This window comes from Pseudomonas sp. MOIL14HWK12:I2 (genome assembly GCF_000510745.1).
GTDB classification, from domain to species: Bacteria; Pseudomonadota; Gammaproteobacteria; order Pseudomonadales; family Pseudomonadaceae; genus Chryseomonas; species Chryseomonas oryzihabitans.
Genome location: NZ_KI783313.1, coordinates 935,306 through 990,256, shown reverse-complemented (window position 1 = coordinate 990,256; position 54,951 = coordinate 935,306). Strand labels below are relative to the sequence as shown.

Below are 54,951 nucleotides of genomic sequence, written 5' to 3'. Positions count from 1 at the left end.
AGGAAGCCCTGGTCGTCGGCGAATCTGTTGTTGGGCGAGGTGGCGCCGCTGGCCACCACCGGCGCGCCGATGGCGAGCAGGGAGCCGGTAAGGGTGACGCTGGTGGAAACGATGCGTTGCGGCTTGGCCGGCAGGGTCACCTGGCTGCCGTCGGCGCTGATCTGCCGTGGCCAGTCCGCCGCCTGAGCGGGGCCGCCCAGGGTCAGGGTGGCGACCGCCAGAGTGGTGAGAATGCGAAACACTGACAACAAGCTGAACATGGACGCCTTCCAGTTGTAAGATAATCACTCTCATTTTCAAAGAACCACCCCCTGGGCAGCAAGTCGTTCCTTTCCAGTAGCCGACAGGGCCAGGGCAGGAGCCGTGGAGCCGGTACCCGCCGGCGCTCTGCCCAGTGGAGATTCACCAGAGATTTCAAAGGGTTGCTGGCCATTCGGCGAGATCGTTCGGTCCCTAACGAATTGACTTTCCGGCAGGCAACCTTTAGCTTCTGCTTATTGATAAGCATTATCATTCGTGTAGAGGTCCATCGAAATGACGAGCAAGAGGGCTGAGGTGGTCGGCGGAGTCGCTGCCGATCGTCGGGAACAGGCCGCATTCCTGTTCCAGTCGGGTGATCGCGTCCTGCAGGGGCGGGGCATCTGTGCCCGGGTCGAGACACCGGCCAGTGGCGGCGCGCACCGGGATAGCCTGTTCCTGCACGCCGTGGATGAGGCCTTCGCCCGTGCCCGCCAGGCCGGCATCGCCGAGCCGGTGATCATGGGTGCCATTCCCTTCGATACCACCAGGCCCTCCTGCCTCTATGTGCCTCGGGAGCATGCCTGGACGGCGCGCCCGGCGCCGGTCAGCAGCGCAGGGGTTGCCCCGGCGCAGGTGCGCGAGGTGCGCAACCTGCCCAGCGCGGACGGCTTCTGCCTGGCGGTGGAGGAGGCCATCGAGGCCTTCCGCCGTGGCGAGCTGAGCAAGGCGGTGCTGTCGCGCATCCAGGAGATCCGCCTGGCCGAGCCTGCCGACGTGGAGACCATCCTCGCCAATCTGGCGCGGCAGAATCCCACCGGCTATCAATTCCGCATCCCCACCGCCGAGGGCGGCGAGCTGGTCGGGGTCAGCCCCGAGTTGCTGGTGCGCAGGCAGGGTGCCCAGGTCCATACCAATCCCCTGGCCGGTTCGGCCAGGCGCCGCGCCGATCCGCAGGAAGACCAGCGCGTCGCCCGCGAGTTGCTGGAGTCCAGCAAGGACCACTACGAACATCGTCTGGTGATCGAGGACATCCGCGAGCAGCTGGCGCCGCTGTGCAGCCGGCTGGACGTACCCGAAGGCCCCTCGCTGCTCAGCACCAACGCCATGTGGCACCTGTCCACCGCCATCGACGGCGAGCTGGCCGACAGCCGCACCTCGGCGCTGCAACTCGCCTGCCGCCTGCATCCGACTCCGGCGGTGTGCGGCTTTCCCACGGCCGCGGCGCGCCAGTTGATCCAGCGCATCGAGCCCTTCGACCGCGGCCTGTTCACCGGCATGGTCGGCTGGTGCGATGCCCAGGGCAACGGCGAGTGGGTGGTCACCATCCGCTGCGGCACGGTGCAGGGCGACTGGCTGCGGCTGTTCGCCGGTGCCGGCATCGTCGAAGCCTCCGACCCCGCGGCGGAGTGGGCCGAGGTTACCGCCAAACTGGGCACCATGCGTGCCGCCTGTGGATTGCTCGACGAGGAGAACCCCACGTGAGTCTGGAATTCACCCCCTGGCCGGACGACCTGGCGGCGCGCTATCGCGCCCTGGGTTACTGGCCCGACCTGCCGATGACCGAGATCCTGGCGCGCAGCCGCGCGACCCTGCCGGACGCGCCGGCGATCCTCTGCGGCGAGCGGCAGCTGAGCTATGCCGAGCTGGACGAGCGCTCCAGTCGCCTGGCCGCCCACCTGCAGGCCGCCGGGCTGCGCCGCCACGACACGGCCCTGGTGCAGCTGCCCAACGTGGCCGAGTTCTACGTGGTGTTCTTTGCCCTGCTCAAGGCCGGCATTGCCCCGGTAAATGCGCTGTTCAGCCACCAGAAGCTGGAGTTGCTCGCCTATGCGCAGCAGATCCAGCCCCGGCTGCTGATCGCCTCCAGCGAGCACAACCTGTTCCGCGACGACAACTTCCTCGCCGAGTTGCGCGACGTGGCGCCGGGCCTCGGCGAGGTACTGCTGGATGGCGCCGACGACGCGCGCAGCCTGCAGCAGCGCCTGGATACCCCGCTGGACGGTTTTCAGCTGACGCCCACCGCCGGTGGCGAGGTGGCCTTCTTCCAGCTATCCGGGGGCAGCACCGGCACGCCCAAGCTGATCCCCCGCACCCACAACGACTACTACTACAGCCTCAGACGCAGCGTCGAGATCTGCCGCCTGAGCCCGGCGACGCGCTTTCTCTGCGCGCTGCCGGCGGGCCACAACTACACCCTCAGCTCGCCCGGCGCCCTGGGCGTCTTCATCGCCGGCGGCTGCGTGGTCATGGCCCGCGATCCCGAGCCGCTGCGCTGCTTCGCGCTGATCGAACGCCATCAGGTGGACTGGGTGGCCCTGGTACCCCCGGCGGTGGCGCTCTGGCTGCAGGCCGCGGCCGCGCCCGAGCAGCGTGCGCGACTCGCCAGCCTGCGCGTGGTGCAGGTGGGCGGTGCCAGCTTCGCCGAAGCCCAGGCCCGCCGCGTGCCCGCGGAATTGGGCTGCCAGTTGCAGCAGGTGTTCGGCATGGCCGAAGGCCTGGTCAACTACACCCGCCTCGACGACGAACCCGAGCGCATCTTCACCACCCAGGGCCGGCCCATGAGCCCGGATGACGAGGTGCGCATCACCGACGAGGACGGCAATCCCGTGCCCGACGGCGAGCCCGGCCTGCTGTCCACCCGTGGCCCCTACACCTTCCGCGGCTACTACCGCAGCCCCGAGCACAACGCCCAGGTGTTCGACGCCGAGGGCTTCTATTTCTCCGGCGACGTGGTCCAGCGCGATGCCGCCGGCTACCTCAAGGTGGTCGGGCGGGTGAAGGACCAGATCAACCGCGGCGGTGAAAAGATCGCTGCCGCCGAGATCGAGGGCCTGCTGCTGCGCCATCCCGGCATCACCCACGCGGCCCTGGTCGCCATCGCCGACGACTTGATGGGCGAGAAGAGCTGCGCCTGCCTGGTGGTGAGCGATCCGGCACTCAAGCCGGTGGCGCTGCGCCGCTACCTGCGCGAGCAGGGCGTGGCCGAGTACAAGCTGCCCGACCGTTTCCAGTTCCTTGACCAGCTGCCGCTCACCGCCGTCGGCAAGATCGACAAGCGCCGCCTGCGCGAGCAGCTGCAGACCCCATCCACCGAGCGTCCCTAAGGTTTCCCATGGCTATTCCCCGTCTTGCCTCCTATCCCTTGCCCCAGCCCGACGGCTTCCCCGCCAACAAGGTGGACTGGACGCCCGTGGCCGATCGCGCCGTGCTGCTGATCCACGACATGCAGCGCTATTTCGTCGAATTCTATGGCGACGACAGCCCGCTGATCGATCAGGTGGTGGCCAACATCGCCGCCCTGCGCGCCTGGGCCGATGCCCAGGGCGTGCCGGTGGTCTATACCGCCCAGCCCACCGACCAGCCGCCGGCCGATCGCGCCCTGCTCAACGACATGTGGGGCCCGGGCCTGACCCAAGCCGATCCCGCGCTGCAGCAGGTGGTGGACGCGCTGGCGCCCAAGGCTGACGACGTGGTGCTGACCAAGTGGCGCTACAGCGCCTTCCACCGTTCCAATCTGCAGGACCTGATGACCGAATGGCGGCGCGATCAGCTGATCGTCTGCGGCGTCTATGCCCACATCGGCTGCCTGACCACCTGCACCGATGCCTTCATGAGGGATATCCAGGCTTTCCTGATCGGCGACGCCGTGGCCGACTTCAGCGAGGAAGAGCACCGCATGGCGCTGCGCTACGTGGCGACCCGCTGCGGCAGCACCCTGAGTACCGCCCAGGTCACCGGCGCGGGTGCGGCCGTGCTCGATGAAGCCTGGCTGCGCGCCCAGGTCCAGCCGCTGCTGGACGCCGATGATGAAGCACCGGCGCTGGACGATAACCTCACCGATTTCGGCCTAGACTCGGTGCAGGTCATGACCCTGGTGGGCGAGTGGCAGAAGCGCGGTCTGCCGGTAACCTTCGCCGATCTCGCCGCCCAGCCGACCCTGCAGGGCTGGCTGGACCTGCTGCGCGCGCGCGCCTGAGGAATCTGCTGATGACGCAACTGGATTTCACCGGCAAGCGCGTCTGGGTGACCGGCGCAGGGCAGGGCATCGGGCTGCAGGTAGCGCGGCGCTTCCAGGCGGCGGGCGCCGAGGTGATCGGCCTCGACCGGCAATTCGCCGAGGGCAGCTATTCGTTCCGCACCCAGCTACTGGACGTCGCCGACGCGGCCCAGGTGGAGGACGTCTGCCAGGCGCTGCTGGCGGAAGAGCGCCGCCTGGACGTGCTGGTCAATGGCGCCGGCGTGCTGCGCCTGGGCACCAGCGACAGCCTGAGCCTGGACGACTGGCAGGCGCTGCTGGACGTCAACGTCTCCGGCCCCTTCTATCTGTTCCGCCAGCTGGTGCCGCTGTTCAAGGCCCAGGGCCGGGGCGCCATCGTCAACATCGCCTCCAACGCCGCCCATGTGCCGCGCCTGCAGATGGCCGGCTACTGCACCTCCAAGGCGGCGCTGGTGTCCCTGAGCCACTGCGTGGCCCTGGAGCTGGCCGGGTCGGGAGTGCGCTGCAACGTGGTCTCGCCGGGCTCCACGGCGACCCCCATGCTGGCCGGCATGCTCGGCTCGCCCGAGGGCTATCAACGCCTGGTGGACGGCCTGCCGGAAGACTTCAAGCTGGGCATCCCGCTGCGCAAGATCGCCCAGCCCGACGAGATCGCCAACACCGTGCTGTTCCTTGCCTCGGACCTGGCCAGCCATATCACCATGCAGGACATCGTGGTGGACGGCGGCGCGACCCTGGCGGCGTGAGAGGTTTTCGTCGGTTGGGTTGAGCGCCAGCGAAGCCCAACACGGCGGGTTCGACTCCGCCTGTTGGGCTTCGACGATGGGGCTGTCTCAACCCAACCTTCGGCTTGCCTCGCGACCGATCCCGGGCTTGCCGGGGCAGAAGAAGCTGAACGCCTGCTCGGATAGCCCCCTCTCCCCTCGGGAGAGGGTTGGGGTGAGGGCGCCCCTGGCTAGAAAGCCCAGTGGAAAAGGCTGCGCCGTTTTCCACGCTACGTGGCCGAGCGGTGCGTAGGTTGGGTTGAGCACCAGCGAAGCCCAACGCGATGGGTTCGACCTCGCCTGTTGGGCTTCGACGATGGGGCTGTCTAAACCCAACCTACGGCTTGCCTCGCGACCGATCCTGAGCTTGCCGGGGCGGAAGATCCTGAACGCCTGCTCGGATAGCCCCCTCTCCCCTCGGGAGAGGGTTGGGGTGAGGGCGCCCCTCGCTAGGGAGTCCAGTGGAAAAGGCTGCGCCGTTTTCCACGCTACGGACTCAAAGATACGGAGGTGAACCGGGGCTCGACCGCTAGCGGCGGGAGAGTAGCCAGGTTGGTCTGAGCGATAGCGAAGCCCAGGGTATTGTCATGAAACGCGTCGCGGCCATGGGCCGCTCCTACAGTCTGTGCTCAACCTGTAGGAGCGGCCGCATCGGCGGACCGCCATGGCCGCGATTGGTATTGCTGAAGAGCTTCGCTAACGAAGCCCTCCACTCAACCCGCCACCAGCACCCGGATCGCTTCCAGGCGCAGCGAGGCCTTGTCCAGGTAGGTCAGCCCTTCTTCGCGCTGCTGGCGCAGGCGGTCGATCTCGTCCTGGCGGACGCTGGAATTGACCGCGCGCAGGGCTTCCAGGCGGGCGATCTCTTCGTCCATGCCCGACAGGTAGGCCTGGCGGGCCTTGGCCACGCGTTCCTCGTGGCGGGGCAGGGCTTTGCCTTCGCCACCGCCGATCAGCTTGGCCAGGGAGTCGCGCTGGGCCTGGACGAACTTGTTGGCACTGGTGCGCGGCACGCTTTCCAGCTGATCGTTGAGGGTCTCGAAGGCCACCCGGGCGGCCAGGTCGTTGCCGTTGGCGTCCAGCAGGCAGCGGATCGCCAGGGGCGGCAGGTAGCGGCCCAGTTGCAGGGCGCGCGGCGCCACCGCCTCGCTGATGTAGATCAGCTCCAGCAGCACGGTGCCCGGCTTGAGCGCCTTGTTCTTGATCAGCGCCACGGCGGTGTTGCCCATGGAGCCCGACAGCACCAGGTCCATGCCGCCCTGGGCCATGGGGTGCTCCCAGGTCAGGAATTGCATGTCTTCGCGGACCAGGGCCACGTTGCGGTCGTAGGTGATGGTCACGCCTTCGTCGTCGCCCAGGGGGAAGCCGGCGTCGAGCATCTTCTCGCTGGGCTTGAGAATCAGGGCGTTGTCGGAATGATCTTCGCTGTCGATGCCGAAGGCGTTGAACAGCTCTTCCATGTACATCGGCAGGGCGAACTGGTCGTCCTGTTCGAGGATGTCCTCGACCAGTTGCTCGCCGGCACCGGCGCCGGATGAATTGAGTTCCAGCAGGCGGTCACGGCCATTGTGCAGCTCGGCTTCCAGCGTTGCGCGCGCCTGGGCGCCCTGTTCCAGCAAGGCCTGCCAGGTGGCGTCGTCGCCACCGGCCAACTGCTCGTCGAGCTCGCTGGCGAAGCGCGCCTGCAGGGCGCTGCCGGTCGGCGAGGTGGCCAGGAAGGCGTTCAGCGCCTGGTGGTACCACTGGAACTGACGCTCCTGGCGGCTGCCTTCGAGGTAGGGCACGTGCAGCTGGATGGTGTGGCGCTGACCGATCCGGTCGAGACGGCCGATGCGCTGCTCCAGCAGGTCCGGGTGGGCCGGCAGGTCGAACAGCACCAGGTGGTGGGCGAACTGGAAGTTGCGGCCTTCACTGCCGATCTCGGAGCAGATCAGCACCTGGGCGCCGAATTCCTCGTCGGCGAAGTAGGCGGCGGCGCGGTCGCGCTCGAGGATGCTCATGCCCTCGTGGAACACCGTGGCCGGGATGCCGGACTTCAGGCGCAGGGCGTCTTCCAGGTCCAGGGCGGTTTCCATGCGCGCGCAGATGACCAGCACCTTGTGCGGCTTGAGCGCCTTGAGGGTGTCGATCAGCCACTCGACGCGGCCGTCGTGGCGCCACCAGCGGTCGTTGTCGTCTTCCGGGGCGAATTCGGTTTCCGGCTGCAGCGACTGGCCGGGCATGACGCCCTCGTCCAGGTAGGCATCCGGGAAGGGCAGGGCGTGGGCGTGCAGCTCGCGCTCGGGGAAACCCTTGACCGCGGCGCGGGTGTTGCGGAACAGCACCCGGCCGGTGCCGTGGCGATCCAGCAGCTCGCGCACCAGGCGCGCGCGGGCCTCGGCATCGCCGGCGGCGGCAGCGTTCAGCAGGGTCTCGCCTTCCTGGCCGAGGAAACCGCCGATGGCGTCCTGGGCGGCCGGGCTGAGGGCGCCGGCGTCGAGCAATTCCTGCACGGCTTCGGCCACCGGGCGATAGTGCTGGGACTCCTGCTGGAAGGCGGCGAAGTCGTGGAAGCGGCTGGGATCGAGCAGGCGCAGGCGGGCGAAGTGGCTGTCCTGGCCCAGTTGCTCGGGCGTCGCGGTCAGCAGCAGCACGCCGGGGATGACCTCGCCCAGTTGCTCGACCAGGCTGTATTCGCGGCTGGCGCCCTCGGGGTGCCAGACCAGGTGGTGGGCTTCATCGACCACCAGCAGGTCCCAGCCGGCGGCGAAGGCGGCATCCTGGGCCTTTTCGTCACGCACCAGCCAGTCCAGGGAGACCAGGGCGAGCTGGGCGTCCTCGAAGGGGTTGCCCTCTTCGCTGGCCATGAAGCGCTCGGCGTCGAACAGCGCCACTTCCAGGTTGAAGCGGCGGCGCATCTCCACCAGCCACTGGTGCTGGAGATTTTCCGGGACCAGGATCAGCACGCGGCTGGCGCGACCGCTGAGCAGCTGGCGATGGATCACCAGGCCGGCTTCGATGGTCTTGCCCAGGCCCACTTCGTCGGCCAGCAGGACGCGCGGCGCGACCCGGTCGGCCACGCTGCGGGCGATGTGCAGCTGGTGCGGGATCGGCTGGGCGCGGGTACCGCCAAGGCCCCAGAGGCTGGACTGCAGGAGGCGGTTGCGGTGCTCGTGGGTGTGATAGCGCAGGCCGAACCAGGGCAGGGGATCGATCTGCCCGGCGAACAGGCGGTCGCTGGCCAGGCGGAACTGGATGAAGTTCGACAGCTGGGCCTCGGGCACGCTGCGTGCCTCGCGCTCGGCGGTGAAGCCGTGGTACGTCAGCAGGCCGTCCTCTTCGGAGACCTCGCGCACGGTGAGCTTCCAGCCCTCGAAATGGGTCACCTCGTCGCCCGGGGCGAAGCGCACCCGGGTCAGCGGGGCGTTGCGCTGGGCATACTGGCGCGTCTCACCGGTGGCTGGATAGAGCACCGTGAGCAGGCGGCCGTCCAGGGCCAGGATGGTTCCCAGGCCCAGTTCGGCCTCACTGTCACTGATCCAGCGTTGTCCCGGTTGATGCGACGCCATGTGGAAGCTTCTCCCCAGCTATCAAAAAGCCGGCTATTTTAGCGAAAGCGGAGTCAGAAGCCTAACGCGCTCTTTGCCGCAGTCCGCGAATTCGAGGTCCCCGTCATGATCCCCATCGTTCCGCCCCTGGGCGTGACCCCACCCAACCAGCTGGATCCGGCGCCCGTGCGCCCCGTGGTCGCGCCGGTGACGGCACCTGCCGAAACGGCGCACGCCCCGCTGGAGGACGAAGCGACCCTGGATCGCGAGGCGCGCCGCCGCCGCCGGCAGCGCGAAGCCCTGCGCCAGGGCCTCGGCGCCGAACGTGCCCAGGCCCTGGAAGAGCCGGAGCAGGTGGGCGCCCAGGTGGATCTGCGGGTCTAGCCATGCTCGAGCGCCTGGAGCTGGACGACGCCGAGCTGGCCTTCCACCCGCACTGGCTATCCCCGGAACGAGCCGATGCCTGGCTGCAGCAGCTGGACGCCGAAATCCCCTGGAGCCAGCCGCAGGTGCGGGTGTTCGGCCGCTGGCACCCGGTGCCGCGACAGGTCGCCTGGTATGCCGACCCCGGGGTGGTCTACGGCTACGCCGGCCTGGATCACGCCGCCTTGCCCTGGACGCCGCTGTTGCAACTCATCCGTGAAGCCGTCGAGGCGGCCTGCGGCCAGGCCTTCAATGGCGTGCTGCTCAACCGTTACCGCGACGGCCAGGATTCCATGGGCTGGCACAGCGACGACGAGGCCAGTCTCGGCACCAATCCGCTGATCGCCTCGCTCAACCTGGGCGCCGCCCGGCGCTTCGACTTCCGCCGCAAGGGCACCAGCCGAATCGGCCATTCCCTGGAACTGGGTCACGGCAGCCTGCTGGTCATGGCCGGCGCGACCCAGCATCATTGGCAGCACCAGATCGCCAAGACCCGCAAAGCCAGCGGGTTGCGGCTGAATCTCACCTTTCGCCGGATAGCGACATGAGCGACGACAGCAATCTCATCGACTTCACCACCGAGCGCGGCAAGCGCATCCACGACCTCAAGGAGCGCCGGCTGCAGGAGGTGCGCTCGGCCTTCGAGCAGGCGCTGCCGCTGACCGCCGCCAAGAAGAAAAAGCGCAAGCCGAAGAAGAAATAGCGGGCACTACCGTTCGTCGGGATTCGCCCTTGAAATTTTGTGGGGGATTCCTATCTAGGTTCATGCGGGATGCCGAAGTCGGGTCCCGCAGGCAACACCGAAACTTGCTGAACCTATCAGGAGATTCACCATGAGCAACGTACTGTCCCTGGCCCCGCTGTTCCGTCATTCCGTCGGCTTCGACCGGTTCAACGACCTGTTCGAATCCGCTCTGCGCAACGACGCTGGCAGCTCCTATCCGCCCTACAACGTCGAGAAGCACGGTGACGACCAGTATCGCATCGTGATCGCCGCCGCCGGCCTCCAGGAAGATGACCTGGAGATCGAAGTCGAGCGTGGCGTGCTCACCGTCAAGGGTGGCCGGCGCGAAAACAGCGCCGAGAGCGTGACCTTCCTGCATCAGGGCATCGCCCAGCGCGCCTTCAAGCTGTCCTTCCGCCTCGCCGACCATATCGAGGTGAAGGGTGCCGATCTCAAGCACGGCCTGCTGAGCATCGAACTGGTGCGCGTGATCCCGGAAGAAGCCAAGCCCAAGCGCATCGCCATCGCCGGCCAGCGCCCGGCTCTGGACAACTGATCGTCCAGGCGTCCTGCCTAAAAGCCCCAGCCCCGTGCTGGGGCTTTTTCGTTTGCGGCCCCGGCGCTAGCGGCCCTGGCCGAAGAGCTCCAGCAGCACCCCGCGCAACCAGCGGTTGCCGGCGTCCTGGTGATAGCGCGCGTGCCAGTGCTGCCTGACCGCGAAGCCTTCGATCGGTACCGGGCATTCGTGGACCCTGAGGCCATAGGTCTCCGCCAGGGTGGTGCCGATGTGCCGCGGCAGGGTGACGATGAGGTCGGAGGTGCCGACCACCGCGCCGACGCCCAGAAACCCCGGTAGCTCCAGCACGATGCGGCGCTGCACCCCGGCGCTGACCAGACCCGCTTCCAGCAGCTTCTGCCCGGTGCCGGCACTGATCAGCACGTGGCCCTCCTCGGCGTAGGCCGTGGCCGTCAATCGCTCGCCGAGGCGCGGATGGCGGGCGCTGACCAGGCAGACCCAATCCTGGGGAAACAGCAGTTGCTGATAGAGGCTGCCGCCCAGCCAGGGAATGAAGCCGATCGCCAGGTCCGCCTCGCCGATCTCCAGGGCCTGCTCGGTGTTGCCGTCGATCCGCGCGATCTCCAGCCGCACCCCGGGCGCCACCTCGCGCAACTGCGCCAGGATCCGCGGCAGCAGGGTGATGTGGCTGGCATCGCTCAGGCAGAGGCGAAACAGCCGCTGGGCGGTGGCGGGCTCGAAGGCGACCTCCCAGGCCACCAGCCGGCGCAGGGACTCGAGCACCTCACGACAGGGGGTGATCAGGGCCTCGGCCTGGGGCGTGGGCTTCATGCCGCCAGGCGTGCGCACGAACAGTGGATCGCGCAGCTGCTGGCGCAACTTGCCCAGCCAGAGGCTGATGGTGGGCTGGCTCTGACCCAGCTGTTCGGCGGCCCGGGTCACGCTGCCGGTGCGATAGAGCACCTCGAACAGCATCAGCAGCTTGGGTTCGGGCAGGCCGTCCGTCGGCAGCATTATCAGCATTCCTGATGGGCGAATTGGACTCTTTGTATAGCTCAATAGCAGACGCGGGCCTAGGGTAGGGCGAAAACAAGGAGCCCGATCCATGAAAATCTGCATCCTCGGGGCCGGCGCCCTGGGCAGCACCTTTGGCGCCTGGCTGAGCGAGGTGGGGCACGAGGCCTGGCTGCTCAATCGGCCCAATGCCCATATCGCGGCGGTCGCCCGTGACGGCCTGGACATCGAGACCGCCGAGGGCCGTCGCCGGGTCCAGGTACGGGCGGCGATGAGCGCCGAGGCGGTCGGGGTGGTCGACCTGGTGGTGGTGCTGGTCAAGTCCTTCGCCACGGCCGAGGCCATGCGCCAGGCACTGGCGCTGGTCGGTCCCGAGACCCTGGTGCTGTCGCTGCAGAACGGCCTCGGCCACGAAGAGCTGCTGGCCGAGATCGTCGGCCCGGAGCGGGTGATCGCCGGCAAGACCTATGTCGGCGGGGTGCTGCTCGGCCCGGGGCGGATCCGCAGCGGGGTGGCCGGCAAGCAGACCCTCATCGGCGAACTCGACGGCCAGCTCACTCCGCGGGTGCAGGCGGTCGCCGAGGCCTTTGCCGGCGCGGGGCTGGCCACCACGGTCAGCGCGAACATCCGCGGCACCCTGTGGGACAAGCTGCAGGTCAACGTCGCCACCGGGGCCCTCACCGGCATCACCCAGCTCACCTACGGCCAGCTCTATAGCGAGCCGCTCTTGCGCGACACCGCCTTGCAGGCGGTCGCCGAGGCCATCGCAGTGGCCCGCGCCGCCGGGGTCGAGCTGGGCCTGCAGGAACCTGAAGCCGCCTGGCAACTGGCCCGCGAAGGGCTGGCGCCGTCGTTCAAGACCTCCATGCTGCAGAGCCTGCAGAGGGGCTCCATCACCGAAATCGACTTCATCAACGGCGCGGTGGTGCGGCTCGGCCAGCAGTACCGCGTACCGACCCCGGTCAACGCCACGCTGGTCGCCTGCATCAAGGGCATCGAGCGCGCCCTGGCCGATCGACAACAAGAGGACGCCACATCATGAGCATTCCCAAGGCCTATCTGGAACACGTGGCCATCTGGGTGAAAGACATCCACTGGCACATCCGCTTCTTCCAAGAGGTGTTCGGCATGACCCTGCGCGAGGTGCAGGGCACGGTCGAGGAACCCACCCAGTACTGGACGCTGGGCGGTATGCAATTCATGAGCAAGCCGGATTTCGCCGGCCCCGAGGGGCGCCTGGGCCACCTGGGACTGATGTGCGAGGACCTCGACGCCGCCCTGGCCGCCGCCCGGCGTTTCGAGGGTGTGGAGCAACTGCCCCAGGGCTACAACTGGCTGCGGCTGCCCGATGGCCTGGCGCTGGAATTCATCCAGGCCGTGCCGGCCCGTGCCGTGCACGACGCCCTGGCCGTCAACGCCCGTCAAACCGAGTGACAGCGACCATGACCGTACAAGAAAAATATTTCGAGGACGCCCGCGAAGGCGACGAGGCGATCACCCCGAGCTACCAGGTCACCAAGGAACGCATCCTGGCCTATGCCGACCTGACCGGTGACCACACCCCGGTCCACGTCGACGAGGCCTATGCCAATGCCAGCCACTTCGGCGGCTTGGTCGCCCATGGCCTGATGGGACTGTCCATCGCCGACGGCCTCAAGACCCAGTGCGACTATCGCTTCCTGCCGGGGATGTCGCTGGGCTGGACCTGGGACTTCCTGCTGCCGATCCGAGTCGGCGACGAATTGCACGTCAAGCTGCGGGTGGGGTCCATGCGTCCGAGCAAGAGCAAGCCGGGCTGGGGCATCGTGGTGCTGCCATCCGAGCTGATCAACCAGAAGGGCGAGGTGGTCCAGCGCGGCGAGCACCGCCTGATGGTGCCGCGGCGGGAGGGCGCCCTATGAGTCAGCCACTGCCGCTGCAAGGCCTGAGGGTCATCGACTACAGCCACTTCCTCGCTGGTCCCTATGTGGGGCGCTGCCTGGCGGCGCTGGGCGCCGAGGTCATCAAGGTGGAACGTCCCGGCAGCGGCGATGCCGGGCGCCAGCACGCCTTCGTCCTCGACGACCAGCAGAGCGGCTACTTCCTGCAACTCAACATGGGCAAGCAGGGCGTCAGCGTCAACATGAAGGACCCGCGCGGCAAGGCCTTCATGCAGCAGCTCTGCGACAGTGCCGACGTCTTCATCGAGAACTACCGGCCCGGCGCCCTGGACAGGCTCGGCCTGGGTTATCAGGAGTTGTCCGCGCGCAATCCGCGCCTGGTGTACTGCTCGATTTCCGCCTACGGCCACACCGGGCCCGACGCCCATCGCGCCGGCTTCGGCCTGATCGCCGAGGCCAAGAGCGGCATCATGCAGATGGTCGGCACGCCGGGCGAGGCTCCACCATTGCTGCGCATCTCCCTGGGCGACATGTACACCGGCGCCCACGCGGTGGCCGCCATCAACGCGGCGCTGCTCGGCCGGGTCACCAGCGGCCGCGGCCAGCACATCGACATGGCGCTGTATGACACCCTGGTGTCCATGCACGAGTACGCGGTGCAGTGCTACACCCTGTCCGGCGGCGAGATCCTGCCGCAGCAGACCGGTCACGACATGCCCACCTCGACCCTCTATGGCGTCTTCCGCGCCCAGGACGGCGACCTGGTGATCGCCGCCCAGGTGGACGACTCCTGGAAGCGCTTCGCTGCCCTGGTCGAACAGGACGCGGGCCAGCCGGGTTTCGGCAGTGACCTGCGCTTCCACACCTCCACCGGCCGCAACGCCCATCGCGAAGTTATCCTGCCCATCGTCAAGGCCTGGGTGGCGGCCAATCCGGTCGCCCGGCTGCTGGCGCTGCTCGACGAGATCGACGTGCCCTGCGCCAAGGTGCAGCGCATCGACGAGGTGATCGAGGATCCGCAGATCAAGGCCCGCGGCATGATCCAGGAGCAGCAGCACCCGCGCTTCGGCACCCTGCGCATGCCCAATCTGCCATTCCACTTTTCCGACTGCGACACCACCATCCAGCAGGTGGCGCCGGATCTCGGTGAGCACAACGCCTCCGTGGCCCGGAGCCTGGGCTACAGCGCGGACGAGATCGCCCAGCTGCAGGCCGATGGCGTGCTCTTCACCCAGGAGATGCCGGCATGACCGACCACTACGCGGTGATCGGCCGCCCGATCAATCACACCAAGTCCCCTCTCATCCATGGGCTGTTCGCCGCAACCAGCGGCCAGGACCTGGAGTACGGTGCCATCGAAGGCTCGCTGGAGGATTTTGCCGGTGACGTGGCGCGCTTTCGCGCCCAGGGCGGGCGGGGCATGAATGTCACGGCGCCCTTCAAGCTGCAGGCCTTCCAGCTGGCCACCGAGCCCAGCGAGCGGGCGCGCCTGGCCAAGGCGGCCAATGCGCTGAAGTTCGAGGGGGAGCGGGTGCTGGCGGAGAACTTCGATGGTATCGGCCTGCTGCGTGACATCGAGGTCAACCTCGGCCAGCCGCTGGCCGGCAAGAGTGTGCTGCTGCTGGGCGCCGGTGGCGCGGTACGGGGGGCGCTGTTGCCCTTCCTCGCGGCCGGGCCGGCGGCGCTGGTGATGGTCAATCGCGATAGGCAGAAGGCTGCAGGGCTCGCCCAGGAGATCGGGCATCCGCTGCTGAGTGTAAGCAGCTACGAGGCCCTGCAAGGGGAGAGATTCGACCTCGTGATCAACGCCACCTCGGCCAGCCTGGTCGGTGAGCTGCCACCGGTCCCGACCGACGTCTTTGCCCAGGCGGCGCTGGCCTACGAACTGGCCTATGGCAAGGGGCTGACGCCCTTCCTGCGCCTGGCTCAGGAGCAGGGCGTGGCGCAACTGGCCGACGGCGTGGGCATGCTGGTGGAGCAGGCCGCTGAAGCCTTCGCCTGGTGGCGCGGCGTGCGCCCCGAGACCCGGCCGGTCATCGACCGGCTGACCCTTCCCCTGACATGAGCGATCCCATGAAGATCCTGATGCTGCACGGTATCAACCACAACATGTTCGGCAAGCGCGATCCGGTGCAGTACGGCACCGTGACCCTGGCCGAGATCGACGCCAGGCTGGCGGCCCTCGGTGCGGAACTGGGGGTGGAAATAGAGTCCTTCCAGAGCAACCACGAAGGGGCGATGGTTGAGCGCATCCACCAGGGCTACGAGGAGGGCGTCGATGGCGTCCTCATCAACGCCGGTGCCTGGACCCACTACAGCTACGGCATCCGCGACGCCCTGGCGATCCTTACCGTCCCGGTGGTGGAACTGCACATGTCCAACATCCATGCGCGGGAGAGCTTTCGCCATCACTCGGTGTTCGCCGAGATCGTCTTGGGGCAGATCGCCGGCTTCGGCGTAGACAGCTACCTGCTGGCGCTGCGCGCCGCGGTAAGCGCGGCCCAGGCGCGCAGGGCCTGAGCCGCCGACCCCCACCCCGAGGAAAAGGGAGCGCTTCCACAGATCCCGCGTAGGGTGGAAAACCGCGCAGCGTTTTCCACGCACCAAGGTGTTGGCTGAGGCCCTGTTGGGTCGAGGCAGCTCCATCGCCGAAGCCCACCAGTAGGATAAGGAGCGGTGTGCAGGCTATCGCGGCCATGGGCCGCTCCTACACTGTAGGAGCGGCCCATGGCCGCGATAAAGCAGGGTAGGGAGGCACCGCTTCTCTCGGCATGAGAATCAAGCTGATGCTCGCCATAGCTGAGGCAGGTATCGGGCGCCAATTGCAACTGGTTGAGAAGTCCCGCGTTGGCGCGGATGGAGGCGGGGAGTCGCAACGGATTCAAGAGCACTCGTCGTCCTTTTTGCGCGATATCGCCTCACCCGTATGCGGCCCCAGTTCCCGCTTGGGACAGTCCTGCCACTGCTTGTCCCCCAGACCGGCGGTGTATTCTGGATGCAGCGGATAGTGCAGGCGGTTGTCCGCCCGGCTGGTGTCGCCCACCACCAGCAACTCCACCGGCTCGTCGGTCTCGTTGATGAAGGTGTGGGCGACGCCATCCCCCGCCTTGAAACCCACCCCGTCGCCCGGCTTGAGGCGCTGGAGGTGACCGTCGATCCAGGCGGTGGGGTGGCCCGAGATCACATAGATGAATTCGTCTTCGGTGGCCTCGGCATGGGGCCGCGAGGTGCGACGACCGGGTGGCAGCCATTCGTGGTGGATGCCCAGGCGGGCGAAGCCGAAGTGGCGGCCGAAGGCGGCGCCCAGGGAAAAGCGCTCGTCACTGTCGGCATAGCCGGGGCCGTCGGGCGCCTGGAGCCGGGACCAGTGGACGATCTTGTCGAAATCTTTCCGGGATTGCATGGGGTGCTGCGCCTCGCGGGAAAATAGCTCAAGCTTAGCCGGTTAGGCGGACGCTGCCGCCTCAGGTCCCTTTCGGTGCAGGAACGCGATGCCCAGACTGTCCAGACAACTCCTCGCACTGCTGACCCTGGCGTTGCTCGGTGGCTGTTCACCCGATACGCCGATCAACAGCCCCTACCGCGCCGGAGCCGAAGGTCGGAATACCCTCTATACCGCCTTCACCACCCGCTCGCCGAAGTACCTCGATCCGGCCAGTTCCTATTCCGGCGACGAGACCAACTTCACCTACAACATCTATGAACCCCTCTACGGCTACCACTACTTCAAGCGGCCCTACGCGCTGATCCCCCGCGGCGCCGAGCGGGTGGTCACGCCTTACTACCTGGATGCCCAGGGCCGGCGCCTGCCGGACGACGCACCGGCCGCGCAGATCGCCGAGAGCGTCTACGACATCCCCATCCGCCGCGACGCCCGTTATGCGCCCCATCCGGCCTTCGCCCGCGATGCCCAGGGCCATTACCGCTACTTCCCGATCCAGCCCGCCGACCTGGCCGATCGCTACCAGATCCCCGACTTTCCCGAGACCGGCAGCCGCGCCCTGACCGCCGCCGACTACGCCTACGGCCTGCGTCGCCTGGCCAGTCCGCGGCTGGTCTCGCCCAGCTATGCCATCTTCGCCGAGCACCTGGTCGGCATGCAGGCCTATGGCGACGGCCTGCGCGCCGCCGACAAGGCCCTGCGCGCCGGCCTGCCCAGGGGCGCGCCGCTGCCCTGGCTGGACCTGCGCCAGGGCGAGCTGCCCGGGGTCGAGGTGCTGGACGACCACACCCTGCGGCTGCGGGTGATCGGCAAGTACCCCCAGTTCAACTACTGGCTGGCCATGACCTTCGCCGCGCCGGTGCCCTGGGAGGCGGATCGCTTCTACAGCCAGCCGGGGATGGCCGAGCACAACCTGGGCTTCAACAGCTGGCCGGTGGGCACCGGACCCTATCGCCTGGCCGAGTCCATCCCCAATCGCCGCCATGTGCTGGAGCGCAATCCCAACTACCACGCCGATCCCTATCCCTGCGAAGGGGAGCCCGAGGATCGCGAACAGGGCCGGCTGGACGACTGCGGCAAGCCCATGCCGCTGATCGACCGCGCGGTGTTCAGCCTGGAAAAGGAAGGGGTGCCGCTGATGGGCAAGTTCATCCAGGGCTACTACGACACCCCCCAGGTCGAGCGCGGCGAATATGGCGTGGCGCTGCGCACCAAGGCCGGTGATTCGGCCGATTCCGCCGAGCTCTACCGCGAGCGTGGCCTCAAGTTGCCCACCGCGGTGGAGGCGTCCAACTGGTACCTGGGTTTCAACTGGCTGGATCCGGTGGTGGGGCAGGGCGCAACGCCCGAGCAGCAGGTGCGCAATCGCAAGCTGCGCCAGGCGCTGTCCATCGCCTTCGACTGGGAGAGCTACATTACCGTCTTTCTCAACGGCAACGGCCTGGTCGCCAATGGCCCGCTGCCGCCGGGCGTGCTGGGCTACGAAGCGCCACCTGCCGGCAGCAATCCGGTGGTCTATCGAATGGTGGATGGCAAGCCCGAGCGGCGACCCATCGAAGAGGCCAGGCGGCTGCTGGCCGAAGCCGGCTATCCCGATGGCCGCGACGCCAGCAGTGGGCGACCGCTGATCCTGCAATACGACGCCCAGACCAGCGGCGACAGCGCCATGTTCGACTGGATGCGCCAGCAGACCGCCAAGCTGGGCATCCAGCTGGAACTGCGCGGCTCGGACTACAACAGATTCCAGGACAAGATGCGCAAGGGCGCGGCGCAGATCTTCTTCTGGGGCTGGAACGCCGACTATCCCGATGCCGAGAACTTCCTGTTCCTCTTCTACGGTCCCCAGGGCAAGGCCAAGCACGGTGGCGAGAATGCCGGCAACTACAGCAATGCCGAATACGACCGGCTGTTCGAGCAGATGAAGAGTCTCGATGACGGACCGGAAAAGGTCGCCCTGATCCGGCGCATGGTCGCCATCGTGCAGCAGGACGCGCCCTGGCTGTTCGGCTGGAATCCCCTGTCGGCCGGGGCCTATCAGCAGTGGGTCTACAACGCCAAGCCGACCCAGATGGTGCGCGATCAGCTGCGCTATCTGCGCCTGGACCCGGCGCTGCGCGAGCGCAAGGTGCTGGAATGGAACCGGCCGGTGCTCTGGCCGCTGTGGCTGCTGCTGGGGCTGGGGCTGCTGCTGATCTGGCCGGCCTGGCGCAGCCTCCGGCGGCGTGAGCGCCAGACCGCCTTTGGCGACGGCCACGGGGAGGGGCGGCCATGATCGGCTATCTGCTGCGGCGCCTGGCCTATGGCGTGCTCATCCTGATCGGCGTGAATCTGCTGACCTTTCTGCTGTTCTTTACCGTCAACACCCCGGACGACATGGCGCGCCTGGCCATCGGCGGCAAGTACGTCACCGCCGAAGCCATCGAGGACTGGAAGGCGGAGCACGGCTACGACAAGCCGCTGCTCATTAATACCACCCGTGAAGGAATGGAGCAGCTGACCGATACGCTCTTCTTCGAACGGTCGGCCAGTCTGCTGGTGTTCGACTTCGGCACCTCCGACAGCGACCGCGACATCGGCCGAGAGATCGCCGAGCGCGCCGGCCCGAGTCTGGCGTTGGCGCTGCCGACCTTCGTGCTCGGCCTGGCGGCCAGCGTCGGCTTCGCCCTGCTGCTGGTATTCTTTCGCGCCACCCGGCTGGACTTCTGGGGCGTGGTGCTCTGCGTGGTGCTGCTGTCGATCTCCTCACTTTTCTACATCATCGCCGGCCAGTGGCTGTTCGCGAAGACGCTGCGCCTGGTGCCCTTCTCGGGCTATGAAGAGGGCTGGAACCTGTTGCGCTTCCTGGCCCTGCCGGTGCTGGTGGCGGTGATAGCCGGCCTCGGCAGCCAGGCGCGCTTCTACCGCGCGCTGTTTCTCGAAGAAATCGGCAAGGACTATGTGCGCACCGCCCGCGCCAAGGGGCTGGCCGAGCGCCAGGTGCTCCTGCGCCATGTGCTGCGCAATGCGGCGCTGCCTATCCTCACCGGGGTGGTCTCGGCCATTCCCTTGCTGATCATGGGCAGCCTGATCGCCGAATCCTTCTTTGGCATTCCCGGCCTGGGCAGCTACACCATCGACGCCATCAACGGCCAGGACTTCGCCGTGGTCCGCACCATGGTGTTCCTGGGGTCGGTGCTCTACATCGTCGGCCTGATCCTGGCGGACCTGTCCTACACCCTCGCCGATCCGCGCGTTCGCTTCAGGTAGCCGCCATGCCGAAATTCGTCTTACTCTGGACCGACCTCGCCCTCTACCTGCTGGTGGCCGGCAGCCTGATCTACGCCTGGCGCGCGCGTCGCCAGCCGGCCCTGCGCGCCAGTTGGCGCCGGGTGCTGCAGGATGCCCCGGCGATGAGCGCGGCCGTGGTGCTGGCCAGCTTCGTCGCCATCGCCCTGCTGGATTCGCTGCACTACCGGCCCCAGTTACCCGCGACGCCTGGCGCCACGGCGCCGATCTACTCGCCCACGGTGCTCTCGGCCCTCGACGGCCTGCTGGCCGAGACCAGCCTGACCCAGCGCGAGAAGACCTATTCGGCGCCGCTCGCCACCCACCAGTTCACCAAGGAAACCCTGGGCACCAGCGCCGAGGGCGCGCCGCTGCGGGACTTCCCCCGCCTCAAGCATGCCGGCACCACGTTGCGCGATCCCGCTACCGAGTGGCGGGGCGATGTCCTCAAGCGGCTGACGTTGGGCCTGCTCGGCGGTCTGGCGCTGGCCCTGGCGACTGCCGCCCTGGCCGCGGCACGGCTGCGCGAGCCGGGTGGCTTAGCCAGCCGCTGCGGACTCATCCTCCGCGGCCAGACCGCCACGCCCTGGCGCGCCATCCTGCTGACCTGGCTGGGCGTCTGCCTGGTGTCCGGCAGCGTGATCGCCCTGGCCAGTGGTTACCACGTGCTGGGCACCGACGGCACCGGCAACGACGTCCTCTACCAGTCGCTCAAGAGCATCCGCACCGCCTTCGTCATCGGCAGCCTGACTACCCTGGCCATGCTGCCACCGGCCATCGTCTTCGGCCTGGCCGCCGGTTACTTCAAGGGCCGGGTGGACGACGTCATCACCTACCTCTACACCACCCTGACCTCCATCCCCGGGGTGCTGCTGGTAGCGGCCTGCGTGCTGATGATGCAGGTGTTCATCGACCGCCATCCGGAGCTGTTCGACACCGGCGCGGCGCGCGCCGACCTGCGTCTCTTCATGCTCTGCCTGATCCTCGGCCTCACCGGCTGGGCCGGCCTCTGCCGCCTGCTGCGCGCCGAGGCGCTCAAGCTGCGCGAGCTGGAATACGTGCAGGCGGCGCGGGCCTTCGGCGTTTCCCACTTCACCATCCTGCGCCGGCACCTGCTGCCCAACGTCTTCTACCTGGTGCTCATCACCCTGACCCTGGAATTTTCCAGCCTGGTGCTCTACGAGGCGGTGCTCTCCTACCTGGGCATCGGTGTCGATCCGACCATGAATTCCTTCGGCTCCATGATCAACGACGCCCGCACCGAAATGTCCCGCAGCCCCATGATCTGGTGGAATCTGCTTAGCGCCTTCGCATTCATGCTGGCCCTGGTGCTGGCGGCCAACCTGTTCGCCGACGCCGTGCGCGACGCCTTCGATCCGCGCAGTCGTCGGCTGAGATCCGCCTGGCTCAGGCGCCGTCCCGGCCAGGGCGAGGTGCAGCCATGACCCCGGTGCTGGAAATCCGCGACCTGGAGATCCTGGTCGACGGCGAGGAGGGCACGCGCCAGGCGGTGCGCGGCCTGAGCCTGGCCATCGCCCGCGGCGAGACCTTCGCCCTGGTCGGGGAATCGGGCAGCGGCAAGAGCGTCACGGCGCTCTCGCTGTTGCGGCTGCTGCCGCCTGCGTTGGGCATCGCCCGCGGCGCGGCGCTGCTGGCCGGCACCGACCTGCATCGACTGCCGGAAGGCCGCCTGCGCGAATTGCGCGGCGGGCGCGTCGGCACCATCTTCCAGGAGCCCGCCACCAGCCTGAATCCGGTCATGCGCATCGGCGAGCAGATCGAGGAAACCCTGCGCGCCCATACCGCGCTGCGCGGCGCCGCCGCCCGCGCCCGGGTGGTGGAATGGCTGCGTCGGGTGGGCATTCCCGAGCCGGAGCGACGGATCGACGACTACCCCTTCCAGTTCTCCGGTGGCCAGAAGCAGCGCATCATGATCGCCCTGGCGCTGGCCGCCGAGCCGGATCTGCTGATCGCCGACGAGCCCACCACGGCGCTGGACGTCACCGTCCAGGCACAGATCCTCGCGCTGTTGGCCGACATCCAGCGCGAACTGGGCATGGCCATCCTGCTGATCACCCACGACCTGGCGGTGGTGCGCCAGGTGGCCCATCACGTGGCCCTGATGCGCCACGGCGAGATCGTCGAGAGCGCACCGGCGGCGGACTTCTTCCAGGCGCCCCGGCATCCCTATGCCCGCGAGCTGTTCGCCGCCATTCCCACCTTCGCCAAGCGCGGCCAGACCCTGGCAGGAGTACCCCGCACCTTGCCCGCGCGAACCCCGGGCGAGTGCTTGCTGGAGGTACGCGACCTGGCCGTGCACTATCCGCTCCGCCGCGGCGCCTGGGGCCGGACCCGGGACTGGGTCAGGGCGGTGGACGGGGTGGACTTCGACCTCCACGCCGGCGAGACCCTGGCCCTGCTGGGCGAATCCGGCTGCGGCAAGACCACCACCGGCAAGGCGCTGCTGCGGCTGCTCGACGGGCCGCGCATCGGCGGCAGTGCCCGCCTGGGCGGCGCAGAGCTGCTCACGGCCGATGGACGCACCCTGCAACGGCTGCGCCGGCAGATCCAGATCGTCTTCCAGGATCCCTTCGCCTCCCTGGATCCGCGCATGCGCATCGCTGCCACCCTGGAGCAGGGGCTGCTGGCCCTGCGCCCGGAACTGGACGCCGCCGAGCGCCAGAGACGTGCCGCCGCCCTGGTGGAGCGGGTCGGGCTGCCGGGGGACACCCTGCAGCGCTTTCCCCATGAATTCTCCGGCGGCCAGCGGCAGCGCATCGCCATCGCCCGGGCGCTGATCGTCGAGCCGCGGGTGCTGGTATGCGACGAACCCACCTCGGCGCTGGACGTCTCGGTGCAGGCGCAGATCCTCGATCTCCTGCGCGAACTTCAGGCGGAGCGCGGCCTGGCCTATCTGTTCATCACCCACAACTTTGGCGTGGTCGAGTACCTGGCCGATCGCATCGCGGTCATGGACGGCGGTCGCATCGTCGAACAGGGCAGCGCCGAACGGGTGCTGCGCGCGCCCGCTCACGCCATGACCCAGCGCCTGCTGGCCGCCGTGCCGCGCCTGGAATTCGGGACCTCGCCATGAATTTTCCACCGCGCATCGCCCTGGCCGACTTCGAGCTGGTGTGGCCGCAACCGCGCCTGGCCGCGGCCTTCGCCGACGCCCTGAACTGGAGCTATGCCGAGCACCGCCGCTTCCTTGCCTGGGCGCGCGAACAGACCAGCGTCGCCCAGGCCCGCGACAGCCTGCTCGCGGCCCGCGGCGCCTTCACCCTCGCCCAGGGCGAGAAACGCTACTTCCTGGTGCGCGGTGACGAACTGCTCGGCTGCCTGGGGTTCACGCCACTGGACGGCGGGCGGCGCTTCGAGATCGGTTACTGGCTGCACAGCCTGCATACCGGGCAGGGCCTGATGACCGCCGCACTGCGGTATTTCGTCGAGCAGCGGGGCACGGCCGGGTTCTTTCTCACCACCTCGGCCGCCAACGACGCCAGCCAGCGCCTTGCCGAACGGGTCGGTTTCCGGCGCGTCCGGGTGCTGGAAAACGATCGGGAAGGTCCGGACGGGCAGCGCTGCGCCACCTGGGTCTATGAATTGCCGCCGCAGGTGAAGTCATGACCGCCCTGAGCGTTCCGCTGCAGTATCCACCGCGCTTCGCCGTGACCGAGGCGGTGGAACTGATCGACCTGACCCTGGCCGATCCCGCCGCGGTGGCCGACTACTACCGACGCAATCGCCAGCACCTGGCGCTGTCGATGCCGCGGCGCTCCGACGCCTTCTATACCCTGGCGCAATGGCAGGGGCAGGCGGCCGCCTACCGCGCCGGCGGGCCGGGTCTCAGCGAGTTGCGCCTGGTGCTGCGAGCGGGCCCGCTGGTCATAGGCACGGTGAATTTCAGCCAGATAGTTCGCGGCGGTTTCCAGGCCTGCTACCTGGGCTACGGCCTGGATGCGGCCTGGCAGGGGCGGGGGCTGATGCGCCAGGCCGTACGCCTGGGGCGGGACTTCGTCATCGCCGAGCTGGGCCTGAACCGGATCATGGCCAACCATCTGCCGGAGAACGTCCGCAGCGCCCATCTGCTGACCCAGCTCGGCTTCGAGCGCGAGGGCCTGGCGCGGCGCTATCTGGAGATCGACGGGGTCTGGCGGGATCACGTGCTGACCAGCTATGTGCGTTCCGCCCCCTGAATGAAAACCGGCGGCCCCTGGCCGCCGGACTTCCCTCAGATCCTGTTCTAAGTCTCGCGAGCTAGCGACAAACAAGGCGAAAATGGCTGAGGAAGCGGATCGGACCCGCGCTCGGGTTTACGAGCGGTAAATGAGCATTCCGACCGGGCTGGCGACCCAGGGCATTTTCAACGCGGTTTGGCCGACGCGCAGCAGACTTTGAATCGGGTCTCAGACCCGCGCCGCGGTAACGGCAGCCGAGCCCCAGGTGGTGCGCCAGCGGCGCTTGACGCTGAGCAGGCCGAACCAGGCGAGCACGCCGAGGGCGGCGAACAGCCAGAGGCCCAGCTGATAGTCGCCGGTGGCCTGCTTGACCGCGCCCAGGCCGGCGGTGAGGGCGAAGCCGCCGATGCCGCCCGCCATGCCGATCAGCCCGGTCATGACGCCGATTTCCTTGCGGAAGCGCTGGGGCACCAGCTGGAACACCGCGCCGTTGCCGGCGCCCAGGCTGAGCATGGCCACCACGAACAGCGCCAGGGCCGCCATGGCGCTGGGCAGGTGGAAGCCCACGGCGGCGATGCAGATGGCGGCCACGGTATACATGCCGAGCAGCGCGCGGATCCCGCCGATGCGGTCGGCCAGGGCACCGCCCAGGGGCCGCATCAGGCTGCCGCCGAAGACGCAGGCGGCGGTGTAGTAGCCGGCCACCACCGGCTCCAGGCTGTACTGGTCATGGAAATAGCCGGGCAGGGTGCTGGCAAGGCCGAGGAAGCCGCCAAAGGTCACGCTGTAGAAGAACATGAACCACCAGCTGTCCTTGTCGTTCAGCGCACGACCGTAGTCCACCAGCTTCTTGGGCGCCGGCCGTTCCGGGGCGTTGCGGGCGCAGAGCACGAAGACCACCAGGGTCAGGATCAGCGGGATCAGCGCGAAGCCGAATACGTTGGTCCAGCCAAAGGCCTTGGCCAGCGCCGGGGCGAAGAGGGCGGCGAACACCGTGCCGGAGTTGCCGGCGCCGGCGATGCCCAGGGCCTTGCCCTGGTGCTGCGGCGGATACCACTGGGAGGCCAGCGGCAGGGCGACGGCGAAGGAAGCACCGGCGAAGCCGAGGAACAGGCCCAGCACCAGGGTCTGCTCATAACTGTGCACACCGTGCTGCCAGGCCACCAGCAGCGCCAGGATCACCACCACCTGGCCGATGATGCCGGCGGTCTTGGGTGACAGCCGATCGGCGACGAAGCCCAGGATGAGGCGCAGGACGGCACCGGCGAGAATGGGCGTGGCCACCATCATGCTGCGCTGCTGGGTGGTCAGCTGCAGGTCGGTGGCGATCTGCACGGCCATGGGACCGAGCACGTACCAGACCATGAAGCTCAGGTCGAAGTAGAGGAAGGCGGCGAACAGGGTCGGCGCATGGCCGGCTTTCCAGAAACTGGGACTCATGGAGGCACCTCGGGCACGTCACGGGCATGAAAAAGGCGCCAGTCACCCTTGCCCGTTGCCGGGAGGTGAACTGACGCCTTTGTCGGTTGGGTGACCGCCGTTGGCCACCCCTGCCGAGGTCTTTGCAAGAGCGAAGCCAAGTTGAGTGAGCCCAGTGTTAGCTGGGGATCGCGATATTGGCAGCGTCTGAATCGGTCAAGGCGCTGCACAAGAATTGAGCGCCGTCACGGCGGGTTGCCCCTTGTTGGCGCTTACGAAGTAGTGCGGGCCGGGTTCGGATCGCGGCCATGGGCCGCTCCTACAGGTACGGTAGCCTCTGTAGGAGCGGCCCATGGCCGCGATAGGCTGCAAGAAAAGGCCGTGGCGATCACTCGCCACGGCCTTTTCTATTGGGATGACGCTATTACTTCGCGTACTTGGTCTGCAGCGCCTTGGCTTCCTGGAGGTGGTGCTCCAGCTTCGGCAGGGTCTTCTCGGCGAAGGCCTTGAGCGCGGCGTCATCGCCGGTCTTGGCTTCGTTGCGGAAGATCTCGATGGTCTGCTCGTGGGCCACGACCTGGTTGTTGGCATAGGAGCGGTCGAAGGAGTCGTCACGCACCTGCAGGATCATGGCCTTGGCCTTGTCCATCAGCTCGGCGTCGGTGGAGACTTTCAGTTTCTTCTCCTGGGCCAGGCTCTTGAGCTGCTCGTTGGCCTTGGTGTGGTCGTCGATCATGCTCTGGGCGAAGGTCTTGATGTCCTGGGACTTGCTCTTGTCCAGAGCCAGTTTGGCCGCTTCGATCTCGGCGATGCCCTTGGCCGAGGCGTCGTCGACGAATTCGGCCGGAGACAGCTTGTCGGCGGCCTGGGCCAGGCCGGCACCGGCAGCCAGCAGGATGGCGAGGGACAGGCTGGAGGCTTTCTTCAGCATGGGCGTCATGGACGTGCTCCTGATTTTCTTGGGCAGTAAGGGAAGGGGCTCACCGCTGTGCGGTGAACGCGCCTGCAAATGGGACCTGCCCAAAAAGTCATACGTTCCCTGAAGAAAGTGCGCGAAGCCAGATCAGGCGCGGCTTACGCTTGAGCGAAACGCTTCATAGGCGTCGAAATCGAAGCGTGTTGCCGAGACGATCTGGCTCTGTTTCAGGGTCAGGTAGATGTCCTTGCCCTTGTCCGCATAGTGGGTGGTGAAGGTCACCCAGAGTTTGTCCTTGTCCCGGTAGCCGCTCATGATCGGCTTGATGCAGACGTCCTGGTCGGCGCCTTCCGTTTCGCTCGGTTCGCCCAGGGTGGTGATGCGGCCGACGTACACCTTGCGCTCCTCCAGGGTCAGCATCAGCGTCTCCTTGTTGATGGAGGCGGTCATCAGCAGATCGTCCAGCGGACTGTCCTTGAGGATGCCGGCGAGGATGAAGGTGCGGTAATTGTCCTCGCTCAGGCCGTACTTGCGCTTGATGGTCCAGCGCGCCAGCGTGGCCCAGGCCGTGGGAATCAGCAGGGCGGTCACCGTCACCAGCAGGATCCAGGCGGCCTGCAGCGGATCTTCCAGGGTGCCGGTGCGGCGCAGCAGCTCGGCGAGACCGGCGAAGTAGTCAAGGGAAAAAGTCCGCTCACCCCAGGACCAGCTGCGCCCCTGCACGATTTGCGCGACGCCCAGGTGCAGGATCACGGCGAGCAGGGTGCAGAACAGGCCGAAGCGCGCGCTCTGCAGATAGAGGTACTGGCCCTCGTAGCGATGCAGGCGGTAGAAGTACAGCGGATGCTTGTGGCAGACGAGAAAACCGCTGACCAGGATCGGCAGGAGCAGCAGCAGGAACATCAGCGGTTGATGAGCCGCCGGGCGCGGTCCAGGTCTTCCTTGAATTCGGGGGAGTCGAAGATCTCCGCCGGATCGATGCGCAGGGTACCGCGACCGACCACGCGCATGGACTTGTAGGAGTTGTTGATGCTCGCGGCCAGCTTGAGATCGTCCGCGGAGGGCGATTTGAGCAGATTGAACAGGCCTTTCAGCATGGCGATATCCCGGGAGGTCACTAGCGGCTTATAGCTTGGAACACCCTGACTGACAAGCATTCGCCGCGCCGCCGGTCGACGGCGCGGCGAAGACTCAGGCCGGCTCGACGCCGGATTTGCGCGCGGCCGCTTTGGGCAGCAGGCCGTCGGCGCGGAACATCTGCTTGATGCCGCGCACCGCCTGACGGATGCGGTCCTGGTTCTCGATCAGGGCGAAGCGCACATGATCGTCGCCATAGTCACCGAAGCCCAGTCCCGGCGAGACGCAGACCTTGGCCTCGGCCAGCAGCTTCTTGGCGAATTCCAGCGAACCCAGGTGGGCATAGGGCTCGGGAATCTTGGCCCAGACGTACATGGAGGCCTTGGGGTTCTCCACCATCCAGCCGGCTTCGTGCAGGCCGCGCACCAGCACGTCGCGGCGCTGCTGGTATTGCTGGGCGATGTCGCGCACGCACTGCTGGTCGCCTTCTAGGGCGGCGATGGCCGCCACCTGCAGCGGGGTGAAGGTGCCGTAGTCGTGATAGCTCTTGATGCGCGCCAGGGCGGCGACCAGCTCGGGATTGCCGACCATGAAGCCGATCCGCCAGCCGGCCATGTTGTAGCTCTTGGACAGGGTGAAGAATTCCACCGCGATGTCCTTGGCGCCGGGCACCTGCATGATGGAAGGCGCCTGCCAGCCGTCGAAGACGATATCGGCATAGGCCAGATCGTGCACCACCAGCACGTTGTAGCGCTTGGCCAGTTCCACCACGCGCTCGAAGAAATCCAGCTCCACGCACTGGGCGGTGGGGTTGGAGGGGAAGCCGAGGATCATCATCTTCGGCTTGGGAATGCTTTCGCGGATGGCCCGCTCCAGTTCGGCGAAGAAGTCCATGCCCTGCACCAAGGGTACCGAGCGCACCTGGGCGCCGGCGATCACCGCGCCGTAGATGTGGATCGGATAGCTCGGATTGGGCACCAGCACGGTGTCGCCGGCATCCAGGGTGGCCAGCATCAGGTGCGCCAGGCCTTCCTTGGAGCCGATGGTCACGATGGCTTCGCTGTCGGCATCGATCTCCACCTGGTAGCGATCGCGGTACCAGTGGGAGATGGCGCGTCTCAGGCGCGGAATGCCCTTGGAGCTGGAGTAGCCGTGGGTGTCTTCGCGCTGGGCGACCTGGCAGAGCTTCTCGACGATGTGCGGCGGAGTCGCCCCGTCGGGATTGCCCATGGACAGGTCGATGATGTCCTCACCGCGACGGCGCGCGGCCATCTTGAGTTCGGCGGTGATGTTGAAGACGTAGGGGGGTAGGCGATCGATGCGCGCAAAGCGGCGCACGGGACTGGAATCAGTCATGCGTTCCTCGAAGTACGTAAGCGCCCGGAACCGTCCGAGCGACGTGGGTCACAGGAGGTGACCTGCAGCGGACAGTAGCCGCAGGTCGCTGCGCTTGTCGAGGAAAAAATCAGCGGGGCGCCGCTGGCGAGGCGCTCCGGTGCGGATCAAAGCGCGTGAGCGGCCTGCAACGCCGCCACTTCCAGTCGCGCCTGCTGGCGCACCTTGTCCTGGTGCTGCTGGATCATGCCGGGGATGAGGAAGGCATCGATCAGGCACCAGATCCCCAGGATGATCCAGGGAATGAAGAAGGTGACCCAGCCGAGCAGCGAGAGCACCAGCATGATGGCGGCGGTACCGGTGCGGCCGAGGTAGAAGCGATGACCGCCGAGCATGCCGAGAAAGAACCAGATCAGGTAGGCGGCGCCGGTGGATTTGCGCGCGTTGGCGACCTTTTGTTCGACCAGCATTTCGGCTTGCAATGAGCTCATGACAGACGTCCTTTTCGAGGGTGAATATCCAAGGGGCGCGGATAGTGCCACACAAAGCGGAGCCGGGCCATTTCCCGTGGCGGGCTCCTGGCGCCGCTTCAGCCGAGCAGTTCGCTCATGGCGATGATCTGGTCGGCCACCTGGATCAGCTTCTGCTGCTTGCTCATGGCCTGGCGGCGCATCAGGGTATAGGCCTCGTCTTCGCTGCAGCCCCGCATCTTCATCAGCAGCCCCTTGGCCTGGTCGACCTTCTTGCGCTCCAGCAACTGCTGCTCGCGGGCCTGGAGTTCGGCGCGCAGGGCCTGGTCGGTCTCGAAACGGGCGCGGGCCACATCGATGATGGCCTGCAGGCGACTGGTCTGGATGCCTTCGACGATATAGGCGCTGACGCCGGACTGGATGGCCCGGCGCATCACCGCCGGGTCATGCTCGTCGGTGAACATGACGATGGGGCGCGGCCGGTCGCGGGTGACCAGGCAGACCTGTTCCATGACGTCGCGCCCGGGTGACTGGGTGTCGAACAGGATGACGTCCGGCCGCAGGGCCTCGATGCGTGCGGGCAGGTCGATGGTCAGACCGGATTCCTCGATGACCTCGAAACCGGCTTCGATCAGCGCGGCCTTGAGACGGCCGACCTGCTTGGGGGTGTCGTCGATGAGCAGGATGCGCAAGGTCGTTCTCCCTAGTAGTCGCTGAGCGCGTGGATGGCGAAGCTGCGGGCGTAACCGGCCGGATCGCTGCCGTCCCAGGTGCGACCGTCGAACAGGGTGCTGCTGCGCCGGGTCGGCGGTACCGCCAGCCCCAGGTCGGTGGCGGCCTGCCGGTACAGCTCGGTGCACTGCACGGCCTCGGCGATGGCCAGGTAGTCCGGCTCCTCGCGCAACAGGCCCCAGCGGCGGAACTGGGTCAGAAACCAGAGGCCATCGGAGAGATAGGGTGGATTGACCGCGCCCTGGCGATGGAAGGCCAGGGGGTGCTGGTCTTCCCAGTGGCCATCGAGGCCGTCTTCGTAGTGACCGAGAAAGCGCTGGGCGAGCAGCGCCGCGTCGGTGTCCACGTAGTCGGCGCCGCTGATCAGCTGGGCGGTGCCCAGGCGATTCTCGCGACTTTCCTCGATGAAGCGACTGGCGTCGAGCAGGGTGCGGATCAGCGCCCGCGCGGTATTGGGATAGCGCTCGGCGAAGTGGCCGGTGCACGCCAGCACCTTTTCCGGGTGGTCCGGCCAGATCGCCTGGGTGGTGGTCAGGGTGAAGCCCTGGCCGCGCGCCACGGCGGCGGCGCCCCAGGGTTCGCCGACGCAGAAGCCGTCGACCCGGCCGGCGGCCAGATGCTCGGGCATCTGCGGTGGCGGCACCAGCGCGGTGCGCACGTCCTGCAGGGGATGGATGCCCTGGGCCGCCAGCCAGTAGTAGAGCCAGAAGATATGGGTGCCGGTGGGAAAGGTGTGCGCCAGGGTCAGCGGTCTGGCGTCCGGCTGGCGGATCCGTTCCACCAGGGAGGCCGTGTCCCGGACGCCTTCCCGGGTGAGGCTACGCGCCAGATTGAGGCTCTGACCGTTCTGCGCCAGGCTCATGAGCACCGCCATCGGCGTGGCGGGCGCGCCGCCCAGGCCGAGATGGGCGCCATAGACCAGGCCGTAGAGGCAGTGCGCGGCGTCGAGCTGGCCGTTGAGCAGGTTGTCGCGCAGCGCCGACCAGGAGGGCTGGCGGTGCAGATTGAGCGTCAGGCCATGGGGTTCGCCAAAGCCCTGGGTCGCCGCCACGATCAGCGAGGCAGCATCGCTCAGGGGCAGGAAGCCCAGGTTGAGCTCCGGCTTTTCCGGGGCATCCGAACCCGCGACCCAGAGGTGCGCGGCGTGGGGGGAAGGCTGGGCAGGCATGGTGTCTCCGGCAACTGACAGACGCCAGGGCGCCTCTCTGTGCACCGCTATGGGCGTCTCGACTAGGGCCTGCACCATTATGGTGACAGGCGCGGCACCATCACCGGGCGCTTTCATTGCCAGGGCGCCTGCGGGACAGCGCCTTTGCAGCGGTCCGCGGCGCGGCGAACGAGGGCGACGCCGGCTGAGGTCTGTCAGAAGCGGGGCAAAACCCGCGCCAAGTCGCGGGTTGCCGGCGGTGGACTACTTCTGCGGAATCAGCAGCAGGCGGTCGCGCCCATAGACGCGCTCCAGATTCTGCGGCTGCAGCGGCAGGCTCTGGTATTGCCCGCGGGTCCAGCCCTTGCCCGGGGTGCCGACCTGGCTCGCCTGCAGCGGTTCGGCCAGGCCGAAGTCCACCACCAGGCGCAGCGCCGGCGCCAGCCAGACCCGGTCGTTGCCGCCCCAGTGACTGGCGGTCAGGTCCAGGGTCGAGCCGTCGCCACCATAGGCGTTGCCGTCCTGGCGGTGCAGGCGGCCCCATTGCCAGCTGGCGCGATCGCTACCCAGCCGGACTTCGCAGGTGGCGACGGCCGCGGCCAGGGCGCGGGCGAAGATCGCCGGCTTGTCTTCGTGGGCGGCGGTGCTGACGTCATCCCAGTAGGGACTGTCGTCACGCGCCAGGAGGTGATCGACGATGGCGTTGTAGCCGGTGTCGCTGAGGGTGGTGAAGGCCTGCCAGGCCGGACTCCTGGTGCCACCCAGCTCGTCGGCGAAGGTCTGTTCGGCCAGGGCCTGGAGAAAGGCTTCGTAGAGCGCCGCGTCACCGGAGCCGGCGGCCAGGCGGCCGTCGAAGCCCTGCAGACGCCGCAGGGCCTCTTCCGCCTGCGGGCGCTGGCCCGCCGAGAGGGCGGCGATGGCCTGGCGCAGCGGCGCGGCGAAGCCGGGGGAGTCGAGCTGGGTCTTGAGCTTGGCGGCCAGGGTGGTGGTCTGGTCCTGCTGCAGGGCCATGGCGTCGCGGCCATCGAGGCGCGCCGAACGGCCGGCGAGTTGCGCCAGGCGCTCCTGACGCTCGGGGCCCGACCAGTTGCTGGACAGCTGCATGCCGTAGCCACGCGGTACCACGCGCTGGTTGGCGGCGCCCAGCCAGCCCTGGGCCGGATCCTGGTCATAGGGGTGCAGCATGGGATCGGCGTAGCCATCCCAGGCGTAGCGCTCGTCCCAGCCGGGCGAGGGCAGCAGACCCAGGCCGCTGCGGCGGTTGGGATAGCGCCCGGTCACCTGCCAGCCGATGTGCTCGGCATCGGCGAACACCAGATTCCAGTCGCTGGCGCGCAGGTCGCGAGCCAGTTCGAAGGCGCGCTCCACATCCTTGGCGCGGGAGAGGTCGAAAAGGGCGTCCAGGCTCTTGTCGGCTTCCAGGCGACTGCTGCGCAGGGCCAGGCCGTAGCCGTTGGCGTCCGGCGCCAGGGCCAGATTCAGCAGCGGACCGCGGGGACTGGTATAGAGGGTCTCGCGCCGCGGCTTTTCACCGCGGACGAAAAAGGTCTCCACCCGCTCGCCGGCCGGCTGCCACTGACCGCCGCTCTGCACCTGCAGGCGACCGCCCTGGCGTTGCAGGCGTTCGAGGTAGAGGTCCTGGCTGTCGCCCATCAGGGTCGCGGCGCCCCAGGCCAGCTTGCCGTTGTAGCCGTCGAGCAGCAGTGGCAGACCGGGCAGGGTGGTACCCACGGCCTCGAAGCGCGGCGCCCTCAGGGTCACCAGGGTAAAGGGCGACTGGCCGACGGCACTGACCTTGTCCACCGCGAGCAGGCTGCGGCCGCTGCGGGTGTGCCCCGGGGTGGCCGCCCAGGCGGTACCGGTGGGGCCGCCGAAGGGCGCCTGCTCCGCCAGTTGCCGCTGGACCTGCAGCAGGGCTTCGAGCCCTGGCAGCTGGCCGCGCAGATTCAGGCCGCGCAGCTTGGCGGTCTCCTCGTCCGGCAGGGGTTCGTCCGGGTAGGTGGGCAGGAGCCAGGCCAGGCGCTCGGGACCGACCTGGGTGGCCAGGGCCAGCGCCGCGGTTTCCTTGCGCAGGTCCACCGCCTGGGCGAAGTTGAGCAGTTCGAAGAGCAGGGCGCTGTCTTCGGCCTTCCAGTATTCGGCGCGGTAGTCGTGGCCATCCAGCTGGACCCGTTCGCCGGCGCGATAGAGATAGGCGTTGACCCCCCGGGCATAGACCTCGAAGAAGGCCTTCATCCGTGGCGAGGCGTTGCCGTAGGCCACCTGGGCGGCCTTGCGCAGGTCCACGGCGCGCATGAACCTGTCGCTGTCCAGGCGGCTTTCGCCGTAGGCCTCGGCCAGCCGACCCTGGGCCAGCAGGCGCAGCTCGACCATCTGCGCCAGGCGTTCGCTGGCATGGACGTAGCCGAGGGCGAACAGGGCATCGTGAAAGGTGGTGGTCTCGATCAGCGGCTGGCCGTCGGCATTGCGGCGCACCGAGGCGGTCTGCGCCAGGCCGCGCAGCGGCAGGCTGCCCTTGAGTTGCGGCTGGCTGCGGGTCGGCTGCTCTTCGCCGAGGTACTGGCAGCCGGCGAGGGCGGTCAGCAGGCCGAGGGTAGCGAGACGCAGGGGCGCGCGCGGGCGAAACAGGAGAGGCGAGACCATGAACAGCGGACACTCCGGGCGGATGGATGCGAACGGGTGGCTAAGTTAGCAGGGTCCGGCGGGGGAGCAAGCCTCGGGCGAGGGGTGGCGCCTGGGCGCTGCCGACAGGTCGTCGGCAAGGGTGCCTGGCGCGGCACCAGACCGCTCAGCGCAGCGCCATCCAGATCAGCAGCGCGGCCTGGAACAGGCAGAACACCGCCAGGCAGCCGATGGCGAAGCGCAGCGAGATGTCATCGCGGCGATAGAGGGCGATGCGGTCCTCCAGCTGGCGCAGACTGGCATCGCGCTCGTCGATCACCCGGTCGCACTGCTCCAGCAGGGTGGCGCCGTCCAGCAGCGACAGCAGCTGCACCTTGTCGGCATTCCAGTCCTCGCGCAGCTGGCTGACCCGGGCGGCCCGACAGAGCTGCTGACGCTCGTCATCCGCTGCCGTCTCGACGGTGAAGCCCTGGGCGCCGAGCACGTGGTCGCGGCGCTTGCGGCTGTCTTCGTCGAGGGCGTCGCGGCGCGCCAGGGGCAGGTCCTGCACCCGGTAGTGGCTCCAGCGCAGGCGTGCCCAGGCGGCCGCCCGCGCCAGCAGGAAGCGTCCCAGGCCGCGTTCTTCCGGCTCGATCTGCAGACCGCGCTCCGGGCCGAGGCGGATTTCGCCTTGGCGATGGTCGACCCAGACCTCCAGCACGTTCACCTCGCGGTGCAGCAGCTGACCGGGAATCTGCACCGTCAGCCGCAGCAGGCTTTCCTCGTCACCATGGCGCTCGACCAGGCCGAGTTGCACGAAGCGCAGCGGGCGCGCGCCGACCCGGCGATCCGCCGGCTGCGGCATCAGCCGCAGCAGCTGAAAGCGCTCCGGCGGCAGGCTGGCCCAGGGATGGGGCTCGTTGGGTGCGGCCTCGACGGCCGGTGATGCGTGATCGGGGGTTTCCACGGACGGGCTCCAGCGGGTGCGCCGCCTGGGCGCCTTTGCTGGCTTATCGGCCGGCGCGCGAGGAACCTGAGCGCGCGACGAAGGCGGTCACGCGCTCGACCAGCGCGCGGGCCAGGGGCAGGTTGGGATCGTCGTAGCTGGGCAGTTGCGCCTGGAAGTCCGCCGGGGTGATGCGCAGCATGTGGTTCATGCCGGCAATGATGGCCAGTTCCGCATCCGGTTTGGCGCGCTGCAGGGCGCGGGCATCGTCGACCTCCACCTGGATGTCATGGGTGCCCTGGACGATCAGCGCCGGCGCGTGGATGCCGGCGAAGGCCCTGGCCGGATCCTGGCGGAACAGCGAGATCAGATAGGGCTGGACGCTGGGGCGGAACAGCACCAGCAATTCCTTCGGTACCTCGGGCACCGGGGTGCCGCGCAGCAACTGGTCGATGATCCACTGGGCACTGGCCAGGCCGGCCGGCGACAGCTTGCCCGCCAACTGCTCGCGCAGCACCACGTCGATGGGCCGGCCGCTGCCGGCCAGGGTCACCACCCCGGCGACCGGCACCCGGTCGGCGGCCAGACTGGCGATCAGGGCGCCTTCGCTGTGGCCGAGCAGGATCACCGTGGAAAAGCGCGGATCGGCGCGCAGCAGCCGGATCCAGCCGACCAGGTCGTCGACATAGCGCTCCACGCTGAGGCGACTCTCGTCCGGCTCGGCGCTGCGACTCTCGGCCACGCCGCGCTTGTCGAAGCGCACGCTGGCGATCCGCTGCCGGCCCAGGGCCTCGGCCAGCCGCTGCAGGGCCGCGTTGCGCGCGCCGGGGGCGTTGCCGTTGCGATCGATGGGCCCCGAGCCGGAAACGAAGAGCACCACCGGTTGCGGCCTGTCGCTACGGGGCAGGATCAGACTGCCCTTGAGCACACCGCTGCCGGTGTCGAGCTGGAGGGGACGATAGAGCACGGGATCGGCCGCCGTGGCGAGGGCGAGCAGGGCGAGGTACAGCAGCAGGGAGAACAGCAGACGCATGGCGGGAAGGGCACCGGAGAGCTGGGGTGTGGGGGCCTATCCCGCACACAATCCGTGTAAAAGACCACGGCGCGTGTAAAATCGCCCATTCCCAATTTGAATCTATACCTTTCACCCGTAGCGCGGAGCCCTCGCATGTCCGGCAATACCCTCGGCACGCTGTTTACCGTCACCACCGCCGGCGAAAGCCATGGCCCGGCGCTGGTCGCCATCGTCGACGGTTGCCCACCCGGACTGCCCCTGGACCTCGCCGACCTGCAGCGCGACCTGGATCGGCGCAAGCCCGGTACCAGCCGCCACACCACCCAGCGCCAGGAAGCGGACGAGGTGGAGATCCTTTCCGGGGTCTTCGAGGGCGTCACCACCGGTACCCCCATCGGCCTGCTGATCCGCAACACCGACCAGAAGTCCAAGGATTACTCGGCGATCAAGGACCTGTTCCGCCCGGCCCATGCCGACTACGCCTACCACCACAAGTACGGCCTGCGTGACTACCGTGGCGGCGGTCGCAGCTCGGCGCGGGAGACCGCCATGCGCGTGGCGGCGGGTGCCATCGCCAAGAAGTACCTGGCCACCCAGGGCATCCGGGTGCGCGGCTACATGAGCCAGCTGGGTCCCATCGAGATCCCCTTCAAGACCTGGGACAGCGTGGAAGAGAACGCCTTCTTCAGCCCCGATCCGGACCGGGTGCCGGAGCTGGAGGCCTACATGGACCAGCTGCGCCGCGATCAGGATTCTGTGGGTGCGCGCATCACCGTGGTCGCCGACGGCGTGCCGCCGGGGCTGGGCGAGCCGATCTTCGATCGCCTCGACGCCGAGCTGGCCTATGCGCTGATGAGCGTCAACGCGGTGAAGGGCGTCGAGATCGGTGCCGGTTTCGCCAGCGTCGCCCAGCGCGGCACCGAGCACCGGGACGAACTGACCCCGGAAGGCTTCCTGTCCAACAACGCCGGTGGCGTACTCGGCGGCATCTCCTCCGGCCAGCCCATCGTCGCCCACCTGGCGCTGAAGGCCACCTCCAGCATCACCACCCCGGGGCGTTCCATCGACGTCCACGGCCAACCGGTGGATATCATCACCAAGGGTCGCCACGATCCCTGCGTGGGCATCCGCGCCACGCCCATCGCCGAGGCGATGATGGCCCTGGTGCTGATGGATCACCTCTTGCGTCACCGCGCCCAGAACGCCGAGGTGCGGGTGGGCACGCCCGTCCTACCGCAACTCTGATCAGCGGACGGACGATGCCGGTTCCCTATTGGCGGCTGTCGGGCTTCTATTTCGCCTACTTCGCGCTGCTGGGGGCCACGGCGCCCTACCTGGGGCTGTACTTCCACCACCTGGGCTTTTCCGGCACCGCCATCGGCCAGCTGGTGGCCATCCCCATGTTGATGCGGGTGCTGGCGCCCAATCTCTGGGGCTGGCTGGCCGATCGCACCGGCCGCCGGCTGAGCATCGTCCGCCTGGGCGCCGCCTGCACCCTGCTGTGCTTTTCCGGCATCTACCTGGGCCAGGGCTTCGCCTGGCTGGCGCTGATCATGGCCGGACATGCCTTCTTCTGGCATGCGGTGCTGCCGCAGTTCGAAGCCATCACCCTGGCCCACCTGCGCGACCAGCCACAGCGCTATGGGCGTATCCGCCTCTGGGGCTCCATCGGCTTCATCGCCGCGGTGGCGGGACTCGGCTGGGCCTTCGAATACGTCAGTCTGGATCTCTACCCGGCCTATCTGCTGCTGGTGATGGCGATCATCCTGCTCGCCTCGCTGGCGGTGCCGGGGGTCAAGGTCGATCCGGGCCAGCGCCCCGAGGCGCCGGCCGAGCCCTTCCTGACCACCCTGCGCCAGCCACGGGTGCTGGCCTTCTTCCTCGCCGCGGCGCTGATGCAGCTGTCCCACGGTCCTTATTACACGGTCTTCACCCTGCACCTGGAAGACCTCGGCTATGGCCGCGGCGTCATCGGCCAGCTCTGGTCGCTGGGGGTGGTCGCCGAGGTGCTGATCTTCCTGGTGATGCCGCAGCTGCTGGCGCGGCTGGCGCTCAACACCCTGCTGGTAGCCGCCTTTCTCATCGCCGCCGGGCGCTGGTTGCTGCTGGGCGCCTTGGCCGATCACCTGGCGGTGCTGCTGTTCGCCCAGTTGCTGCATGCGGCCACCTTCGGCTGCTTCCATGCCGCCGCCATCCAGTTCGTCCAGTCCCATTTCGACCGCCGCCGCCAGGGCCAGGCCCAGTCGCTCTATGCCGCCCTGTCCGGGGCTGGCGGGGCGCTCGGCGCGCTGTATGCTGGCTATGCCTGGCAGGTGTCCGGTGCCCTTGCCGCCTTTGCCGGCGCCTCCCTGGCGGCGCTGGCCGGGGCCTTCCTCATCCTCTTGTCCGTTAGGTCCAGTACGAAAAGTGCCTGCGCTCGGTGATGCTTCGTTGAAAAACACCTGGATCGCCAGCCCGGTCGCAATGCTCATTTACCTCTCGTAAACTCCGCTTCCTCAGCGTTTTGATTCGCTGGCGCTCACCCTCTGGGCCAGCCGTTGGCTGTTACTCCCGTTGGTCGTTGCGCCTCGCCTGACCGTCGCTCGGCGACTTTTCGTACAGAACCAAGGAGAACCCTCCATGATCCAGCAGCGTGAGCAACTGGCCCGGGAAATCATCGACGCCGGTCGCTTCCTCTATGGTCGCGGCTGGTCGCCGGCCACCAGCAGCAACTATTCGGTACGGCTGTCCGACAGCCGCCTGCTGCTGACCGTGTCCGGCAAGCACAAGGGCCAGCTGGAGCTGGACGACATCCTCGCCACCGATCTCGACGGTGCGCCGCTGGAGCCCAAGAAGCCATCCGCGGAGACGGCGCTGCACACCCAGCTCTATCGCTGGCAGCCGGAGATCGGCGCCGTGCTGCACACCCATTCAGTGAACTCGACGGTGCTGTCGCGCCAGCTCGAAGGGGATCGCCTGCTGCTGGACGGCTACGAATTGCAAAAGGCCCTGCACGGCGTCACCACCCACGAGGTGCGGGTGGAGATCCCGGTGTTCGACAACGACCAGGACATCCCGCGCCTGGCCGACAAGGTGCAGACCTGGCTGAACGTGCACCCCGACTGCGTGGGGTACCTGATCCGCGGACACGGCCTCTATACTTGGGGCCCGCGCATGGCCGATGCCCTACGCCACGTGGAAGCCTTCGAATTCCTCTTCGAATGCGAACTCAAGACCCGGAGCCTGCGTCCATGAGCCGATTGACCGTCTACCACGATGCCGAACCGCGCCAGCCGCTGAAGGTGATCAGCGATGGCGAGCACATCGCCGCCACCCTGGCCGAGGTCGGGGTGCGTTTTGAGCGCTGGCAGGCCACCGCCCCGGTGGCACCCGGCGCCAGCCAGGAAGAGGTGATCGCCGCCTATCGGCCGGAGATCGATCGCCTCATCCAGGAGCGCGGCTACCAGACCGTCGACGTCATCAGCATGCATCCCGAGCATCCGCAGAAGGAGGCGCTGCGCGCCAAGTTCCTCGAAGAGCACCGGCACAACGAGGACGAGGTGCGCTTCTTCGTCGCCGGGCAGGGGCTCTTCACCCTGCACATCGACGATCACGTCTACGCCGTGCTCTGCGAAAAGGACGACCTCATCTCGGTGCCGGCCGGCACCCCGCACTGGTTCGACATGAGCGAGTCGCCGTCCTTTGTCGCCATCCGGCTGTTCGACAATCCCGACGGCTGGGTGGCCCACTTCACCGGCGTCGACATCGCCCAGCGCTTCCCGCGCCTGGAGGTCGAGGCGTGACGATCAAGGCCATCCTCACCGATATCGAAGGCACCACCAGCGCCGTCAGCTTCGTCTTCGACGTGCTCTTTCCCTATGCCCGCGAGCACCTGCCGGCGCTGGTGCGCGCCCAGGCCGGGGAGCCGGCGGTGGCGGAGCAGCTCGACGCCGTGCGCGCCGATGCCGGCGAGCTGGACGCCGGCGTGGAGCGGGTGATCGCCATCCTCCTGGAATGGATCGCCACCGACCGCAAGGCCACCCCGCTCAAGGCCCTGCAGGGGAAGGTGTGGGAGCAGGGCTATCGCGCCGGCACCCTCAAGGGGCACGTCTATCCCGACGCGGTCCAGGCGCTGCGCCAGTGGCACACGGCCGGGCTGCCGCTGTACGTCTATTCCTCGGGCTCGATACAGGCGCAGAAGCTGATCTTCGGCTGCTCGGAGCACGGCGACCTCTCCCCTTTGTTTTCCGGGTATTTCGATACCCTGACCGGCGGCAAGCGCGAGGCCGCGTCCTATGCGCGCATCGCCTCGGCCACCACCCACGAGCCATCGGACCTGCTGTTTCTCTCCGACGTGGTGGAAGAGCTGGATGCCGCGCGCCAGGCGGGTCTGCCGACATGTGGCCTGGTGCGTGCCGGTGGCCAGCTCGGCGATCATCCGTGCGTGGCGTCCTTCGCCGACATCGATCTCGCGGCCTTCGCCTGAGAGCCTGGACAAAGGCTGCTGCGCGTCGGCCAAACGGCGTTGAAAATGGCTTCGGAATGCTCATTTACCGCTTGTAAACTCCGCTTCCTCAGCCTTTTTCGCCTTGTTTGTCTCTAGCTCGCGAGCCTTTGCCCTGGCTCTGAATACCCTCGGCCGGCGCCGCTGCCAAGCGAGCCGGCCGAACTCGACGCCGCTCTTGCCAGTCCCAATTGACGAGACCTGTGTCCTCGCAACGGGAGTCGCGACATGATCAATTCCACCATTGGCGGTGTACTGGGCTTCATCGTCTTCCTGCTCGACATCTGGGCCATCGTCAACGTCATCCGCAGTGACAGCACCAGCAACGCCAAGATCGGCTGGACCGTGCTCATCATCGTGCTGCCGGTGATCGGCCTGATCGCCTGGGCGGCCGCCGGCCCGCGCGGCAATCGCTCGGCCACCGCGCCCACCCACAAGGGTTAGCCAGCACAACACTGGAGCCTGTCACATCCAGCTCTTACAATGCCCGGCTTTTGGCCGGGCATTGCTCGTCTCGGCCTGCCACCTGCGGAGATCGACATGAGCGACTACCTGGAAACCCTCTACGACGGCTATGGCCAGCGCTTCACCGTCGAGCGCATGCTGCACGAGGTGCGCACCGAACATCAGCACCTGGTGATCTTCCAGAACGCCGTGCTGGGCAAGGTCATGGCCCTGGATGGCGTGATCCAGACCACCGAGGCCGACGAATTCATCTATCACGAGATGCTCACCCACGTGCCCCTGCTGGCCCATCCGGCGCCCAAGCGGGTGCTCATCATCGGCGGCGGCGACGGCGGCATCCTGCGCGAAGTGGCCAAGCACCAGGGGGTCGAGCACATCACCATGGTCGAGATCGACGGTTCGGTGGTGGAGATGTGCAAGGAGCACTTCCCCGGCCATTCCGCGGGTGCCTTCGAGGATCCGCGGCTGAATCTGGTAATCGACGACGGCATGAACTTCGTCGCCAACACCACCGAGCGCTACGACGTCATCATCTCCGACTCGACCGATCCCATCGGCCCGGCCGAGGTGCTGTTCTCGGAGAACTTCTACCAGGCCTGCCATCGCTGCCTGAACGAGGGCGGCGTGATGGTGGCCCAGAATGGTACCCCCTTCCTGCAACTGGACGAGGTCAGGACCACCGCCGGCCGGATGTCCGGGCTGTTCGCCGACTGGCACTTTTATCTGTCAGCGGTGCCTACCTACATAGGGGGCGTCATGACCCTCGCCTGGGGCAGCAAGGACGTGACCTTGCGTCGGCAAGATGCCGAAACCCTGGCGCAGCGCTACAGTGATACAGGCATCCAGACCCGTTACTACACCCCGGAGCTGCATGCTGCTGCCTTTGCTCTACCTCGATACGTGCTGGAGGCCATCGGCAAGGCGTAAGCCCTGGCGGTCGCGGCACCGTTCGAGTTTTCAGCCGCGACTCGCCGGACGTCGGTAGCGACGCTTCGGCGAGAAGATCATCCGAACCAGAGGAGGGTTGTCCTATGTCCTTGTCGTTTGCCGATGATGTGAGCTTGAACCTGCTGCAGCGGATGAAGGAGGGCGGCTTCGATTTCGCCCGTTTCCATCCAATCGACTTCTTCGCCATCTTCGCCGATGAAGGCAAGGCCCGCATCGCTGCGGACCAGTTTCACGGCGAGTCCCTCAATGCCCAGGTGATGCCGCACGAAGAGGGGGGTTGGCATCTGCAGGTCAGCAAGGTGATGTTCGCCACCCACGCCACCATCGACGATTTCGAAAGCGATCTGGAAGCGGTGGTGGTGCCCCTGGGCGGCCAGCTCGACGGTTGGGGCGTGACCCAGGAAGTCAGCCGCAGCTCTGCCTGATCCAAGCCCTGCCGAGGCGGCATCCCGCCGGGGATGCCCGTCTCACCCTCTGAAATCACCCCGCCGCTCAATCATCGCACTTTCCGCCTGCCGCACCGTCTTAGGCTCATGACGGAAACGTTGCGGTGCATGCGCACGCTTACGTGCCTGGCTTTGGTGCACCGCGCGACCCGATGCCGCGCAAGAGCTTGATCTACAAGCCTCTTGCGCTGGCACGCGGCTTGCGAAGCTGCACCGTGGGTGACAAGGAGATCGGCATGAGCCGCCAACTGTATAACGAGATGTATGACGTCCAGGCGCAATGCCGACCGCACTATGGTCGCTATGCGCAATGGCTGAGCGAGACACCCCCGGAACTCCTGGCCCAGCGGCGGCGTGAAGCCGACCTGCTGTTTCATCGCGCCGGTATCACCTTCACCCTCTATGGCGACGAGCAGGGCACGGAGCGCCTGATTCCCTTCGATGCGCTACCGCGGGCCATTCCCGCCAGCGAATGGCAGATCATCGAGCGCGGCTGCATCCAGCGCGTCCAGGCGCTGAATCTCTTTCTCCACGACCTCTATCACGACCAGCGCATCATCAAGGCCGGGGTCATTCCCGCCGAGCAGGTGCTGGCCAACGACCAGTACCAGCTGGCGATGCAGGGGCTGGACCTGCCCAACGGCATCTATGCCCATATCGCCGGGGTCGACCTGGTGCGCGATGGCGACGGTGCCTACTACGTGCTGGAAGACAACCTACGCACCCCCAGCGGGGTGTCCTACATGCTCGAGAACCGCAAGATGATGATGCGGCTGTTTCCCGAGCTGTTCACCCTGGAGCGCATCGCGCCCATCGACCACTATCCGAATCTGCTGCTCGACACCCTGCGCAGTTCCACCCCGGTCAACAACCCCACGGTGGCGGTCCTCACCCCGGGTCGCTTCAACAGCGCCTACTTCGAGCATGCCTTCCTGGCCCGGGAGATGGGCGTGGAGCTGGTGGAGGGCGCCGATCTGCTGGTACGCGACGAACAGGTGTTCATGCGCACCACCTCGGGCTTCCAGAAGGTCGACGTCATCTATCGCCGCCTCGACGACGCCTTCCTCGATCCCCTGGCCTTCAATCCGGATTCCCTGCTTGGCGTCCCTGGCCTGCTGGCGGCCTATCGCGCCGGCAACGTCATCCTGGCCAATGCCATCGGCACCGGAGTGGCCGACGACAAGTCGATCTATCCCTATGTCCCGGAGATGATCCGCTTCTATCTCAGCGAAGAGCCGATCCTCTACAACGTGCCCACCTGGCAGTGTCGCAAGCCGGACGAACTGTCCCATGTGCTGGCCAATCTGCCCGAGCTGGTGGTCAAGGAAGTCCATGGCTCAGGCGGCTACGGCATGCTGGTCGGCCCCACCGCCAGCAGCATGGAGATCGAAGCCTTCCGCGCCCGGCTCAAGGCCAATCCCAGCGCCTACATCGCCCAGCCCACCCTGTCGCTGTCCACCTGCCCGACCTTCGTCGAGAACGGCATCGCGCCGCGGCACATCGACCTGCGGCCCTTCGTGCTGTCCGGGCGCAAGACGCGCCTGGTGCCCGGTGGCCTGACCCGGGTCGCCCTGCGCGAAGGTTCGCTGGTGGTGAATTCCTCCCAGGGCGGTGGCACCAAGGACACCTGGGTGGTGCAGGACTAGATCGCCACAGAACAGTGGCCGCCCCGGCGGCCTCGCAAGGACCTTTGAAAGGCGACCCCACCATGTTGAGTCGTACCGCTGCCGATCTGTACTGGATGTCCCGCAACCTGGAGCGCGCCGAGAATCTCGCGCGGATGCTGGACGTCAGCTATTCGCTGTCGATGATGCCGCAGAGCGGGCAGGGCGGAGGCCTGGACGAGCTGGCCATGCCGCTGCTCATCACCGGCACCCTGGATGACTACCGGGAAAAGCACGGCGCCCTGCACCCCGAGCGCCTGCTGCATTTCTTCGCCCTGGACGAGCGCAACCCCGGCAGCATCTATTGCTGCCTGCAGGCCGCGCGCAGCAATGCCCACGCGGTGCGTGGACGCATCACCGCCGACATGTGGGAGAACGTCAACTCCACCTGGCTGGAGATGCGCGAGATTGCCGTCACCGGTCTGATCCGCTTCGGCATCAGCCGCTTCTGCGAATGGGTCAAGGAGCGCTCCCACCTGTTCCGCGGCGCCACCGTCGGCACCATCATGAGAAACGACGCCTATCGCTTCATCCGCCTGGGCACCTTCGTCGAGCGCGCCGACAACACCCTGCGCATGCTCGACGCCCGCTACCAGGTACTGGGGGAAGAGGAGGCGGAAGCCATCAGCGACGCCTCCGCCCGCGGCTTCTATCAGTGGAGCGCCCTGTTGCGCGCCCTGAGCGCCTTCGAGGCCTACACCGAGCTCTATCGCGATGCCCTCAACGTGCGCAATGGCGCCGAACTGCTGCTGTTGCAGGAAGACCTGCCGCGCTCGCTGCTGGCCTGCGTGATCGAACTGCACCGGGTGCTGGCCAGTCTGCCCGGCGAGAACGGCCGCGAGGCCAAGCGCCTGGCGGCCGGTCTCGAGGCGCGGCTGCGCTATACCAGCATCGACGAGGTGCTCGAAGAAGGACTCCATGCCTGGATCGGCGACTTCATCGTCCATGTCCGCCAGCTCGGCAGCGCCATCAATACCGCTTACCTGGAGACCGTATGAGACTCGCGATTCATCACGAAACCCTGTATCGCTACGCAGACCAGGTACGCGCGAGCATCCAGTACCTGCGGCTCACGCCCCAGGATGATGCCCGTCAGCGGATCCTCGGCTGGGAGCTGGCCTTGCCACGGCCGGCGCGGGCGCAGCGCGATCCCTTCGGCAACATCCTGCATGTGCTGACCCTGGATACGCCGCACGACGCCATCACCATCACCGCCAGCGGCCAGGTGGAGATCGACGAGACCTTCGAGGCGGAACCCTGCCAGGCCTCGGCCTTTCCCTTCCTGCGCCAGACCCGGCTGACCGAGGCCGACGAGGCGCTGACCGCCTTCGCCCGCGAGGTCTGCGACGGTCGCCGCGATCGCGACACCCTTATCCAGCTGATGGAGCGCCTGCACGAGCGCATGACCTATGTGCCCGGCTCCACCGAGGTGGACGGCAATGCCGCCCAGGCCTTCGCCAAGGGCGCCGGGGTGTGCCAGGACCATGCCCATGCCTTCCTGGCCTGCGCCCGCAGCCTGGGGATCCCGGCGCGCTATGTGTCCGGCTATCTGTGCACCGACGACAGCGCGCACCTCTCCAGCCACGCCTGGGCGGAAGCCTGGCATGACGGCGCCTGGTACAGCTACGACGTCACCAATCGCCTGGCCCGGCCGGAGCGGCACCTACGGCTGGCCATCGGTCTGGACTACCTGGACGCCTGTCCCGTGCGCGGCATGCGCCGCGGCGGCGGGGTGGAGCACATGGAGGCCAGGGTGCTGGTCGAGCCCTTGCAGCAGGCGCAGCAACAGCAATAATCGGCGCTGCCCATAGCAGACGAAAAGGCGGCCAGGGGCCGTCTTTTCTTTTGCTGTCGGGCGCTGTCGCGTCGACCGTTCGATCAGCCGAGGTTCGCATGACCTATTGCGTCGCCATGAAACTGCAAGATGGCCTGGTATTCGTCGCCGATTCCCGTACCAATGCCGGGGTCGACAACATCGCCACCTTTCGCAAGCTGCACCTGTTCCGTATCCCCGGCGAGCGCCTGATCGTCATCCAGTCGGCAGGCAATCTGGCCACCTCCCAGGCGGTGATCAGTCTGCTGCGACAGCGCCTGGACAGCGAGCAGGACAACCTGCACGGCGTACCCACCCTGTACGACGCCGCCCGGCTGCTGGGGCAGACCCTGCGCGAGGTCCTGCAGCGCGATGCCGAGGATGCGCCCAGCGGTCACGGCCTGGACCTGAGCTGTTCCTTTCTGTTGGGTGGGCAGATCCGCGGCGCGGAGCCGGAGCTGTTCAATCTCTATCCCCATGGCAACTTCATCAGCGCCACCGAGGACACGCCTTACTTCCAGATTGGCGAGAGCAAATATGGCAAGCCCATCCTGGATCGGGCGCTGTCCTTCGCGACGCCGCTGGAAGAAGCCCTGCGCTGCGCGCTGCTGTCCTACGACGCCACCATTCGCAGCAACCTGTCGGTGGGGCTACCGCTGGATCTGGTGGTCTATCCGCGCGATCGGCTGGCGCAGGTCAGCAGTCACCGGATCGACGAACAGGATCCCTACTTCCAGGCCCTGCGCAAGGGCTGGGGGGAAGGGCTGCGTGATCTGCTGGCAGCCTTGCCGGCAGCACCTGCGGATTACTGGCGCTAGGGATCAGCCAAAGAACCGCGAGAGGTTGGGGATGACCAGCACAACGGTGGTGACGATGAGCACGAAACTCGCCTGGCGCCACTTGGGGACGGGATTCTTGAACATGACTCGGGGCCTTTATTGTTAGCTGTTTAGAGCCTTTACGTCTTCAGCGGGAAGCGCTTGCGCAACAGCGGCATGCAGTTACTGATACCCGCAGGCTTGAGCACTATCCAGTAGCTATAGAACATAAATTTCAGTTTTGTGGCGATAACCGGCCAGGCGGTTATCAGAAATGTCGTACCAGGGGATTTTTCCTTTGCTTTCAGGTGATTAGGAAACTGCGTGCGACGCTACCGTTGGTCGGAGGTATCAGTGGTTTTGAGCGAGGGAAGAGCGACCAGCCGGTCATCCCGTGAACGGAGCAGGGCGGAGCCCCTTATAGGTCCTGAATGCAAATGTATGAATCGATTGAAGAAAAAGCTTGCCATCGAAATCGCCTTTGCCTATAGTTGCGCGCCTCGGTGATGCAGATGCAGCCACTGAGCAAATCTGGTGAGGTGTCCGAGCGGTTGAAGGAGCACGCCTGGAAAGTGTGTATAGGAGAAATCTTATCGAGGGTTCGAATCCCTCCCTCACCGCCAGATTAAGAAACCCCTGAGAGCCCAGCTCCAGGGGTTTTTTCTTGCCTGCGATTTGGCCAGGCCCTCCGGGGATCAGGCAGCCTGGGCAAAGGTCGCGGCGGTATCCCGGGCGTTGGGCAGCACGGCGGTCAGCTGTTCCAGGTCGATGCTGGCGAACAGCGGGCCGCTCAGGTCCTGGACCTTGCTGTCGCCGGCATTCTCGTGCAGCACCTCGGCCACGGCGACCGCCTGGGCCACGATCAGCGCATAGCCGTTGCCTTCCGGCGCCTGCAGCGGGCGGGCCTGATAGCCGATCGCATCGCGCAGCACCTGGGGCAGTTGCCAACGACGCGCCAGCTCGGCGCCCACTTCCGGATAGCCAAAGCCCAGTTGCAGGGTCTCGTCGGCGGCGCGATGGCTGCTGGCGGTGGTCCGACCGGCCAGGCTGGGGGCCAGCTCCGGCGCACCGCTCTGGATCAGCAACTCACCGATGTCATGCAGCATGCCGCAGGTAAAGGCGGTTTCCTGGTCCAGGCCGGCCTGCTTTGCCAGCGGCTTGCACAGGCTGGCGACCAGGAAGCTGTTGTACCAGAAGGCCTGCAGATCGAAGCCGGGTGCGGCCTTGAAGCCGCCGGCGAAGGCCGAAGCCAGGACCAGGGTGCGCAGGGTGTTGAAGCCCAGGCGCAGGGCGGCGTCTTCGATGCTGGTGGATTCGCGGGCGCCGCGGAAGCGCGCCGAGTTGGCCAGCCGCAGCACCTTGGCGGCGATGACCGGGTCACGCGCCACGGTGCGCGACAGGGTTTCGATGCTGGTGTTGGGGTCGTCGAATTGCCGGATCAGGACCTGCGCCACTTCGGGGACGTTGGGCAGGTTGTGCAGCTGGGCAAAGAGGGTGTCGAGTTGCATGGGCGTCTCCGCGGAAAAGGGTTACATCTCCTTACACCCTCGTCATCGGTCGCCTGCGCGGATTTCTGTAGTCGCCATGTGACGATCGGTCGCAGCGCGGGCGACCAGGACCAGGTGGCCGCGCAGGATTGCCTTGCCGGTCAGGGACTTGCCGAGAGAAAGCCAAGCATGCCTGGCTGCGTCATTACCGTTCGTCGAGGGCGAAATCGACCTGGCTCAGGCCCGCTGTGCTGGCTTCCAGCACCCAGCCGCGACGGTCCCAATCGCCCAGCACGATACGTTCGGCCGGCTGGCCATCGAGCAGCAGCTCATGACGGGCGGGTCTGTGGGTATGGCCGTGGATCAGCGTGGTCACCCGGGCGGTGCGCATTTCCCGCTCGACCTCGGCCTCGGTGACATCGGTGATGTCCATGGCCTTGGCCCGGGTCTGCTGGCGACTTTCGCTGCGCAGCTTGCGCGCCAGCTGCTGGCGGCTGGCCAGCGGCAGGTGGCGCAGGACGAAGAGGGTGAGGGGGTTGCGCAGGATGCGGCGCAGCTTCTGGTAGCCCTCGTCGCGGGTGCAGAGGGTATCGCCGTGCATCAGCAGCACGCGACGGCCGTGGAAGTCGGCGATATGGCGATCCGGCAGCAGGCGGCAGCCAGCCTGGCGGCAAAAGGCCTTGCCGATGAGAAAGTCGCGATTGCCGTGCATCAGGTAGAGGGCCGTGCCGCTGTCAGCCAGCTGGCGCAGGGCCGTGGCGATCTCCTGCTCGAAGGCACCCATGGCGTCGTCGCCGATCCAGGCTTCGAACAGATCGCCAAGGATGTACAGGGCCTCGGCACCGCGGGCGCGGGTTTCGAGGAGATGCAAAAACGCCCGGACCAGGTCCGGGCGTTGCGGTTCGAGATGCAGGTCGGAGACCAGTAGGATCACTCGACGATCTCGGCCTTCTCGATGATCACGTCTTCGCTCGGCACGTCCTGGTGACCGGCCTTGCTGGTGGTGGCGACGCCCTTGATGGCGTTGACCACGTCCATGCCTTCGACGACCTTGCCGAACACCGCATAGCCCCAGCCCTGGCTGGTGGGCGCGGTGTGGTTGAGGAAGGTGTTGTCGGACACGTTGATGAAGAACTGCGCCGAGGCGGAGTGCGGGTCCATGGTGCGGGCCATGGCGACGGTGCCGATCGCGTTGGAGACGCCATTGTTGGCTTCGTTCTTGATCGGGGCGCGGGTCGGCTTCTGCTTCATGCCCGGCTCGAAACCACCGCCCTGGACCATGAAGTTGCTGATCACACGGTGGAAGATGGTGCCGTCGTAGTGACCGCTCTTGACGTATTCCTTGAAATTGGCCGCGGTTTCGGGCGCCTTGTCCTCGAAGAGTTCCAGGGTGATGACGCCGTGGTTGGTGTGCAGCTTGATCATGGCAGCGAATCCGTAGCTAAGGGGGACAGCATCCAGACCCGGCGAAGGCCTCAAGGGTTTCGCCGGGACTTGACGGGTTGGGCTATGATACGGGTTTACCTTTGCCCGGCCTACCCTGGCCGCGCGTCTGCCCAGTTAAGGATCCCATGAGCAAGCCGACTTCCGACTCGTCCACCGCCGCCAAAGCCGCCCCCGCGCATTTCCTGCGGCAGATCGTCCAGGCTGACCTGGACGCCGGCAAGCAGGCCAAGATCGTCACCCGCTTCCCCCCGGAGCCCAACGGCTACCTGCACATCGGCCACGCCAAGTCGATCTGCGTGAACTTCGGCCTGGCCAAGGAATTCGGCGGCGATTGCCATCTGCGCTTCGACGACACCAACCCGGCCAAGGAAGACCAGGAATACATCGACGCCATCAAGAGCGATGTGCACTGGCTGGGCTTCGACTGGGCCGGCGAGGTGCGCTACGCCTCCAGCTACTTCGACCAGCTCTACGCCTGGGCCGTCAACCTGATCGAACAGGGCCTGGCCTATGTCTGCGACCTCACCCCCGAGCAGGCCCGCGAATACCGCGGCAGCCTCACCGAGCCGGGTCGCAACAGCCCCTTCCGCGACCGTTCGGTGGCCGAGAACCTGGACCTGTTCGCCCGCATGAAGGCCGGCGAATTCAAGGACGGCGAAAAGGTGCTGCGCGCCAAGATCGACATGGCCTCGCCCAACATGAACCTGCGCGATCCCATCCTCTATCGCATCCGCCACGCTCCTCACCACCAGACCGGCGATGCCTGGTGCATCTATCCGAGCTATGACTTCACCCATGGCCAGTCCGATGCCCTGGAAGGCGTGACCCACTCCATCTGCACCCTGGAGTTCGAGGACCATCGCCCGCTGTACGAGTGGTTCCTGGCCAAGCTGCCGGTGCCGGCGCAGCCGCGCCAGTACGAATTCGCCCGCCTCAACCTGAACTACACCGTCACCAGCAAGCGCAAGCTCAAGCAGCTGGTGGACGAAGGCCATGTGCAGGGCTGGGACGATCCGCGCATGTCGACCCTGTCGGGCTATCGCCGTCGCGGCTACACCCCGGCCGCCATCCGCAACTTCTGCGAGATGATCGGTGTGACCCGCTCAAACGGGGTGGTCGACGTCGCCATGCTGGAATTCGCCATCCGCGAGGACCTGGACCAGAACGCCCCGCGCGCCATGTGCGTGCTGAAGCCCCTCAAGGTGGTGATCACCAACTACCCCGAGGGCCAGGTGGAAAACCTGGAACTGGCGCGGCATCCCAAGCAGGACCTGGGCGTGCGCCAGCTGCCCTTCACTCGTGAGCTGTACATCGACCAGGGCGACTACGAAGAGAATCCGCCCAAGGGCTACAAGCGCCTGGAGCCGGGTGGCGAGGTGCGCCTGCGCGGCAGCTACGTGATCCGCGCCGACGAAGCCATCAAGGACGCCGACGGCAAGGTCATCGAGCTGCGCTGCAGCTACGATCCGGACACCCTGGGCAAGAACCCCGAAGGCCGCAAGGTCAAGGGCGTGATCCACTGGGTGCCGGCCGAAGGCAGCGTGGAGTGCGAGGTACGCCTCTACGATCGTCTGTTCCGTTCGGCCCAGCCGGAGAAGAGCGAAGAGGGCGGCAGCTTCCTCGACAACATCAACCCCGAGTCCCTGGTGGTGCTCAAGGGCTGCCGCGCCGAGCCGTCCCTGGCCCAGGCCCAGCCGGAAGATCGCTTCCAGTTCGAGCGCGAAGGCTACTTCTGCGTCGATCTCAAGGATTCGGCGCCTGGCAAGCCGGTATTCAACCGCACCGTGACCCTGCGCGACTCCTGGGGGCAATGATGGCGCTGCACCTCTACAACACCCTGACCAAGACCAAGGAAGCCTTCACGCCGCTGGTGCCGGGGCAGGTGCGCATGTACGTCTGCGGCATGACCGTCTATGACTACTGCCACCTGGGCCATGGCCGCAGCATGGTGGCCTTCGATGTCATCACCCGCTGGCTGCGCCATAGCGGCTATGACCTGACCTACGTGCGCAACATCACGGACATCGACGATAAGATCATCAACCGCGCCAACGCCAACGGCGAGCCCTTCACCGACCTGGTGGCGCGGATGATCGAGGCGATGCACGAGGACGAGGCGCGGCTGAACATTCGCAAGCCCGACCAGGAGCCGCGCGCCACCGATCATATCGACGGCATGCACGCCATGATCCAGACCCTGATCGACAAGGGCTACGCCTATGCCGCGGGCAATGGCGACGTCTACTACCGGGTCAATCGCTTCGCCGGCTACGGCAAGCTGTCGCGGCGGCGCGTCGAGGACCTGCGCATCGGTGCCCGCATCGAGCCGGGCGAGGCCAAGGAAGATCCGCTGGACTTCGTGCTGTGGAAGGCCGCCAAGCCGGGCGAGCCGAGCTGGCCGTCGCCCTGGGGCGAGGGGCGGCCGGGCTGGCACATCGAGTGCTCGGTGATGTCCACCTGCTGCCTGGGCGAGACCTTCGACATCCACGGCGGCGGCAACGACCTGGAGTTCCCGCACCACGAGAACGAGATCGCCCAGAGCGAGGCGGCCACCGGCAAGACCTACGCCAATGCCTGGCTGCACTGCGGGATGATCACCATCAACGGCGAGAAGATGTCCAAGTCCCTGGGCAACTTCTTCACCCTGCGCGAGGTGCTGGAGAAGTATCACCCCGAGGTGGTGCGCTACCTGCTGATCGCCAGCCACTACCGCAGCCCGATCAACTATTCGGAAGACAACCTGCGCGAAGCCAAGGGCGCCCTGGAGCGTTTTTACCACTCGCTCAAGGGGCTGCCGCAGGCTCCTGCGCAAGGCGGCGAGGGCTACGCCGAGCGCTTCGCCCAGTGCATGGACGACGACTTCAACACCGCCGGTGCCTGTGGCGTGCTGTTCGAGCTGGCCCGCGAGATCAATCGCCTGCGCGAGAGCGATCCCGCCGCGGCGGCCGGCCTGGCCGGACGTCTGCGCGAACTGGGTGAGGTGCTGGGCGTGCTGCAACTGGAGCCGGAAGCCTTCCTGCGCGCCGATGCGGCGGGCCGGGTGGATGCGGCCGAGGTCGAGGCGCTGATCCAGGCGCGCCTTGCTGCTCGTGCCGAGAAGAACTGGGCGGAATCCGACCGTATCCGCGACCAGCTCACCGCCCTGGGCGTGGTGCTGGAAGACGGCAAGGGCGGCACCACCTGGCGCCTGGCGGAGTAGGTCCGCGATCAGGTGGATGATGGTTCTGCGTCATCCGCCTGTCTGGCCTGGTCCACCATCCCCGGAAAACGCTGTGCGGTTTTCCAGGCTACGAGGTGGGGGCCGTAGGGTGGACAGCGGCGCAGCCTTGTCCAGGTGCGTTCAAGTCCTCACCCGGAAAACGCTGCGCGGTTTTCCAGGCTACGAGGTGGGGCCGTAGGGTAGACAACGGCGCAGCCTTGTCCATGTGCGTTCAACTCCTCACCCGGAAAACGCTGCGCGGTTTTCCAGGCTACGAGGTGGGGGTCGTAGGATGGACAACGGTGCAGCCTTGTCCACCCTTCCTGGGCTCAGGGCTTCTTGCGCGCCTTGCCGAAACCCGGCGCCTTGCGCACCGACTTGACCTTGGGCTTGCCGTCTTCCACCCAGCGGCCCAGGGGCTTGTCGGATACCGGACCACCCACCTTGGGTTTCTTCGGCTTCTTGGGTTTCTTCATGACCAGGCCGCCCGGGCCGGTCTGGGGGACGCGATGGTCGGGGATGAAGTCCGGCTCGTCGCGGCGCATGAGGATCTGGCCGATCAGGGTCTCGATGGCCGCCAGCTGCTCCACTTCATCGGCGCACACCAGGGACACCGCCTGGCCCTGGTTGCCGGCGCGGCCGGTCCGGCCGATGCGGTGGACATAGTCCTCGGCGACGATGGGCAGGTCCAGGTTGACCACCAGCGGCAGGTCCTGGATGTCCAGGCCACGGGCGGCCACGTCGGTCGCGACCAGGATGTCGGCCTCGCCGGCCTTGAAGCGGGCGAGGGAACGCAGCCGTGCGGGCTGGGGCTTGTCGCCATGGATGGATTCCGCCGCCAGCCCCTCCGCCTGCAGCGCCTCCACCAGTTGCTCCACACCCTTGCGGGTCTTGGCGAACACCAGCACCTGGCCATGGCGACCGCTGCGATAGAGGTGCAGGAAGAGTTCGGTCTTGCGCTTCTTGTCGACCGGCACCACCCACTGCTTGACGGTGACCGCGGCGGTGTTGCGCGGACTGACGTCGATAGTCTGGGGATCGCGCAGCACCGGGGCGGCCAGCTGACGCACGGCGTCGGAGAAGGTCGCCGAGAACAGCAGGGTCTGGCGCTTGCGCGGCAGCATGACGAACAGCTCGCCCAGTTGCCGGGAAAAGCCCAGGTCGAGCATGCGGTCGGCTTCGTCCAGCACCAGCAGCTGTACCTGGTCGAAGCGCACGGCGTTCTGGTTGAACAGGTCGAGCAGGCGCCCGGGGGTCGCCACCAGCACGTCCACGCCCTTGCGCAGCTTCATCATCTGCGGATTGATGCTCACGCCACCGTAGGCCACGGCGGTACGCAGGGGCAGGTGCTGGGCATAGTCGCGCAGACTGGCATGGACCTGCTCGGCCAGCTCGCGGGTGGGGGTGAGGATCAGGGCGCGGATATGGTTTGGCGTCACCGCCGGGCCTTCCTGCACCAGTCGCTGCAGGAGCGGCAGTCCAAAGGCGCCGGTCTTGCCGGTGCCGGTCTGGGCGGCGGCCAGCAGGTCGCGACCGGCCAGCACCGCCGGGATGGCCTGGCGCTGGATGGGCGTGGGGGAGCTGTGCTCCAGGGCGGTGAGCGCCTGCAGCAGCGGATCTATGAGGCCGAGGTCGGCAAAGGTCATGACAGGCCCGGATGGCGTCGAAAAGGGAGCGAATTCTAGGCCGACTGTGAAGCGCGCTCAAACTTTGTAGCCAGGCGGCGGCTGCAGCCGGAATCCCGGCACGGCATAGTGGTCAGTTGCGTGGCTACAGGAGACCCCATGAGCGCTACCCCTACCTTGCCCCCGGTGTTGGCCGGCCCGCTGCTGCGGCGCACCGAAGCGTCCCGGTTGCTGCTGTGGCTGGTGACCCGCTCGGCCGAGACGCCCGTGCCGCGGCTGTGGCAAGGGGCGACCGAGCTCGGCGTGCAGGGGGAGACCCAGTGCCTGCGCCTGGGCGAGCAGGCCTACCTGCAGCTGATCGAGGTCCGGCCGGACACCGAGTTGCCCACGGACACCTTCCTCCGCTACGACCTGCAGCTGAGCGCCGGCGGAATCCGCGACTGGGCGCCGCACCTGCTCTCCGCCGAGGGCGAATTGCCGCGCTTCGTCCTGCGCGCGCGTTTCGATCATCTGCTGCATGGCTCCTGCCGCAAGCCCCACCATGCCTCGGCCGATGGCCTGATCGCCGTGGATCGCCTGCTGCAGGGCTGCACGATCCCTGAGGAGTCGCCGGCGGCGCTGCTGCTCACGGGCGACCAGGTCTATGCCGATGACGTCGCCGGGCCGATGCTGCTGGCGGTGCAGGCGCTGATCCGCCGCCTCGGGCTCTATGGCGAGGACCTCGAGGGGGCGGTGGTGGCGGACAGCGAGGCGCTGATGGCCCATGCCGCCAACCTCTACCACCGCGAGGACCTGCTGCCGGCCTTCAAGTCCAACCGGGCGCTGCGCGAGAAATTCTTCGGTGGAGTGGAGAAACCCATCTTCACCTCCACCAATGCCCACAACCACCTGGTGACCCTGAGCGAGGTGCTGGCGCTCTATCTGCTCTG

Annotated in this window: 54 protein-coding genes and 1 tRNA gene (2 of these 55 only partly in view); 36 read left to right on the top strand and 19 right to left on the bottom strand. The window is 67.1% G+C overall.

The window, feature by feature from the left end; all coding sequences use genetic code 11:
- On the bottom strand, positions 1–260 hold the 5' portion of the coding sequence (fepB, locus tag PSK12I2_RS0120870) for a Fe2+-enterobactin ABC transporter substrate-binding protein (protein ID WP_007160301.1). It extends 709 nt beyond the left edge of the window; 260 of the gene's 969 nt are visible here — the first part of the coding sequence; it begins with the start codon at positions 258–260; the stop codon falls past the left edge of the window.
- A 274-nt stretch (positions 261–534) separates the two neighbouring features.
- Here fepB and PSK12I2_RS0120865 point away from each other — a divergent pair, with 274 nt between their 5' ends.
- The 4 genes from PSK12I2_RS0120865 to dhbA are packed head-to-tail and all read left to right on the top strand — an operon-like array spanning position 535 to position 4,983.
- Entirely contained in the window at positions 535–1,722 is a 1,188-nt protein-coding gene (locus tag PSK12I2_RS0120865) for an isochorismate synthase MenF (RefSeq protein ID WP_256204012.1), read from the top strand.
- Positions 1,719–3,344: a (2,3-dihydroxybenzoyl)adenylate synthase gene (locus tag PSK12I2_RS0120860; protein WP_027599911.1), complete on the top strand. Its 1,626-nt coding sequence runs from the start codon at positions 1,719–1,721 to the stop codon at positions 3,342–3,344. The genes PSK12I2_RS0120865 and PSK12I2_RS0120860 overlap by 4 nt, the downstream gene beginning before the upstream one ends.
- An 8-nt stretch (positions 3,345–3,352) precedes the next feature.
- Positions 3,353–4,216 (top strand): isochorismatase family protein, encoded by an 864-nt coding sequence (locus PSK12I2_RS0120855; protein WP_007160298.1) that lies wholly within the window; start codon positions 3,353–3,355, stop codon positions 4,214–4,216.
- Between the two features lie 11 nt (positions 4,217–4,227).
- Positions 4,228–4,983: a 2,3-dihydro-2,3-dihydroxybenzoate dehydrogenase gene (dhbA, locus tag PSK12I2_RS0120850; RefSeq protein WP_027599910.1), complete on the top strand. Its 756-nt coding sequence runs from the start codon at positions 4,228–4,230 to the stop codon at positions 4,981–4,983.
- A 731-nt stretch (positions 4,984–5,714) separates the two neighbouring features.
- Here the strand turns inward: dhbA and rapA are convergent.
- Entirely contained in the window at positions 5,715–8,549 is a 2,835-nt protein-coding gene (gene rapA / locus PSK12I2_RS0120845) for an RNA polymerase-associated protein RapA (RefSeq protein ID WP_027599909.1), read from the bottom strand.
- Positions 8,550–8,654: 105 nt separating this feature from the next.
- On the opposite strand from rapA, the gene PSK12I2_RS0120840 reads away from it, so the two are divergent.
- The 4 genes from PSK12I2_RS0120840 (at position 8,655) to PSK12I2_RS0120825 (ending at position 10,231) form a co-directional block, all read left to right on the top strand.
- Positions 8,655–8,912: a hypothetical protein gene (locus tag PSK12I2_RS0120840; RefSeq protein WP_007160295.1), complete on the top strand. Its 258-nt coding sequence runs from the start codon at positions 8,655–8,657 to the stop codon at positions 8,910–8,912.
- Between the two features lie 2 nt (positions 8,913–8,914).
- Complete coding sequence (locus PSK12I2_RS0120835) at positions 8,915–9,499, top strand: alpha-ketoglutarate-dependent dioxygenase AlkB (protein WP_027599908.1); 585 nt, start codon at positions 8,915–8,917, stop codon at positions 9,497–9,499.
- The gene (locus PSK12I2_RS25120; RefSeq protein ID WP_007160293.1) at positions 9,496–9,654 is read left to right on the top strand and encodes a hypothetical protein; all 159 of its coding nucleotides are present in this window, start codon (positions 9,496–9,498) and stop codon (positions 9,652–9,654) included. The genes PSK12I2_RS0120835 and PSK12I2_RS25120 overlap by 4 nt, the downstream gene beginning before the upstream one ends.
- A gap of 130 nt (positions 9,655–9,784) precedes the next feature.
- On the top strand, positions 9,785–10,231 hold the full coding sequence (locus PSK12I2_RS0120825) for an Hsp20 family protein (protein ID WP_007160292.1): 447 nt from the start codon (positions 9,785–9,787) through the stop codon (positions 10,229–10,231).
- Positions 10,232–10,297: 66 nt separating this feature from the next.
- On the opposite strand, the gene PSK12I2_RS0120820 is transcribed toward PSK12I2_RS0120825, so the two are convergent.
- Positions 10,298–11,206 (bottom strand): LysR family transcriptional regulator, encoded by a 909-nt coding sequence (locus PSK12I2_RS0120820; protein WP_027599907.1) that lies wholly within the window; start codon positions 11,204–11,206, stop codon positions 10,298–10,300.
- A gap of 91 nt (positions 11,207–11,297) precedes the next feature.
- Between PSK12I2_RS0120820 and PSK12I2_RS0120815 the strand changes: the two genes are divergently transcribed.
- From PSK12I2_RS0120815 to aroQ, 6 genes are read left to right on the top strand one after another with little or no spacing between them, the layout of a single operon-like run.
- The gene (locus PSK12I2_RS0120815) at positions 11,298–12,248 is read left to right on the top strand and encodes a ketopantoate reductase family protein (RefSeq protein ID WP_027599906.1); all 951 of its coding nucleotides are present in this window, start codon (positions 11,298–11,300) and stop codon (positions 12,246–12,248) included.
- Positions 12,245–12,640: a VOC family protein gene (locus PSK12I2_RS0120810; RefSeq protein ID WP_027599905.1), complete on the top strand. Its 396-nt coding sequence runs from the start codon at positions 12,245–12,247 to the stop codon at positions 12,638–12,640. Before PSK12I2_RS0120815 ends, PSK12I2_RS0120810 begins: the two co-directional genes overlap by 4 nt.
- 8 nt (positions 12,641–12,648) lie before the next feature.
- Positions 12,649–13,107, top strand: coding sequence for a MaoC family dehydratase (locus tag PSK12I2_RS0120805; protein WP_027599904.1), 459 nt, complete (start codon positions 12,649–12,651; stop codon positions 13,105–13,107).
- Positions 13,104–14,336, top strand: a complete 1,233-nt coding sequence (locus PSK12I2_RS0120800; RefSeq protein WP_027599903.1) for a CaiB/BaiF CoA-transferase family protein — start codon at positions 13,104–13,106, stop codon at positions 14,334–14,336. Before PSK12I2_RS0120805 ends, PSK12I2_RS0120800 begins: the two co-directional genes overlap by 4 nt.
- On the top strand, positions 14,333–15,151 hold the full coding sequence (gene aroE, locus PSK12I2_RS0120795) for a shikimate dehydrogenase (RefSeq protein ID WP_027599902.1): 819 nt from the start codon (positions 14,333–14,335) through the stop codon (positions 15,149–15,151). Before PSK12I2_RS0120800 ends, aroE begins: the two co-directional genes overlap by 4 nt.
- 8 nt (positions 15,152–15,159) lie before the next feature.
- The gene (gene aroQ, locus PSK12I2_RS0120790; protein WP_027599901.1) at positions 15,160–15,606 is read left to right on the top strand and encodes a type II 3-dehydroquinate dehydratase; all 447 of its coding nucleotides are present in this window, start codon (positions 15,160–15,162) and stop codon (positions 15,604–15,606) included.
- A gap of 361 nt (positions 15,607–15,967) precedes the next feature.
- Here aroQ and PSK12I2_RS0120785 read toward each other — a convergent pair whose 3' ends face one another.
- Positions 15,968–16,489, bottom strand: coding sequence for a cupin domain-containing protein (locus PSK12I2_RS0120785; protein WP_027599900.1), 522 nt, complete (start codon positions 16,487–16,489; stop codon positions 15,968–15,970).
- Positions 16,490–16,577: 88 nt separating this feature from the next.
- Here PSK12I2_RS0120785 and PSK12I2_RS0120780 point away from each other — a divergent pair, with 88 nt between their 5' ends.
- The 6 genes from PSK12I2_RS0120780 to PSK12I2_RS24230 are packed head-to-tail and all read left to right on the top strand — an operon-like array spanning position 16,578 to position 23,988.
- A complete protein-coding gene (locus PSK12I2_RS0120780) occupies positions 16,578–18,800 on the top strand; it encodes an ABC transporter substrate-binding protein (RefSeq protein WP_027599899.1) in 2,223 nt (740 codons plus the stop codon).
- Positions 18,797–19,774, top strand: a complete 978-nt coding sequence (locus PSK12I2_RS0120775) for an ABC transporter permease (RefSeq protein WP_027599898.1) — start codon at positions 18,797–18,799, stop codon at positions 19,772–19,774. The genes PSK12I2_RS0120780 and PSK12I2_RS0120775 overlap by 4 nt, the downstream gene beginning before the upstream one ends.
- Positions 19,775–19,779: 5 nt before the next feature.
- Entirely contained in the window at positions 19,780–21,237 is a 1,458-nt protein-coding gene (locus PSK12I2_RS0120770) for an ABC transporter permease (protein ID WP_027599897.1), read from the top strand.
- Complete coding sequence (locus PSK12I2_RS0120765; protein ID WP_027599896.1) at positions 21,234–22,886, top strand: ABC transporter ATP-binding protein; 1,653 nt, start codon at positions 21,234–21,236, stop codon at positions 22,884–22,886. Before PSK12I2_RS0120770 ends, PSK12I2_RS0120765 begins: the two co-directional genes overlap by 4 nt.
- Positions 22,883–23,419 (top strand): GNAT family N-acetyltransferase, encoded by a 537-nt coding sequence (locus PSK12I2_RS0120760; RefSeq protein WP_027599895.1) that lies wholly within the window; start codon positions 22,883–22,885, stop codon positions 23,417–23,419. Before PSK12I2_RS0120765 ends, PSK12I2_RS0120760 begins: the two co-directional genes overlap by 4 nt.
- The gene (locus PSK12I2_RS24230; protein ID WP_081347956.1) at positions 23,416–23,988 is read left to right on the top strand and encodes a GNAT family N-acetyltransferase; all 573 of its coding nucleotides are present in this window, start codon (positions 23,416–23,418) and stop codon (positions 23,986–23,988) included. The genes PSK12I2_RS0120760 and PSK12I2_RS24230 overlap by 4 nt, the downstream gene beginning before the upstream one ends.
- A gap of 210 nt (positions 23,989–24,198) precedes the next feature.
- Here the strand turns inward: PSK12I2_RS24230 and PSK12I2_RS0120750 are convergent, their stop codons facing one another.
- The 11 genes from PSK12I2_RS0120750 to PSK12I2_RS0120700 all read right to left on the bottom strand — a co-directional run bounded on the left by PSK12I2_RS0120750 (position 24,199) and on the right by PSK12I2_RS0120700 (position 35,646).
- On the bottom strand, positions 24,199–25,410 hold the full coding sequence (locus PSK12I2_RS0120750; RefSeq protein ID WP_027599894.1) for an MFS transporter: 1,212 nt from the start codon (positions 25,408–25,410) through the stop codon (positions 24,199–24,201).
- A gap of 403 nt (positions 25,411–25,813) precedes the next feature.
- The gene (locus PSK12I2_RS0120745; protein ID WP_027599893.1) at positions 25,814–26,329 is read right to left on the bottom strand and encodes a DUF4142 domain-containing protein; all 516 of its coding nucleotides are present in this window, start codon (positions 26,327–26,329) and stop codon (positions 25,814–25,816) included.
- 123 nt (positions 26,330–26,452) lie between these two features.
- A complete protein-coding gene (locus tag PSK12I2_RS0120740) occupies positions 26,453–27,208 on the bottom strand; it encodes a hypothetical protein (protein ID WP_027599892.1) in 756 nt (251 codons plus the stop codon).
- Positions 27,208–27,402: a hypothetical protein gene (locus tag PSK12I2_RS0120735; protein WP_007159025.1), complete on the bottom strand. Its 195-nt coding sequence runs from the start codon at positions 27,400–27,402 to the stop codon at positions 27,208–27,210. Before PSK12I2_RS0120735 ends, PSK12I2_RS0120740 begins: the two co-directional genes overlap by 1 nt.
- A 94-nt stretch (positions 27,403–27,496) precedes the next feature.
- Positions 27,497–28,738, bottom strand: coding sequence for an alanine transaminase (gene alaC, locus PSK12I2_RS0120730; RefSeq protein ID WP_007159024.1), 1,242 nt, complete (start codon positions 28,736–28,738; stop codon positions 27,497–27,499).
- A gap of 146 nt (positions 28,739–28,884) precedes the next feature.
- The gene (locus PSK12I2_RS0120725) at positions 28,885–29,208 is read right to left on the bottom strand and encodes a TM2 domain-containing protein (RefSeq protein ID WP_037007889.1); all 324 of its coding nucleotides are present in this window, start codon (positions 29,206–29,208) and stop codon (positions 28,885–28,887) included.
- A gap of 98 nt (positions 29,209–29,306) precedes the next feature.
- On the bottom strand, positions 29,307–29,879 hold the full coding sequence (locus PSK12I2_RS0120720; protein ID WP_027599890.1) for an ANTAR domain-containing response regulator: 573 nt from the start codon (positions 29,877–29,879) through the stop codon (positions 29,307–29,309).
- An 11-nt stretch (positions 29,880–29,890) separates the two neighbouring features.
- Positions 29,891–31,087, bottom strand: a complete 1,197-nt coding sequence (locus PSK12I2_RS0120715; RefSeq protein WP_027599889.1) for a CmpA/NrtA family ABC transporter substrate-binding protein — start codon at positions 31,085–31,087, stop codon at positions 29,891–29,893.
- 243 nt (positions 31,088–31,330) lie between these two features.
- Positions 31,331–33,709, bottom strand: a complete 2,379-nt coding sequence (locus PSK12I2_RS0120710; RefSeq protein ID WP_027599888.1) for a penicillin acylase family protein — start codon at positions 33,707–33,709, stop codon at positions 31,331–31,333.
- Positions 33,710–33,854: 145 nt separating this feature from the next.
- On the bottom strand, positions 33,855–34,634 hold the full coding sequence (locus tag PSK12I2_RS0120705) for a hypothetical protein (RefSeq protein WP_027599887.1): 780 nt from the start codon (positions 34,632–34,634) through the stop codon (positions 33,855–33,857).
- Positions 34,635–34,677: 43 nt separating this feature from the next.
- Positions 34,678–35,646: an alpha/beta hydrolase gene (locus PSK12I2_RS0120700; protein WP_027599886.1), complete on the bottom strand. Its 969-nt coding sequence runs from the start codon at positions 35,644–35,646 to the stop codon at positions 34,678–34,680.
- A 135-nt stretch (positions 35,647–35,781) separates the two neighbouring features.
- On the opposite strand from PSK12I2_RS0120700, the gene aroC reads away from it, so the two are divergent.
- From aroC to PSK12I2_RS0120630, 13 genes are all read left to right on the top strand, one after another.
- On the top strand, positions 35,782–36,873 hold the full coding sequence (aroC, locus tag PSK12I2_RS0120695; protein WP_027599885.1) for a chorismate synthase: 1,092 nt from the start codon (positions 35,782–35,784) through the stop codon (positions 36,871–36,873).
- A gap of 14 nt (positions 36,874–36,887) precedes the next feature.
- Positions 36,888–38,051: an MFS transporter gene (locus tag PSK12I2_RS0120690; RefSeq protein ID WP_027599884.1), complete on the top strand. Its 1,164-nt coding sequence runs from the start codon at positions 36,888–36,890 to the stop codon at positions 38,049–38,051.
- A gap of 196 nt (positions 38,052–38,247) precedes the next feature.
- Positions 38,248–38,862 carry a methylthioribulose 1-phosphate dehydratase gene (locus tag PSK12I2_RS0120685; protein WP_027599883.1) on the top strand — a complete coding sequence of 205 codons (615 nt, stop codon included), beginning with the start codon at positions 38,248–38,250 and terminating at the stop codon, positions 38,860–38,862.
- On the top strand, positions 38,859–39,410 hold the full coding sequence (locus PSK12I2_RS0120680) for an acireductone dioxygenase (RefSeq protein ID WP_027599882.1): 552 nt from the start codon (positions 38,859–38,861) through the stop codon (positions 39,408–39,410). Before PSK12I2_RS0120685 ends, PSK12I2_RS0120680 begins: the two co-directional genes overlap by 4 nt.
- Positions 39,407–40,093, top strand: coding sequence for an acireductone synthase (mtnC, locus tag PSK12I2_RS0120675; RefSeq protein WP_027599881.1), 687 nt, complete (start codon positions 39,407–39,409; stop codon positions 40,091–40,093). Before PSK12I2_RS0120680 ends, mtnC begins: the two co-directional genes overlap by 4 nt.
- A gap of 249 nt (positions 40,094–40,342) precedes the next feature.
- Positions 40,343–40,555 (top strand): PLDc N-terminal domain-containing protein, encoded by a 213-nt coding sequence (locus PSK12I2_RS0120670; protein WP_026083979.1) that lies wholly within the window; start codon positions 40,343–40,345, stop codon positions 40,553–40,555.
- 96 nt (positions 40,556–40,651) lie between these two features.
- Positions 40,652–41,503 (top strand): polyamine aminopropyltransferase, encoded by an 852-nt coding sequence (speE, locus tag PSK12I2_RS0120665; protein WP_027599880.1) that lies wholly within the window; start codon positions 40,652–40,654, stop codon positions 41,501–41,503.
- Positions 41,504–41,607: 104 nt separating this feature from the next.
- On the top strand, positions 41,608–41,949 hold the full coding sequence (locus PSK12I2_RS0120660; RefSeq protein ID WP_007159010.1) for a ribonuclease E inhibitor RraB: 342 nt from the start codon (positions 41,608–41,610) through the stop codon (positions 41,947–41,949).
- A gap of 257 nt (positions 41,950–42,206) precedes the next feature.
- Positions 42,207–43,616 carry a circularly permuted type 2 ATP-grasp protein gene (locus PSK12I2_RS0120655; RefSeq protein WP_007159009.1) on the top strand — a complete coding sequence of 470 codons (1,410 nt, stop codon included), beginning with the start codon at positions 42,207–42,209 and terminating at the stop codon, positions 43,614–43,616.
- Positions 43,617–43,678: 62 nt separating this feature from the next.
- Positions 43,679–44,632, top strand: a complete 954-nt coding sequence (locus tag PSK12I2_RS0120650; RefSeq protein WP_007159008.1) for an alpha-E domain-containing protein — start codon at positions 43,679–43,681, stop codon at positions 44,630–44,632.
- On the top strand, positions 44,629–45,429 hold the full coding sequence (locus PSK12I2_RS0120645) for a transglutaminase family protein (RefSeq protein ID WP_027599879.1): 801 nt from the start codon (positions 44,629–44,631) through the stop codon (positions 45,427–45,429). The genes PSK12I2_RS0120650 and PSK12I2_RS0120645 overlap by 4 nt, the downstream gene beginning before the upstream one ends.
- Before the next feature lie 98 nt (positions 45,430–45,527).
- A complete protein-coding gene (locus PSK12I2_RS0120640; protein ID WP_007159006.1) occupies positions 45,528–46,265 on the top strand; it encodes a proteasome-type protease in 738 nt (245 codons plus the stop codon).
- A 533-nt stretch (positions 46,266–46,798) separates the two neighbouring features.
- A tRNA-Ser gene (locus tag PSK12I2_RS0120630) sits at positions 46,799–46,888 on the top strand.
- 72 nt (positions 46,889–46,960) lie between these two features.
- Here PSK12I2_RS0120630 and PSK12I2_RS0120625 read toward each other — a convergent pair.
- The 3 genes from PSK12I2_RS0120625 to PSK12I2_RS0120615 all read right to left on the bottom strand — a co-directional run bounded on the left by PSK12I2_RS0120625 (position 46,961) and on the right by PSK12I2_RS0120615 (position 49,177).
- On the bottom strand, positions 46,961–47,773 hold the full coding sequence (locus tag PSK12I2_RS0120625) for an HDOD domain-containing protein (protein ID WP_027599878.1): 813 nt from the start codon (positions 47,771–47,773) through the stop codon (positions 46,961–46,963).
- Positions 47,774–47,957: 184 nt separating this feature from the next.
- A complete protein-coding gene (gene lpxH / locus PSK12I2_RS0120620) occupies positions 47,958–48,686 on the bottom strand; it encodes a UDP-2,3-diacylglucosamine diphosphatase (protein ID WP_027599877.1) in 729 nt (242 codons plus the stop codon).
- On the bottom strand, positions 48,683–49,177 hold the full coding sequence (locus PSK12I2_RS0120615; protein ID WP_007158996.1) for a peptidylprolyl isomerase: 495 nt from the start codon (positions 49,175–49,177) through the stop codon (positions 48,683–48,685). The genes lpxH and PSK12I2_RS0120615 overlap by 4 nt, the downstream gene beginning before the upstream one ends.
- Positions 49,178–49,323: 146 nt before the next feature.
- Between PSK12I2_RS0120615 and PSK12I2_RS0120610 the strand changes: the two genes are divergently transcribed.
- Positions 49,324–51,012, top strand: coding sequence for a glutamine--tRNA ligase/YqeY domain fusion protein (locus tag PSK12I2_RS0120610; protein WP_027599876.1), 1,689 nt, complete (start codon positions 49,324–49,326; stop codon positions 51,010–51,012).
- Positions 51,012–52,397, top strand: a complete 1,386-nt coding sequence (gene cysS / locus PSK12I2_RS0120605; RefSeq protein WP_027599875.1) for a cysteine--tRNA ligase — start codon at positions 51,012–51,014, stop codon at positions 52,395–52,397. The genes PSK12I2_RS0120610 and cysS overlap by 1 nt, the downstream gene beginning before the upstream one ends.
- A gap of 329 nt (positions 52,398–52,726) precedes the next feature.
- On the opposite strand, the gene PSK12I2_RS0120600 is transcribed toward cysS, so the two are convergent.
- Positions 52,727–54,043: a DEAD/DEAH box helicase gene (locus PSK12I2_RS0120600; protein ID WP_007158993.1), complete on the bottom strand. Its 1,317-nt coding sequence runs from the start codon at positions 54,041–54,043 to the stop codon at positions 52,727–52,729.
- 138 nt (positions 54,044–54,181) lie between these two features.
- Here PSK12I2_RS0120600 and PSK12I2_RS0120595 point away from each other — a divergent pair, with 138 nt between their 5' ends.
- Positions 54,182–54,951, top strand: partial view of a hypothetical protein gene (locus tag PSK12I2_RS0120595; RefSeq protein WP_027599874.1) — the 5' end (the start) only. The gene runs 1,123 nt beyond the window's last position; the window shows 770 of its 1,893 coding nt (coding positions 1–770); it begins with the start codon at positions 54,182–54,184; the stop codon falls past the right edge of the window.

Excerpts from the sequence above, each read along its gene's own strand:
- aroQ (WP_027599901.1), top strand. The coding sequence starts at position 15,160 with ATGAAGATCCTGATGCTGCACGGTATCAACCACAACATGTTCGGCAAG.
- aroC (WP_027599885.1), top strand. The coding sequence starts at position 35,782 with ATGTCCGGCAATACCCTCGGCACGCTGTTTACCGTCACCACCGCCGGC.
- PSK12I2_RS0120835 (WP_027599908.1), top strand. The coding sequence starts at position 8,915 with ATGCTCGAGCGCCTGGAGCTGGACGACGCCGAGCTGGCCTTCCACCCG.
- PSK12I2_RS0120640 (WP_007159006.1), top strand. The coding sequence starts at position 45,528 with ATGACCTATTGCGTCGCCATGAAACTGCAAGATGGCCTGGTATTCGTC.
- PSK12I2_RS0120780 (WP_027599899.1), top strand. The coding sequence starts at position 16,578 with ATGCCCAGACTGTCCAGACAACTCCTCGCACTGCTGACCCTGGCGTTG.
- PSK12I2_RS0120745 (WP_027599893.1), bottom strand. The coding sequence starts at position 26,329 with ATGACGCCCATGCTGAAGAAAGCCTCCAGCCTGTCCCTCGCCATCCTG.
- PSK12I2_RS0120625 (WP_027599878.1), bottom strand. The coding sequence starts at position 47,773 with ATGCAACTCGACACCCTCTTTGCCCAGCTGCACAACCTGCCCAACGTC.
- PSK12I2_RS0120645 (WP_027599879.1), top strand. The coding sequence starts at position 44,629 with ATGAGACTCGCGATTCATCACGAAACCCTGTATCGCTACGCAGACCAG.
- PSK12I2_RS0120725 (WP_037007889.1), bottom strand. The coding sequence starts at position 29,208 with ATGAGCTCATTGCAAGCCGAAATGCTGGTCGAACAAAAGGTCGCCAAC.
- PSK12I2_RS0120600 (WP_007158993.1), bottom strand. The coding sequence starts at position 54,043 with ATGACCTTTGCCGACCTCGGCCTCATAGATCCGCTGCTGCAGGCGCTC.
- PSK12I2_RS0120660 (WP_007159010.1), top strand. The coding sequence starts at position 41,608 with ATGTCCTTGTCGTTTGCCGATGATGTGAGCTTGAACCTGCTGCAGCGG.
- dhbA (WP_027599910.1), top strand. The coding sequence starts at position 4,228 with ATGACGCAACTGGATTTCACCGGCAAGCGCGTCTGGGTGACCGGCGCA.
- PSK12I2_RS0120765 (WP_027599896.1), top strand. The coding sequence starts at position 21,234 with ATGACCCCGGTGCTGGAAATCCGCGACCTGGAGATCCTGGTCGACGGC.
- PSK12I2_RS0120785 (WP_027599900.1), bottom strand. The coding sequence starts at position 16,489 with ATGCAATCCCGGAAAGATTTCGACAAGATCGTCCACTGGTCCCGGCTC.
- PSK12I2_RS0120760 (WP_027599895.1), top strand. The coding sequence starts at position 22,883 with ATGAATTTTCCACCGCGCATCGCCCTGGCCGACTTCGAGCTGGTGTGG.
- PSK12I2_RS0120815 (WP_027599906.1), top strand. The coding sequence starts at position 11,298 with ATGAAAATCTGCATCCTCGGGGCCGGCGCCCTGGGCAGCACCTTTGGC.
- PSK12I2_RS0120680 (WP_027599882.1), top strand. The coding sequence starts at position 38,859 with ATGAGCCGATTGACCGTCTACCACGATGCCGAACCGCGCCAGCCGCTG.
- PSK12I2_RS0120615 (WP_007158996.1), bottom strand. The coding sequence starts at position 49,177 with ATGATCAAGCTGCACACCAACCACGGCGTCATCACCCTGGAACTCTTC.
- PSK12I2_RS0120775 (WP_027599898.1), top strand. The coding sequence starts at position 18,797 with ATGATCGGCTATCTGCTGCGGCGCCTGGCCTATGGCGTGCTCATCCTG.
- PSK12I2_RS0120805 (WP_027599904.1), top strand. The coding sequence starts at position 12,649 with ATGACCGTACAAGAAAAATATTTCGAGGACGCCCGCGAAGGCGACGAG.
- cysS (WP_027599875.1), top strand. The coding sequence starts at position 51,012 with ATGGCGCTGCACCTCTACAACACCCTGACCAAGACCAAGGAAGCCTTC.
- PSK12I2_RS0120810 (WP_027599905.1), top strand. The coding sequence starts at position 12,245 with ATGAGCATTCCCAAGGCCTATCTGGAACACGTGGCCATCTGGGTGAAA.
- PSK12I2_RS0120655 (WP_007159009.1), top strand. The coding sequence starts at position 42,207 with ATGAGCCGCCAACTGTATAACGAGATGTATGACGTCCAGGCGCAATGC.
- PSK12I2_RS0120610 (WP_027599876.1), top strand. The coding sequence starts at position 49,324 with ATGAGCAAGCCGACTTCCGACTCGTCCACCGCCGCCAAAGCCGCCCCC.
- PSK12I2_RS25120 (WP_007160293.1), top strand. The coding sequence starts at position 9,496 with ATGAGCGACGACAGCAATCTCATCGACTTCACCACCGAGCGCGGCAAG.
- aroE (WP_027599902.1), top strand. The coding sequence starts at position 14,333 with ATGACCGACCACTACGCGGTGATCGGCCGCCCGATCAATCACACCAAG.
- PSK12I2_RS0120770 (WP_027599897.1), top strand. The coding sequence starts at position 19,780 with ATGCCGAAATTCGTCTTACTCTGGACCGACCTCGCCCTCTACCTGCTG.
- PSK12I2_RS0120855 (WP_007160298.1), top strand. The coding sequence starts at position 3,353 with ATGGCTATTCCCCGTCTTGCCTCCTATCCCTTGCCCCAGCCCGACGGC.
- PSK12I2_RS0120800 (WP_027599903.1), top strand. The coding sequence starts at position 13,104 with ATGAGTCAGCCACTGCCGCTGCAAGGCCTGAGGGTCATCGACTACAGC.
- PSK12I2_RS0120825 (WP_007160292.1), top strand. The coding sequence starts at position 9,785 with ATGAGCAACGTACTGTCCCTGGCCCCGCTGTTCCGTCATTCCGTCGGC.
- PSK12I2_RS24230 (WP_081347956.1), top strand. The coding sequence starts at position 23,416 with ATGACCGCCCTGAGCGTTCCGCTGCAGTATCCACCGCGCTTCGCCGTG.
- PSK12I2_RS0120650 (WP_007159008.1), top strand. The coding sequence starts at position 43,679 with ATGTTGAGTCGTACCGCTGCCGATCTGTACTGGATGTCCCGCAACCTG.
- rapA (WP_027599909.1), bottom strand. The coding sequence starts at position 8,549 with ATGGCGTCGCATCAACCGGGACAACGCTGGATCAGTGACAGTGAGGCC.
- speE (WP_027599880.1), top strand. The coding sequence starts at position 40,652 with ATGAGCGACTACCTGGAAACCCTCTACGACGGCTATGGCCAGCGCTTC.
- PSK12I2_RS0120715 (WP_027599889.1), bottom strand. The coding sequence starts at position 31,087 with ATGCCTGCCCAGCCTTCCCCCCACGCCGCGCACCTCTGGGTCGCGGGT.
- PSK12I2_RS0120735 (WP_007159025.1), bottom strand. The coding sequence starts at position 27,402 with ATGCTGAAAGGCCTGTTCAATCTGCTCAAATCGCCCTCCGCGGACGAT.
- PSK12I2_RS0120840 (WP_007160295.1), top strand. The coding sequence starts at position 8,655 with ATGATCCCCATCGTTCCGCCCCTGGGCGTGACCCCACCCAACCAGCTG.
- PSK12I2_RS0120740 (WP_027599892.1), bottom strand. The coding sequence starts at position 27,208 with ATGTTCCTGCTGCTGCTCCTGCCGATCCTGGTCAGCGGTTTTCTCGTC.
- PSK12I2_RS0120700 (WP_027599886.1), bottom strand. The coding sequence starts at position 35,646 with ATGCGTCTGCTGTTCTCCCTGCTGCTGTACCTCGCCCTGCTCGCCCTC.
- PSK12I2_RS0120750 (WP_027599894.1), bottom strand. The coding sequence starts at position 25,410 with ATGAGTCCCAGTTTCTGGAAAGCCGGCCATGCGCCGACCCTGTTCGCC.
- PSK12I2_RS0120685 (WP_027599883.1), top strand. The coding sequence starts at position 38,248 with ATGATCCAGCAGCGTGAGCAACTGGCCCGGGAAATCATCGACGCCGGT.
- PSK12I2_RS0120710 (WP_027599888.1), bottom strand. The coding sequence starts at position 33,709 with ATGGTCTCGCCTCTCCTGTTTCGCCCGCGCGCGCCCCTGCGTCTCGCT.
- PSK12I2_RS0120690 (WP_027599884.1), top strand. The coding sequence starts at position 36,888 with ATGCCGGTTCCCTATTGGCGGCTGTCGGGCTTCTATTTCGCCTACTTC.
- alaC (WP_007159024.1), bottom strand. The coding sequence starts at position 28,738 with ATGACTGATTCCAGTCCCGTGCGCCGCTTTGCGCGCATCGATCGCCTA.
- PSK12I2_RS0120865 (WP_256204012.1), top strand. The coding sequence starts at position 535 with ATGACGAGCAAGAGGGCTGAGGTGGTCGGCGGAGTCGCTGCCGATCGT.
- PSK12I2_RS0120820 (WP_027599907.1), bottom strand. The coding sequence starts at position 11,206 with ATGCTGCCGACGGACGGCCTGCCCGAACCCAAGCTGCTGATGCTGTTC.